Below are 57,671 nucleotides of genomic sequence, written 5' to 3' on the forward strand. Positions count from 1 at the left end.
TCAAGCAGCGTTTAGATTAGCTTTAATTTTATTAAAAGATAGACAAAACCTTGAGCGATTAAAAGAAGGTTTTGACTGTATGATAAAAGCTGCATTAAATGGGCATGTTATGGCAAAAGTTCAACTAACAGGTTCAGACAAAAATATAACTGATATAAATGAATTAAACCAATTTTTTAGAGCACAAGATTTAGAAACACAACTAATTACAGTAAATGATGCTCTTGAAAGATATATAAGACCAATATTGAAAAAAGATGGTGGAGATATAGTTTTAATTGATTATAAAAATGAGCCTGAAATTGAGTTAAGACTTGCATATCAAGGGGCTTGTGTTGGCTGTTCAATAGCTTCAACTGGAACATATGAGATGATTAAAAATACTATTGAACAAATAATAGATAAAAGGGTTAGGATTTTTATATTATGAAAATTGCGTTTGCTTCACAAGACAATATTCATGTTAATCAACATTTTGGTTGGTGTAAAGAGTTTTTTATTTATGAAATAATTGGTGAAGATTATACTTTTTTAAAATCTGTTGATTCTTCACTTGAAATTGATGATGAAATAGAAAAACTTTCATATAAAATAGAGTGTCTTGAAGATAGTGATATTTTATATGTACAGCAAATTGGACCAAAGGCTTCAATGATGGTTAAATCATGTAAAATTTTTCCAATGCAATCAAGTAGAGAAAATGAAAAAATTATTGATATTTTGGAGCAATTTATAAAAATGCAAAAAAATCCTCCTCTTTGGATGAGAAGGTTATTACAAAATGAATCATAAAAAACCAATACAAATAGTTGAAAATATTTATTTTATAGGTGCTTTTGATCCTGATATTAGAACATTTGATATTATTATGAAAACAGCAAATGGTTCTTCATATAATGCTTATTTGATAAAAACTTCTGAAGGTGTAATAATAGTTGATACTGTAAAACTAGAGTTTCAACAAGAGTTTTTTTCAAAAATAGAACAACTTTGTTCTTATGATGAAATTAAGTATGTTTTATGTCACCACTTAGAACCTGACCACGCAGGTGCAATTCCAGAACTTATAAAAAGAGCTCCTCAAGCAAAAGTTTTGATTTCTCCTCAAGCAACACCTATGTTAAAAGCAATAACAAATAATGAAAATATTGATTTTGAAACCGTTTGGACAAATAAAGAGTTGAAATTAGGAGAAAAAACAATTAAGTTTTTAACTACTCCATATTTACATTGGCCAGAAACAATGAGTTCTTATGTTGTTGAAGACTCTCTTCTTTTTAGTGGAGATGTTTTTGGTAGCCATTTTTATGATAATAGATTATTTGATGATTTAGTTGGAGATTTTTCTTATGCTTTCAAATATTATTATGACCATATTATGAGACCTTTTAAAACATATGTTTTAAATGCTCTAAAGTTATATGATAAACTGGAGATTAATATTATTGCAACTTTACATGGACCAATAATTAGAGAAAAACCATATAAATATATTGAACTTTATAGAAAATGGAGTTTAGATAGACCTGAAAATATTAGTTCTTCAAATAAAATAATCTCTATATTTTATTTAACAAGTTATAAAAATACAAGGGATATGGCAGAAGCTATCTTTGATGGAGCAGAAAGTATAAAAACTATAAGGGCTAGTTTATATGATTTAGCTTCAATAGAAGAGCAAAATATGATAAATATTCTTGAAGAGAGTGATGGAATACTTATTGGAACACCAACAATAAACGCTGATGCTCCAAAACCTGTTTGGGATTTATTATCTTGTATGATGTATTTAGAAAAAAGAGGAAAAACAGGACAGGCTTTTGGAAGTTATGGTTGGAGTGGTGAAGCTGTAAATATGATTTTAGATAGAATGAAATCACTTCATTTTAGAGTTCCTCCAATAGAGCCAATGAAAATAAGACTTATTCCTAATGATGAAGAATTAGAAAATTGTTTTAATTTTGGAAAGGAGTTTGCTCAAATTGTAAATGGCAAAATGATTGAAATAGATATGAATTAAAAAATTAATTACCGATGAGTATAAAACTTTACAGGGGTTTAACTAAAACGATACTCATCGCTTATTAATTTTACAACTCCATATCTTTTAAATATTCACTAATTTTGGGAATATAATCTTTTCTACAAACTAAACAAGTTGGGATATTTGCCTCTTTTTTTGGTAAAACAGTGATTTTAATATCTTTATCATAACCCATTTTTTTTACAATACTTGTAGGAAGTAAACTTTTTCCCATTCCCACTTTTATACAAGAAAGAATAGTTTCTAAACTTCCAAAGCATAGAGATTTTTCTACAAAAATATCTTTTTGTTTATAATAATCTCTTAAAAATTCATCATAAACACAACCCTCTTTGAAAGTTAGAGTTACATTTGGAGTGTTGTTTTCTTGTGGTTCTAAAATGGCTATCTCTTCTTCATATTTTTTTAAAATCATTAGAGAATCATTTTTAGGTTCACCACTAATAAAAGCAATATCAATTTTATAATCTAATATCAATTGCATAATATCTTTAGTTGTTCCCGTAAAAAGTTCTAGTTGCATTTTTGGAAAATCTTTGTGAAGTTGTATTAAAAAAGGAGAGATTCTAACAACAGCATTACACTCAGTTGAGCCAACTTTTAAATGACTCATTTGTTCATCTTGATTTAAACTTGATATTGCATTTTCCATCTTACTTATTATTTCTAAAGCTTGTGGATAAAATTTTTCACCTGAAGGTGTTAAAATCACACCTTTTGGAACTCTATAAAATAGTTCAAGTCCTAAAATCTTTTCAAGTTGTTTTATTCTTGAAGTTACGTTTGATTGGGCACATTTTAGTTCATTTGAAGCAAGAGAAATACTTTTTTTATTTGCAACACTAACAAAAACTTTTAATAAATTCATATCCATATCATTTTCCCTTATATCACCTATCATTATTGATTATTTGACACTAGATAACCTTTAGTGATATGATACCGTAACTTAACAGACGAAGGCTTTAAACATGAATAGACTTTTAAACAAAGATGATAATTTATCCATCTTAATCGCTGGTATATTCGCAATTATTGTTGGTATTGGAGTTGCAAGATTTGCCTTTACTTCTTTAATACCTTCAATGTTGCAGGATTATTTAGATATTACTTTTGCAGGAATTTTAGCTTCACTAAATTTTGCAGGGTATTTAACAGGTTCAATTTTATCTGTATTTATAAAAGATATAAATCAAAAAGTAGTATTGTTTAGAATTGGGTTAGTTTTAGCAATACTTACAACTTTTGTTTTAGGATTTAGTACAAATGAAACATATTGGATAATTGCAAGAATAATAGCTGGATTTGCAGGTGCTATGGCTTTGGTAGTTGGTTCTGCTATTGTTATGACAAAATTGAAAATAGAGAGTAAAACTAAAGCGATGGGGATACACTTTAGTGGTATTGGATTTTCTATTTTAACTACAGATTTAATAAATAGATATATTTTAAGTAGTGGTGGAACTTGGCAAGAATCTTGGAAGGTTTTGGCTATTTTTGGAGCAATTTTATCAATTTATTCGATTTATATCTTATCATTTGATAAAGAAGTAAAACAAAATGTGGTAAAACACAAATTTGATATCTCAATATTTACAATATTTGTTATTTTATTGATTATGGCATACTTTACAGAAGGTGTTGGTTTTGTTGTTCAAGGAACATTTTTGCCTGATATTATAAATAATCTTCCAGGACTTGCAGGTTATGGAAATTTAACTTGGACTTTAGTAGGACTTGCTGGAATTCCTTCTTGTATTATTTGGATGAGATTAGCTCACAAATATGGAAGTATAAATATAATTATTATTGCTTTATTGATTCAAATGGTAGGTATCTTAATACCAACATTTACAAATAATATCTATTTGAATCTTTTAAGTGGTATTTTTTATGGTGGAACTTTTATTGGTTTAGTTGCCCTTTTTATGAATCTTGGTGGGCAACTTGCAAAACATAATCCAGTTGTTTTAATGGGAGCTTTAACTACTTCTTATGGAATTGGACAAGTTATTGCTCCACTTTATAGTGTATATTTGATTGAAAAATTTGGTAATTATGATTATGCTTTATATCTAACTGCTTTTATAGTTTTTGGAGGAGTATTATTACTTTTTATTGCCAAAAAATTTGAAACGGAAAAAATTTAGGAATTTTATTGGAACAGTATTTAAACGAATTTGTATTTTTAGCTAGTGCAATTTTTTTGGCTCTTATGAGTCCAGGACCTGATTTTATGGTTACTTTAAAACAAAGTATAAATCATGAAAGAAAATATGCAATTATTAGTAGTTTTGGTATAAGTATAGGAATAGTTTTCCACTTAGCTTATACGATTTTAGGTTTTTCTTTTATAATAAAAGTTTTTCCAATGTTCTTAGATATTATAAGATACATTGGAGCTACTTATTTAATATACATAGGATATAAAAGTTTTAAATCTTCTCACATAAAAATTGAAAAAGATAATCAAAAAAAGATGACTATCAAAAAAGCTTTTATGTTAGGATTTTTTTGTAATGTTTTTAATCCCAAAGCAACAATGTTTTTTTTATCTATATTTTCAATCATTGTAAATGAATCAACACCTATGTATGTTCAACTTTTATTTGGTCTTTTTTGTGTTATAGCAAATTTCGTTTGGTATTCTTTAATTGCTCTTTTTCTTACTAGAAAAAAAAGTATTGAACTTTTTGATAAATATTCAAATATTATAAATAAAGTTATAGGAGCTATTTTAATATTTTTTGGTCTTTATTTTATTATCTCATCATGATAAGTCACTTAAATTAGAAACTTTGTAAATTATATCTTTTAACTCATTTAATTTTTTTATTACTGCATCATTACAAGGTTTGTCTAATTTGTATCTTGCTTCTATAAAATCATAAATATTATCTATATTTCCATATATCTCTTTTAATAACTCTTTTTTTATCTCTTCTTGAACTCTCATAATATCTTCCTTATTTGATATGGATTTTATATGCATTTTTTATTCCTATTTTTTGTATGGAACATTAAATGCATTGTGTTGATAAATCAAATAAGGAGTTATCTATGAGTTGTTCGTGTACTTCAAGTAGTTCTCAAGAATCAATCCAAGAAGATATAATGGCAAAAATTAATAATCATCCATGTTATAGTGAAGGTGCTCACCAACACTATGCAAGGATACATGTTGCTGTTGCACCTGCTTGTAATATTCAATGTAACTACTGTAATAGAAAATATGATTGTTCAAATGAGAGTAGACCAGGTGTTACTAGTAGTAAATTATCACCAGAAGAAGCAGTTAAGAAGATTTTATACGTTGGTGGTGAAATTCAACAACTTTCAGTTGTAGGAATTGCAGGACCTGGTGATGCATTAGCAAACCCTGAAAAAACTTTTAAAACTTTTAAAATGTTATATGAAAAAGCACCAGATTTAAAAATGTGTTTATCAACAAATGGACTTATGTTACCAGATTATATTGATCAAATCCAAAAATATAATGTTGACCATGTAACTGTGACTATCAATTCTGTTGATGAAACTGGTGAAGTTGGTTCAAAAATCTATCCATGGATTTTATGGAATCACAAAAAAGTATTTGGAAAAGAAGCAGCAAAAATCCTTTTACAAAGACAACTTGAGGGAATCAAGATGTTAACTGAAAGAGGAATTTTAGTAAAAGCTAACTCGGTTTTAATTCCAGGTGTTAATGACCAAGAATTACCAAATGTTGCTAAAAAATTAAAAGAGTTAGGTGTATTCTTACATAATATCATGCCTTTATTATCAAAACCTGAATTTGGTACATATTATGGACTAAATGGGCAAGCAAGCGCAACTGACCAAGAAGTTATGGCTGCTCAAGAAGCTTGTGGAATGGATATGAAATTAATGTCACACTGTAGACAATGCAGGGCTGATGCAGTTGGATTAATTGGTGAAGATAGAGGTGAAGAGTTCACTAAAGATTCATTTGTAAAAATGGATTGGGAAGAATTAACTAAAAAATATGATATCAATGCACGAGCTGCAAAACATCAAGTTATAGAAAACTGGAGAGCTGCACTAGAAATTGCAAATGAAAAAATCAAAATTGCACAAGCTAGCAAAGAGCAATTAAGTTCAACAGGTGAGACTAAACTTGTAGCTGTTACAACTGCTGGTGAGGGAACTATCAACTTACACTTTGGTAATGCTAAAGAGTTCCTAATCTATGAAGCTGGAGACAAAGCTATCAAATTTGTAATGCATAGAAAAGTAGAAAATCCATATTGTAAAGGACCTGAAGATTGTGATGGTTCTTATCCAATTGAAGAGATTAAAAACACACTAAAAGATGTTGATATTTTATTAACAGAAAAAATTGGTGGTTGTCCAATGGATGAATTAAAATCAATTAACTTGATTTGTGATGATTCTTATGCACTTCAACCGATTGAGAAATCAGTATTTGCAGCAGTTCAAAAATATTTCTATTCAGATACTGCAAAATCTGAAAAAGAGTTAGGGTAAAACCTAACTTTTTATGTCAATGAAGAACAAACCTACAGTCATACTTTTAAAAGGAAATGGTCCAGTTTCTATAAATAATGAATTAATGGAATTAATCACAATAACTACCTCTCATGGATTTATTGGTTTTCCTCTAAAACAACTTCGTGCACAAAAAGTTGTTGTTTTAAATGATTATGACAAATTCTTAACAATTGAAAAAGAAATCACAACAAAACCTTGCTGTTTCATATTTTCTTACGACGAATTACAATCAAAAGATTTTGACCTTATTAAATCAGAAAAGTTAGAAATTTTAAAATAATTTTTAACTCTTCTAGTTTTGGAATAGATTTTGCATGTATATTAGTATCGAAATTAAAGGTTAGTATATGTCAATAATTAATGATACAACTTTAAGAGATGGTGAACAAACGCCATACGTAGCATTTAACACAAAAGAAAAGTTACAAATAGCACAACTTCTTTATGAAGCTGGAGCTGATGAACTAGAAGTTGGGATTCCTGCTATGGGTAAAAAAGAACAAGATGATTTAAAAGAGATTCTGGCACTTAATTTACCTATTCAAATAATGAGCTGGAATAGAGCTACATTGAGCGATTTGGATGAATCATTGAAGTGTGGACTTAAAGCTGTGGATTTATCAATCCCTGTATCAGATATATTAATTGACGTGAAATTTAATGGCGATAAAAACAGGTTGTTAAAACAACTTGAAAAAGTAGTTGTACAAGCTAAAAAAGAGAATCTATTTGTTTGTATTGGTGGAGAAGATTCAAGTAGAGCAAATCTAGATTTCCTAAAAGAGATTATGACTTTAGGAAAAGAGCTAGGGGCAAATCGATTTAGATATTGCGATACTGTTGGTATTTTAACACCAAACACGACATACGAAAACATAAAAAATTTAAGTTCTGCTAATTTATTAGACATCGAAATGCATACACATAATGACTTTGGGATGGGGACTGCAAATGCCATAGCTGGTTATGAAGCAGGAGCTATCAGCGCGAATACCACTGTTATTGGCATAGGCGAAAGAGCTGGTAATGCGTCATTTGAACAAGTTTTAATGTCACTTGTTCGATTACTTGGAGTGAAAAAAGAGATTAATTCAAACGCTCTAAAATCTTTGATAAAAACAGTAAGTAGCGCATCAAATAGAAGAGTTGATGCTAATTTACCAATTATCGGAAAAAATATATTCTGTCATGAATCTGGAATTCATGTAAATGGTATGATGAAATCAAAAGCTGCATATGAACCTTTTAATCCAGATGAAGTTGGATTAAAAAGAGAGTTTCCTATAGGAAAACACTCAGGAAGTTCTACTTTGGTTTATCATCTACAATCATTAGGCATTGAGCCTAATATGGAAATCGTACAAAAAATACTTCCAAAAGTTCGAGAAATTGTAACTAATAGAAAAAAAGTATTAAGTACAAAAGAATTAAAAGAGTTATACCTATGTTCATTGGATATTTGAAAAGTGATTTTGAAGAGAATTTAGAAGAGTTATTTACTCAAAATCCTCTTTTAGACATATCGTTGTTAAAACAAACATATACAGTTTTTCCTGAATACTGCTTTGCTGCTTATGAAAAAGCAGAAATTGTTGGGATATTAAGTGCTTATGTTTTTGAAAAGTATGTTTATGTAAATGTATTTGAAGTTCTAGAAAAATATGAAGATGTATTTACTAGATTGATTTCACTTTTATTAAAAAATATACCAAATGAAAATGTTGTTCTCTTAGTTGAAAATAAAAAATGTATAAAATTAATTGAATTAGGTTTTAAAGAGTTTTGTAATTTCTCAAGAATGACTCATTCTGGTGAGGCAGTTGCTTTTAATTTTTCAAATTCAACTGCAAAACAAGTAAGTGGTGAGTTTTATGACGAAGTTTCAAAAAGAATTGATAAAAAAGTTTTTCATCAAAATAGAGAAGATTACATAAAAAAAGATTGTCTTTTCTCAAATTCTTTAAAACTTTCTACAATGCATGGATTTTTACACTCTTATGTTGTAAATAAAAGATTTATCAAAATCTCTCCATGGCTTATGGATAGTGAAGCTTTTATTGATGCAGAAAAACTTCTTCGAGGAGTTTTATATTATAGAGGATTAAAAAAAATTTATGCCTATGCACCATCAAATGAAAAAGAGATTATTGAACTTTATCAAAGCTATAAGTTTAAAATCGATGGAGATTTTAAACTTATGTATTTGACTGAATTGCCAGATATAAAACTTGAAAACCTATATGGATTATAAGGAGATAAAATGGAACCAACTCACGAAGAGCAAAAAGAACTAAAGAAAGAGTTAGCAAAATACAAAAGAAAAGTGGTTGAACTTGCTGGTGAAGTACATGATATTGTTGAAGATAGAATCTGGACAGATTATGTGAATTTACCTAAATTAAGTGAAGAGATAAACCTTGCTATGAAAGAGGTCCTTGATTTTCAAGAACTACATCCATATTTAAAATAAGTAGTATACCATGGAAAAATTAGAAGATAAAGTCATTTGTGAGTGCGGTGAAAAAACTGTTGCCCAAGCTATAGAAATCTTCAAACATACTGATTTGCCATATAAAAAAGCAAAAAAACTCGTAACAGGTTGTAATCAAACCTGTTGTAGAAGACCTTTAATGGCATTGTTTAATATGGTTGAATTTGGTGAAATCGACTATGAAGAGATAGCTTTTTTAATTGATGCAAAAAATGATAGGTTAAAGGATTAAGCTATGGGAAGTGATATTGAAAACTTCGTTAAATGGATTAGAGCAAATGATTTAACTCCAATAATGTCAACGCATAGTGATGATTTGGAGTTTTTAACACATCTTGATTTATCAAAAAGAAATCTTAAAGATTTACCTGAATCTATAGGCGTTTTAAAAAATCTTAATGTTTTAAAACTATCAAATAATAGAATCAGAAAACTTCCAAAAGCAATTGGAGAGTTAAAAAAACTTAGAAATTTACAATGTGAAAATAATTTGATTGAAGAACTTCCTGAAACTATAGGTGATTTAGAAAATCTAATGATTTTAAATCTAAATGTAAACAGAATAAAAGTTTTACCAAAAGGATTTTATAAACTAGATTCACTCACAAGATTGACTCTTGCTTCAAACAGAATTGAAAGATTAGATTCAGAGTTTAAAAACTTATCAAAGCTTTTATATTTATCTTTAGAAACAAATGAATTAGAAGAGTTGCCTGTTGATATCTTTGAATTGATGAAACAACTTTATTATTTAGATTTATCTTTTAATCATCTTAATTATTTACCATCTTCTTTATCAAAAATTAAAGAGTTAGAAACTTTACTTTTAGAAGGGAACACTATAAAAGAATTGCCATCTTTAGAGAGTCATGATATGCTTTTGAAACTTGATTTAAGTGATAATAATTTAGAAAGTTTAGATTTTGATATTAGTAAATTAGAAGATTTGAAAATTCTTAGACTTGATAATAATCTTTTAACATCAATTCCTAATGAAATTTGTAATTTACAAAATCTTATGAGTTTAAGTGTTAGTTCAAATAAACTAAAAATTCTTCCTGAAAATATAGGAAATATCAATACTCTTCATGAGCTGGATGTGGAAGATAATGAGCTTGAAACTTTACCAAAATCAATAGAAGAGTTAGAAAATCTAAAAGAGTTGTATATAGATAATAACAAAAATCTTAAGAAACCAGAAAAATTAGAATTAGAATTTTGTGATGTCAAGTAGGAGAAGAAGATGAGAGATTTAGTATTAATGGAAAAACAAATTTTACAATTGTTACAATTTCATGCAAATGATGATTATGCAAAAGATGAACTAGCTCCATTAATTGCTAAAACATCTTTAGAATTAGGACATTTGTATTCAGATTTGGGATTAGCAAGCAGAAAAGAGATGGGAGAACTTATGTCAAAAAATTTCACATCTTTAGCAAATTTAAAACCAGAAGATATTAGATGGAAAAAATATTTATATGATTGTATTGGTAAAACAGCACCTGCATGTGCCACTTGTGGAGATATTTCAAACTGTTTTAACTGCACTTTAAATCCAGAAAAAAAAGAGAATAAAGAAATCCTTTTACCTCAGAGATTTGTCTCGGGTAATAAGGATTTAGTTATTTTAGTCTCTTTTGAGGTAACTATTATCTTAATGTCTTTTTTTCTAATTTATGAGTGAAATTATAAGTTATCTTTAGGATGTACAGAATCTTTCCCAACAAATGCTTTTTCATTTGCATTTGCAACAATTAATTTTGATATTTTATCTGTAACAAGAGTTGCTTCATAAGATTCATTTGCAATTGTTGCATTTAATTGAGTTTGTCTATCTAAAAGATTTATTGAATCATTTATTTGCTCAATTCCTAATAATTGTTCTTTTGATGCATTCTGAATATCATTAATTATACTTGTTGTTGAAGAAATATTTTCACTTAATTCTTTATAACCTTCTATCATATTATTAGCAATATTTTTTCCATTATTAGCTTTTAGTGTAGCATTTTCAACTATTTTTTTAATCTCTTTAGCTGCATCAGCGCTTCTATTTGCCAAATTTCTTACTTCTTGTGCAACAACTGCAAATCCTTTTCCTGCTTCACCTGCTGTTGCTGCTTCAACAGCAGCATTTAGTGAAAGAATATTTGTTTGAAAAGCTATTTGATCAATTACAGTTATTGCTTCATTTATTGAATTAACTTCAGTATTTATCTCTTCCATAGCAATTGTCGTTTTATTTGCTAATGCTTCACCATTATTTGAAACAAGAATTAACTCTTTTGATAATTCTGTCATTTTAGATATTTTATCAGTTGTATTTCTTATATTGCTTGTAATCTCTTCTAATGCAGCAGCAGATTCTTCTAATGATGCTGCTGTTTGATTTGAGCTTTTATTTAGCTTATCAATATTTTCAAGTAAGATTTCTGATTTTATATCTAAAGTTAAACCATTAGATTTATTTTCAATTAACATAGTAGTAATTGTTTTTCTTAAATCATTTACTCCATCAACAAGCATTTTAAATTCACCTTGAAGATGTGGCATTTCGATTTTTTTTACGTAATTATGATTTGAGTAATCTTTTAGTGTTTGAAGAATAGTTTCTATTATAACTCGTAGATTTTCTACTAAAGTGTTATATGTGTTTGATATATAGTTTAATTTTTCATTTGATGTTTCTACATGATGAATTTCATCATCAATGTTTCCATCTGCTAATTTCTCAGATATCAGCATTATTTCGCCAAATACTTTTAACTCTTCTTCATTTTTTAATTTTAAAGAGTTATTTATTTTTTCTATTTTATTCTTTATTTGTTCGTTAAATCCTGTACAAGTACCAGTTATTTCAGGTAGAGAGTTGATTTTATTATTTATAAATAAATCAATGTTATCAAGAGCTTCTAATATGTCAATATTGCCTTTATTTGAAAAAATCATAAAGCTCCTTATTTCATTGTTCTATAAAGCATTTCGGCTTTTTGTATTTCTTCTTTTGTAGGTTTTACTCTAACAGAAATGTAACGAATCTCCCCATTTCTAGTTTTTGATGGATACGCAGTTGCATTTACCCAATAATATCCACCATTTTTTGTACTATTTTTAACTATTCCATTCCAAATCTTACCTGCTTTTACTGTTTTCCATAAATCTTCAAAAGCAGCTTTTGGCATATCTTGATGTCTTACCATACTATGAGGATTTCCAATTAATTCTTCTTTTGTGTAGCCTGCAATTATGCAAAAGTCACTGTTTGCATAAGTTATTATCCCTTTTTCATTTGTTTCAGAAACAATCATCGTTTTTTTATTTAGTTCAATTTCTCTATTTTTCAAATGCATCTCTCTTTTTTAACAGTTAAATTTTATTAGTGATTTTAATATTTTTCCCTTAAAAAATGATAAATATTTATTTTTAATAATATTTGATAAAAATTATTAATATATATAAAATCAATGAATGAAGGTTCATATAGGTGATTATATCTATGATGTGTATTTTTCTTAAATAATAAAATAATCTTTTTGTGTAAAGCTAATTTATAATAAAAATTTATATCACTAAAATAGAAATTCTTTATATAAATCTTTATTTTTTGAGAAGATTTTATAAGTAACATTTTTATATTCAAATTCTAAATAATTTGCATGAAGCCATAAACGATTTGATTTTGTTACAGTAAATCTATCTTCTTCACTCAAAGTTTTATTTAGATAGTTTTCTGCATTTTCATCATCAACTCCATAAATTGGGTCACCTAAAATCGTATGACCAATTGAGTGAAGATGAACTCTAATTTGATGTTGTCTTCCAGTTAGTGGTAAAGCTTCAATTAGTGTTAAATCTTTTTCTTTATTATATTTGATAGGTTTTATAATTGTTATTGATTCTTTGCCTTTATCACAAACCATCATTCTAACCCCAATAGCTTTTCCTTCTCTATCAAGTCCTTTATTAATTGTTATCTCTTCTTTTAATTCACCTTGAACAATTGCTAAATAAGATTTATGATATTTTTTCTCTTGAAACATCTCTTTTAAATCAATCTCACTTTGTTTATTTTTTCCTACAATTACAAGCCCAGATGTTTCTGCATCAATTCTATGTATTAAATTTGCATTTTCTCCAAAATGGTAACGAATTTCATCAAGTAAAGAGTAAGGAGTATTTTTTGAAATAGGATGAACCATAAGATTTGTAGGTTTATCAAATATGGCAAAATCTTTGAACTCTAAAAGAGGCTTTAATCCTTTTGTCATTCCCTCAAAAACAGCAATATAGATATAATCAGTAGGTATAACGTCTCCTGTATTTATTGTATTCATATTTTCATCAAAAATTCTTCCTTTTGATGTTAGTCTTTGCCCTACTTTTGGGTCTAATCCTAAATTCTGAATTAAAAATATTTGTATTTTTTTATCTTTAATTGCTTTATGTTTTCTTAATGTAAATGGCAAATTTTTTTCCTATGTTTTTTTTCAAATTCTATTATTTTTTATTAGATTTTTTAATTTTAGATTTTGTCTTTTTAGATACAATATCATACTAAAATTAATGAAAATTTTTAATAAAATTTATAGAAAATATGATTACAAGGGACATTAGATGGTTGAAAGATACGCAAGAGAAGAAATGGCAAAGAATTGGACGCAACATGCAAGATATGCAGCATGGCTTGAAGTTGAAAAGGCTGCTGTAAAAGCTTGGAATAAATTAGGACTTATTCCAGATTCTGATTGTGAGAAAATTGTAAAAAATGCAACTTTTTCAGTTGAAAGAATCGAAGAAATCGAAGCTATTACAAAACATGATTTAATTGCTTTTAATACAAGTGTATCTGAATCATTAGGAGATGAATCAAGATGGTTCCATTATGGTATGACTTCATCAGATGCTGTTGATACAGGTGTTGCACTTCAAATGAGAGACTCTTTAAAAATTATTATTGAAGATGTAAAAATGTTGATGGAATCTATCAAAAAAAGAGCATTTGAACACAAAATGACTCTAATGGTAGGTAGAAGCCATGGTATTCATGGTGAGCCAATTACTTTTGGTTTAACATTAGCTGTTTGGTATGATGAAGTTGCAAGGCACTTAAAAAATTTAGAAGAAACTATGGATGTTATTGCAGTTGGACAAATTTCAGGAGCTATGGGTAACTTTGCTCACGCACCACTTGAACTTGAAGAGTATGCGATGGCAGAACTTGGTCTTAAACCAGAACCTTGTTCAAATCAAGTTATTCACAGAGATAGATATGCTAGACTTGCTACGGCTTTAGCACTTTTAGCATCTTCTGTTGAAAAATTTGCAGTTCAAGTAAGACATTTACAAAGAACAGAAGTTTACGAAGCTGAAGAATATTTTGCAAAAGGGCAAAAAGGGTCTTCTGCAATGCCACATAAAAGAAACCCAATATTAACTGAAAATATTACAGGACTTGCAAGAATGATAAGAGCTTATGCAATTCCTGCTATGGAAAATGTTGCACTTTGGCATGAAAGAGATATTTCTCACTCATCAACTGAAAGATTTTGGTTACCAGATGCTTTTATCACAACTGATTTTATGTTACATAGAATGAATAGCGTTATTGCAAATCTTACAGTTATGCCTGAAAATATGATGAAAAACTTAAACTTAACTGGTGGATTAGTATTCTCTCAAAGAGTTTTATTAGAACTTCCACTTGCTGGTGTAAGTAGAGAAGATGCTTATAGAATTGTTCAAAGAAATGCTATGAAAGTTTGGGAAGAGATTCAAAAAGGAAAACCAACTACAAATGAAAAAGGTGAATCTTTATATCTTCAATATCTATTAGGTGATGAAGAGTTAAGAGCATCATTAAGTGAAGAGCAAATTAGAGAGTGTTTTAACTTTGATTATTACACAAAAAATGTAGACGCTATTTTTAATAGAGTTTTTAAATAATAAGGTAGTATTTTATGGGAATTATGATTCAAAAAAGAAATGGTCGTAAAGAAGTTTTAGATATTACTAAAATTCAAAAAATGACTGTAGAGGCAACAGCTGATTTAGATGGTGTTAGTCAAAGTGAGTTAGAGCTTGATGCTCAAATCAAATTTATTGATGGTATGAGTAGTTCAGATATTCAAGATGCTTTAATAAAAACAGCAGTTGAAAAAATAGATATAGATGTTCCAAACTGGACATTTGTAGCTGCTAGATTATTTGTATTTGATTTATACCATAGGGTTGGAAAAGTAACTCATGGTATTAAAGGTGAGCCATATTGCCATTTAAGAGATTATCTAAGATATGGTAAAGAAGCTGGAAGATTAATTCCAAGTTTGGGTGAAGGTTATGATTTAGAAGACTTAAATGCATATATTAAACCTGAAAGAGACTTTTTATTTAACTACCTAGGTATTAAAACTTTATACGATAGATATTTAATCAAAAATAGAAATGCAGAGCCAATAGAACTTCCTCAACAAATGTTTATGGCAATTGCAATGTTCTTAGCTCAAGATGAAAAAAATAAACAACAATGTGCAAAACAATTTTATGATGTTATTTCTAAATTTGAAGTAATGCTTGCAACTCCAACATTATCAAATGCTAGAACAAATAGACATCAATTATCATCTTGTTATATTGGGTCAAGTCCTGATAACATAGAAGGTATTTTTGATGGATACAAAGAGATGGCACTTTTATCTAAATATGGTGGAGGAATTGGTTGGGATTGGAACCAAATCAGAGCTTTAGGTGGAGTTATTGATGACCACAAAAGTGCTGCTGGTGGAACTGTACCATTCTTAAAAATCACAAATGATATTGCAATTGCTGTTGACCAATTAGGTACAAGAAAAGGTGCAATTGCTGTTTATATGGAACCATGGCATATGGATATTGTAGATTTTGTTGATTTAAAGAAAAACTCTGGTGAAGAAAGAAGACGTGCTCACGATTTATTTCCTGCACTTTGGATTACAGATTTATTCATGGAAAGAGTTTTAGAAGATTCTCATTGGACTTTGTTTGATCCTTATGAAGTTAAAGATTTAAGTGAATGTTATGGTGATGAGTTCAAAGCAAAATATATTGCTTATGAAAATGATGAATCTATCACAAAAGATAGAATGAAAGCTAAAGATTTATGGAAAAAAATCTTAACTTCATATTTTGAAGTTGGAAGTCCATTTTTATGTTTCAAAGACAATGCAAATAGAGCAAATCCAAATTCACACGTGGGACACATCAGAAGCTCAAATCTTTGTACAGAGATTTTCCAAAATACAAATCCAAATTACTACAAAATTAGACTTGAGTTTGTAGATGGATCAGTATCAACTTATGATGAAGAAGATTTAGTATTAGTTGATGGTGGAATTACTAAAAAAGCAAACAAAGTTTCTGCACTTGATAGTATTAATGGAAAAAGAGTATTTATAGTTGAGAAAGAAAAAATTGATGGAGATACAGCTGTTTGTAACCTAGCTTCTGTAAATCTTTCAAGAATAAATACAAAAGAGGACATCGAAAGAGTAGTTCCAATTGCTATTAGAATGCTTGATAATGTAATAGATTTAAACTTCTATCCACTTAAAAAAGTAAAAGTAACAAACCTAAAATCAAGAAGTATTGGTCTTGGTGTTATGGGTGAAGCTGAAATGTTGGCTGAATATAAACTAGCTTGGGGTTCAAATGAACACTTCAAAAAAATTGACCAAGTTATGGAATCAATTTCATATAACGCAATTAAATCAAGTTCAGATTTAGCAATTGAAAAAGGTATTTATCCAACATTTGAAGGTTCAAAATGGTCTTTAGGAATTATGCCTCATGACCATGCACCACAAGCTGTAAATGCACTTGTAGATAAAGACTTATTTGATACTTCTTATGATTGGGATGTATTAAGAGAAAAAGTTAAAAAAGATGGTATGAGAAATGGTTACTTAATGGCTGTTGCTCCTACTTCATCTATTTCGATTTTAGTTGGAACTACACAAGCAATTGAGCCAGTTTACAAAAGAAAATGGTTTGAAGAGAATTTATCAGGATTAATCCCTGTTGTTGTACCAAAATTATCACCTGAAACTTGGGCATATTATACACCTGCATTTGAAATTGATCAATTACAAGTTATTAAAGCAGCTGCAATTAGACAAAAATGGATAGACCAAGGGCAATCAACAAATATTTTTATGAGTTTAGATAAAGCAAGTGGGAAATATTTACATGAAATCTATACATTAGCCTGGAAGCTTGGACTTAAATCAACATATTATTTAAGAAGCCAAAGTCCAGAAGCAAAAAATGATGTAGAAGATAGAAGTATGGAGTGTGCAGGTTGTCAATAAGATAACCTCATTTCATAAAATAGATTTGAATAAAATATTGAAAATATAGAGGACTACTAATGGAAAGAAAAACTAATTATAACCCTGATTCTAAAGAGAGCTTAAATGATAGAAGAGTTTTTGGTGGAAATAGTGATGGAATGATCAATTTCACAAAAATGAAATATCAATGGGCATTGAATCTTTGGGATACAATGGAAGCAAATACTTGGTTTCCAAGAGAAGTTCAGATGACAGGTGATGCAAAGGATTATAAGTTTTTAACACCAGCTGAAAAAAGAATGTATGATTTAGTTTTAAGTCAGCTTATTTTTATGGATTCATTACAAACAAATAATTTGATGGATAATATAAATCCATATATAACTGCACCTGAAATAAATGCTTGTTTAGCAAGACAATCTTATGAAGAAGCGAATCATAGTAAATCTTATGCGGTTATGGTTGAGTCTATTTCAGATAATACAGATTTGATTTATGATATGTGGAAAAATGATGCAAAATTGAGAGAAAAAAACAAGTATATTGCAGATGTTTATAAAAATCTTTCAGGTGAAATCACTGATGAAAAGATTGTTTTAGCACTTTTTGCAAATCAGATTTTAGAAGGTTTATATTTTTATGCAGGATTTGCAGCTATTTATGCCCTTGGAAAATCAGGAAAAATGCTTGGGTCTTCACAAATGATTAGATTTATCCAAAGAGATGAAGTAACTCACCTTTTACTTTTCCAAAATATGATAAATAGTGTTAGAAAAGAAAGACCTGACTTATTCACACAAGAGTTAGAAGAAACTGTAAGAGCAATGTTCAGAAAAGCGGTAGAGCTTGAAGCATCTTGGGGAGCGTATATCACTCAAGGTCAAATTCTTGGATTTACAGATGGAATAATCAAACAATATATTCAATATTTAGCAGATAGAAGACTTGAAGCTGTTGGATATAAACCAGAATACAATGTAAAACATCCTATTCCATGGGTTGATGGTTATGCATCTTTCAATGACCAAAGAACGAATTTCTTCGAAGGGAATGTTGTGAATTATTCTAAGGGTTCTATTGATTTTGATGATTTTTAGAGTATATGAGGAAAACTTATGGGCTCTAAAAATAGAATTTTATTAGGACATATAACAAATAGAATTACACATTATTTTAGGAATACATTTGAAAATGATATTTATATTACTAAGGTTACAGCTGAAAAAATTAAGATTAAACATTCACCTTTAGATAAAGAATTTATTTATAATAATAATTTTCAAATAATTGTTGATAATACAATTTATATAAATTATGATGTGGAAGATAATTCTTGGGAGTGTTTATCTAAAATTGAAGATAAGTATTACTTTTATGTACTAATTGTAAATAATAAGTCTACTCATGTTAAAAGTTTATATATTCCTAAACTTAAGAAAATTGAAGTGAAGTTTTTTAAAAATGAAAAAGCAAAAAAGATACTCTAGAAGAAGAAAAATTACAACAAACTAAGAGGCGGGAGGGAAGCTCCCCGCATCTTTCCTGAACTGGTTACGCCCCGCAAAATGCTAAAAGTTCAAGGCACATGGAATCCCGTGTTTCCACCTCTCTCAATTTATTTTAAGTATTCTTACATAAAAATAGTAAAAATATGCTTATTCTGAATAAATCTTAAACTCTAACTAAACCAAATTTGTTAAACTATCCTCCTTTTAAATTGGAGAAAATAAAATGTTCACAGAAATAATAAAACCAAGATTTTTAGAAACAGATGCACTTGGGCATATTAATAACAATACTTACGGTGTGTGGTTTGAAGCTGCACGAGATGAGATATTTCGTATCTTTATGCCAAAAGCAAATATCAAAGAGTGGAATCTTATCATGGCTCACAGCTCTTTTGATTTCCTAAAAGAAGTATTTTGGGGTAAGGAAGTTATAGTAAAAACTGGAGTTACAAAACTTGGTAATTCATCTATTGAATTAAGCCATGCAGTTTATCAAGATGGAAAACTTTGTACAACAGGAAAATGTATATTAATACACTTTAATTTTGTTACAAAAACATCTGTAAAAATTCCTGATGATATAAGAGAAACATTAGAAGAACACCTATTTACAAATCATTGGCCAAAAACTTTAGATGAATTGGAACACTTATAATAGGAAATATTATGATAAAAATAAATAGATTAGACCACTTAGTTTTAACTGTAAAAAATATAGATAAAACAGTAGAGTTTTATACAAATGTTTTGGGTATGGAAAAAGAGATTTTCAAAGGTACAAGAGTTGCTTTAAAATTTGGCAATCAGAAAATTAATCTACATCTATTAGGAAGCGAATTTGAGCCAAAAGCATTTAATGTTAAAGCTGGTAGTGCTGATTTGTGTTTCATAATAGAAACACCTTTACGTGAAGCAAAAAATCATATAGAGAGTTTAGGTATAGAAATTGAAGAAGGAATTGTAAGTAGAACAGGAGCTAATGGCGAAATAAAATCTATTTATGTAAGAGATCCAGATAAGAATTTAATAGAATTATCAAACTATAAAAGCAAGTAAAACTTGCTTTTATTTTAAAGTTTCTTCTAAAACTTCTGTAAATCTTTTCCAAGATTTTTTATCTGCATCTTCCCTATAACTTTTTGCTCCAAATACTGTAAAGGCATGAGGTGCTCCACTATAAGTTATCATTTCATGGTTAAGTCCAGTTTTTTCTAGTTCTACTGCTAAATCAGCAAATTCACTAAAAGGCACAACCATATCTGCACTTCCATGGAAAACTACAATTTTTCCTTTAGTATTTTTATAGTCTTCTCCTACTGGTGTTGCTAAATTTCCATGAAAAGGAACAAATGCTTTTAAATCAGCTCCACTTCTTGCCATCTCTAAAATAGAACTTCCACCAAAACAATAACCCATTCCTAATGAATTCGTTGTATTAAGACCTAGTTTTTTCGCCTCTTCAAATCCAGCATTTAGTCTTTTTCTCATCTCTTCTCTATTATCATATAAAGATTTTGTCATTGCTTTTTTATCTGCAAGTTCAGTTGGACGAATACCTTTTCCATATAAATCAACTGCAAAAACTGAATAACCTAAATCTTTTAACATAGAAGCTCTTTTTATTTCATAATCAGTAATTCCATCCCAATCATGAACCATATAAACTAATGGTGCATTTTTTGATGCACTTACATAGTAGCCTTCATAATCTTTTCCATCAATTTTATAAGTAATATTTCCATCTGCAAAAGCAAGTGAAACTAAAGTAACCATAGATAAAACAAATTTTTTCATATATTTTCCTTATTTGAATTCTAATTCTTCTTTGTGGAAGAAGCTATTAATTCCATTGAATCCTTCTAAAAAGTATAAGTAGTGATTTACTTGATAGATTTCTTCTTCACTAACTTTTCCTTTAAGGCTTGGCATAGTTTTAAAGTGTCTTATTACACCTTCTAAACAGATAGTTTTTGCTCTATCTGGATTAAATAGATAATCTTTCATAAACTCTTCTGTTTGATGGAGTTGGAACTCTATATCATCTCTATGACCGATTTGTTGTTTTAATCTAAAAGAGATTTCATTTCCAGTTGGAGCTTTTAGATTTAACAGTTTATTATTTTCTTCTATAAAATTTTTCATTAAAAGTGGAATATCCATATATTTTTCATGGCATTCCATACATTTTTTTTCAAAAACTTTTTCACCTTTTTCGTAAAGAAGTTTATCAAATTCTTCAGGAACATCTGAAGCAAAAACAGCACTTAAAAACACCAATAAACTTACTATTGTTTTCATTGTAACTCCTTTTTTTAATTCTATCACAAAAAAATAGTTTCAAATAAATTTTTTCGATAAAATTACAAAAACAAAAAAGAGGATATATGGCCTTAGAAATAGAAAGAAAATACCTTGTAGATTTTGAAAAACTTGGAACTTTAGAAAATGGAAATAGAATAAAACAAGGTTATTTATCAACAAATAAAGATGCAGTTGTTCGAGTGCGAGTAAAAAATGATAAAGCATATTTAACTATAAAAGGTTCAAATATTGGAGCAACTAGATTGGAGTTTGAATATGAAATACCAGTAGATGAAGCAAATGAGATGCTTGATAAACTTTGTCAAAAGCCAGTTATTGATAAAACAAGATATTTGATAGATTATGAAAATCATACTTTTGAACTTGATATTTTTTATGGTGACAATGATGGTTTAGTTGTTGCAGAAGTTGAGCTTTTAGATGAAAATGAAACTATCAAACTTCCTTCTTGGATAAAAGAAGAAGTTACATCGGATGAAAGATATTACAACTCAAATTTGATGAAAAATCCATATAAAAACTGGAAGAAATAAAGAGAATAAATTCTCTTTATTTTTATGCAATAAGAAGTTTTTTCAAATCATCTTTTACATTTGTTGTAAGTGTAAGGTTGAAATTTTCAGCTAAAAAGTTAAAAATATCTTCATTTACAAATTGTGGAGGTTTTGGTCCAAGATAGATATTTTTTACACCTAAAGAGAATAGTGCAAGTAAAATAATTACAGCTTTTTGTTCCATCCATGATAAAACGATTGATACTGGTAAATCATTGATTGGAGTTTTAAGTGCATCACTTAAAGCTTTAGCAATTTCTACTGCACCATAAGAGTCATTACATTGTCCTAAGTCTAAATATCTTGGAATTCCAGTTCCTTCAATCTCTCCAAAATCAATATCGTTAAATCTAAATTTCCCACAAGATGAAGTTAAAATCACAGTATCTTTTGGTAAGTTTTGAGTTAATTCTCTATAATATTCTCCTGGTTTCCCTGGCGCATCACAACCTGCAACTACAAAAAATTGTTTGATTTTTCTCTCTTCTATCGCTTTTAAAATTTGAGGAGCTAGTGTTAGAACAGTTTTATAGTTGTGACCTGTTACAAGTGTTGTTTCTTCATTTAAATCAATTCCATTCGCATCAGGACAAGCTAAAGTTCTTTCGATTAACCCAGTAAAATCATAATTTTCAATAGGAGTTGAACCTTCAATTCCAACAATTTTATGTGTAAATACTCTATCAATATAAGAACAATTCTTTTTAGGAGGAACAATACAATTTGTATTTACTACAAATGTTCCTGTAAATTTCTCCATTAGTTTTGCTTGGTCAAACCATGCTTTTCCTACATTTCCTTTTAGGTGTTTGAACTTTCTTAGTTCTGGATAACCGTGAGCTGGTAACATTTCAGAATGTGTATATACATTTATACCTTTATCTTTAGTTGCAATTAATAGTTTTTCAAAAAACTCTAAATCATGTCCAGAAACTAAAATAGCTTTTCCTTCAACTTTATTTTGAGGAACTCTAACAGGTGTTGGAATACCAAATCTATTTGTATGTGCTTCACCTAATAAATTCATAACTTTAACTCCAGCACTTCCAACTTTCATTAGTTGATTTATATGGTCATTAAAATTGAAATTTACATTTGTAAGAGTAAAGTATAAAGTTTCACTCATAACATCATCTATCTCTTTTGTAAGTTCTGGTTTAAAAGTGTTTAGATGTTCTCTATATGCACTAAGACCTTTTAAACCAAAAATCATAATATCTTGAAGCCTTGAAAGATTTTCATCTTTTCCACAAGTTCCAACTGTTGCTCCTGTACTTCCACAACCACCTTTTTGACTCATTTCACATTGATAACAAAACATACTCATATTTATAATCCTTTAAAATTTTTCAGAAATTATAGGTGTTTAGATTTTGTCATTCATTGATTGTAATCAATAGTATATAAATTATATAGATACAAGTATTAAAACTATACAATACGCGCTTTCATTACAAAAAGGATAATTATGTCAAAAGATAGAATCAAAGATTTTTTAGATAAACAATTAGAAAATTTAGATAATTTTAATTACAAAATTGATGAAGATGAAAATCATGTTTATGCAATTTTTTCAGAAATTTTAGGAAAATATACAAATAAAGAATTAACTTTTAAATTATTAGATGATGTTTTATATTTACATTCTATAACTTATGGTTGGAAGCCAGTAGAAAAAGGTGTAGCAAATAAATATTTTTGGTTAGAAATCCTAAATAGAGCCTAATAAGGCTTCATTTTAGGTGGAAAAGTATTTATATACTCTTCAATTGAAACTGCAACTGCTTCTACAACTGTTCGTGCACCTGTTACCACATCACCAGATGCAAAAACTTTACGTCTAGTTGTAACTCCATTTTCATCACTTTGTAATAAACCATTTTCTCCAAGACTTAATTCAGTATTGTTTTTTACGATTAAATCCCTTGCTGTTTGACTAATTGCAATTAAAATTGAAACAGCTTTTTCAAATCCAAATCCGTACATTTTATCTTGATTTGTATGTTTAAATTTTGTACCCTCTTCTGTAAATTCTATATTTAATTTATTTTACTAAGTAAAACTTCTACATATTTCTTTTTCTTTTGTGTATAATGTAAAACCAATTTAACTTATAGTTAGTATACTAAAGATATAATAAAGCAAATTATATTATAAAAAGGGTTTGGATGTCTCTTCTGCGAAAAATATTTTTTTTACTTGTGTGTTTTCTTCTTTTGAATGTTTTCTCAATTTATGGTTTTGATTACAATGATTATTTTAGTAAAAAAACAAATTCAACTTCTATAAAAGAGGATACTTTTACAGATGATTTAATATCTTTTAAAGATAAAATCTTCAATTTATTCGGTGAAAAAGAAGAGGATAAACCAGCAAATTTTGTACTTGAAAAAAAATCTGGTGTTATTGAAATGAGTGGTTTGTTTGCAAATCAAGAAGATGCATCAAAAGTAGCTGATTTTTTAAATGTAAATAGAGAAGGTGATTATAAATTTGAAGATAATAGAGTTTTAGATGAAAATGTATTAGAAAGTGTTTCACCATTAATAATACCATTTAAAGATTTTTTCTCGGATAATTCAAAAATTACTGTAGTTGATAATGAAATTACTTTATCTGGTGAGTTGAAAGATTCAAATTATAAAGACTTATTAGAAACTCTTATTTCAAGATTAAATATAGATTTAAAAACAGATATTAGACTTCCAAATGCAATTGTTCAAAATGATACTCCTAAAAAAGAAGAAATAATTTCAGAAAACACTACAAATACTGTACAAAATGAAACAAATAATGAAATTAAAGTACAAAATGAACAGACTTCTAATCAAGTTTCAACAAAAGAAGATGTACAATTATTAATAAATAATCTTTTACAAACTAGAAAGATTACTTTTGAAAGAAGAAGTACAACTTTAACAGAAGATTCTAAATTGGTAATTCAAGATATCTCAAAAATATTAATTGATAATCCAACTTTAAAAGTTGAAGTAGCAGGTCATACGGATTCAAGAGGAAAAGATGAACTTAATAAACAAATTTCTCAAGATAGAGCAAATAGTGTAAAAGAATTTCTTGTTTCTTTAGGTGTTTCAAAAGACAAAATTACTGCTATTGGATATGGTGAAGAATTTCCTATTGCAAAAGATGATGAAAATGGTTTGTCAGAGATAAATAGAAGAGTTGAATTTAATATTTTAGGAGATTAATATAATGTTAGAGATTGCTCCACTTATAGTGACAAACTTAGTTATAGCTTTAATTATAGGTTTTTTTATAGGATATATTGTTGCAAAAGCGTCTAATCCAAATATAAAACCTATTAAAAGTGATAGTTCGTCAGAAACAAAAGATGAAGGTGGAACAAGAACCTCAATTAATCCTATTTTTAAGAGAAGTTCTCCTTTAGATTATAAACCTTTAGTTTTAAGTTCTCCAAAACCGACAGGTAAAGATAATCTAAAAAAAATAAAAGGTATTGACTCAAAAGTTGAAAATGATTTAAATAATTTAGGAATTTATCACTTTGAACAAATTGCAAGATGGTCAAATAAAAATGCAGAATGGATTGAGAATTTTCTACTTCTTCCTGGTTATGCAAAAAATCTTCAATGGATTGACCAAGCAAAAATTTTACAATTAGGGAAAGAAACTATATATAGTCAAAAAGTTGAAACAGGCGAAATAAAAGTAGATTAAAATTAATCTACTCTTTTATTTTTACTACATATCTTCCTACTGCTTTTCCTGACAATAAATGTTCATAAGCCTCTTTTATTTCGTTTAATGTTATTTCATTTGTTATATTACTTAAAGTATTTATTTTCCATCTACTTGCAAGTTTTTCCCAAGCAGCTTGTTTTTTCTCTAATTTACACTCAACTGAATCAATACCAATTAATCTAACACCTCTTAAAATAAATGGAAATACATTTGTATTTAGCTCATGAGAAGATGTTAATCCACAACAAGTTGCTACTCCATCATATTTTATTTGTTTTAATGCTTGTGCTAAAATTTCACCACCAACAGTATCAATTACACCTGCATATTTTTCGCTTAATAATGGTTTATTAGATGAATCAAGAAATTCTTCTCTTGATATAACTTCATTTGCTCCAATTCTTTTTAAGTATTCAGCTTTCTCTTTTTTCCCAGAAAGTGCTGTTACGTTATAACCTAATTTACTTAATATAGAAACAGTAATTGAACCAACTCCACCTGTTGCGCCAGTTACTAAAATATCTCCAGATTCAGCTTTTACACCATTTGAAATAAGTTCATTAATACTTAATGCTGCTGTTAATCCAGCTGTTCCAAAAGTCATTATCTCTTTATCAGTGATGGAATCAGGAATTCTAGCAACCCAAGAAGCTGGAACTTTTACATATTCAGCATGTCCACCATCTGTATTCATTCCCATATCATAACCAGTTACTAAAACTCTTTCACCAACTTTAAATATTGTAGATGTTGATTCATATACAGTTCCTGCAACATCAATTCCTGTTATGTGAGGAAACTTTCTTGTAACTCCTGGATTTCCAACTGAACTTAATGCATCTTTATAATTTAGTGAAGAGTAACTTACTTTTATAACAATTTCATTTTCTTTACATTTAGGAATAGGTAACTCTTTAATTTCTGTTGTAAATTCTTTATCTGCAATCTTTTCAACTACAAAAGCTTTCATTAATTTTCTCCTTAATTTATTTACTTCAACTGTAACTTTAGCTAAAATATAACAAAAGAACAAGAACTGACTTTAAAGTAAGGTACTATCTAAAAAGATACTTTTGGAGAAAAGATGAATAAAAAAATTGAAAATGAAAATTTTGATAAAGATTTTAAATGTCCCGTAGAAACAGCTATTGACGTGTTAGCAGGAAAGTGGAAGATATTAATTATTTGGTATTTAAGGGATGAAAAAAAACGATTTAGTGAACTTCAAAAATTATTACCAAATGCAACTCAAAAGATGTTAATACAAAAATTAAGAGAGTTAGAAATGGATGGTTTAGTTCATAGAGAAGTTTATCCGGTTGTTCCTCCCAAAGTTGAATACTCTTTAACTGAATATGGAAAAACATTAAAACCAATTATAAAACAGCTTTACCTTTGGGGCGATACTCATAAAAAATTAAATAGTTAATTCTTTTTAAGTGCAAAATATATCATCATTGATAAACCTGCACTTGAAAGTATAGTACTCATTATCATTATTTGATATCTAACTGCAATTAATGGGTCAATTCCTGATAGTATTTGTCCTGTCATCATTCCTGGAAGTGTAACTAATCCAACTGCTAAAAAAGAGTTTATTTGAGGAATCATCGCTGATTTAAAAGCTATTGCTTTTGACTTCTCAAATGAATCATTTCTTATTAGTTCTTTTTCAAATCTTTCTATGCACAGTGACAAAACATTCATAGAATTTGCAAATATCATCCCTGCAATTGGAATAACATATCTTGGTTCATAAAATGTATCAAAATCTAGAATAAAATAAATTATTAGAATTAGATGAAAAACTCCTGATAGTAATATAGAAAGAAAAATATTTATAAAGTGAGTTGATGTTTTATTTGACGTATTTCTGATACTAATAAATGTTGAAATCAATATCATAAATAGAAGTATAAAACTTCCTATAACAATATTTTTTTCTTCAAATATATAAATTAGTAAATAACCAACACCTAAAAGTTGAATAACCATTCTAAATGTTGCATAAATTATTTCTGTTTTGTTGTTTGTTAATCTAACATAGTAAATATATACTAAACTCAAAGGTATTAGTGCATATAAAAGATTTAAAAGTGATATTGTTTTCATAGATTAAATCTTATCATTTTTTAGAGTTAATTTAGTACGAACTCCAAAGGTAAATTGTATTCAATAAACTCTTTTTTTATTCTATTGTCATAGGGCAAATATTTTTTTGTGTCATATAAAGCATTTAAAGCTGCATTATCAAGTCTTTCTTTATTACTTGATATCAAAATACTAATATCATCAAATAATCCATTTTTGAGCACTCTAAAACGCACTATTACTTTACCTTGTTCTTTTAACTTTTTTGAAATAGTTGGATAGTTTTTATTTTTATTTATTTCATCTCTGAGTTTTTTTCCATAATCATCAATTAATGCTTCAATCTCTTTATTTACATTTTCATTAATTTCATCTATTGTTGAATCTTTTTTAGTGATGTTTTCTTGTGTTATATTTTTTTCTTCAGTTTTTGTTGTAACTGTTTCTTCTTTTATTGTTTCTTGTTTTTCAATAACCTTTTGTTTTTCAATATTTTTAACATTTTCACTTTTTTTCAATGGTTCTTTTTGAGGAATTTTTGGTATCTCTTTTTTAACTATTGTTTGTTCTTGTTGGGGTTGTTGTTTTTCTTGTTCTTTTTCAACTTTTGATATTTTAGTTAGTTGAATTTGTACACTAGAATTTTCTTTTGTATATGGTTTTAGAATTTGAGAATTTTTGTAAAAATATAGGAGTAAAAGGTGGATAACTAATACAAAAGAAAAAGATATTAGAATTATTATTCTATTCATAACTCTAATTTTTCAATAAATCTTTTAGACTATCTTTTGGATTTTTACCATCTAATATTAGTTTTACTTCGTTTGCAATTGGAGTATAAATAGAGTATTTTTTTGATAAATTATGAATTGCATCAGCTGTTTTAACACCTTCTGCAACTTCTCCTAACTCTTTTAATATATCTTCTAATTTTTTATTTTGAGATAATCCAAGTCCAACTCTAAAATTCCTACTCATAGTAGAATTTGCAGTAAGAAATAAATCTCCCGCTCCACTTAATCCTAAAAATGAAGATTTTTTTGCACCAAAATATTTTCCAAATCTTTGCATCTCTACAAGTCCTCTAGCAATTAGTGAAGCTTGTGCATTTTTGCCTAGTTGTAAACCTTCACAAATTCCACTAGCTATTGCTAAAACATTTTTGTAAGCTCCTGCTATTTCTGCTCCAATTACATCTGCACTAAAATAAGTTTTTATAAAATTTGGGAAAAATGGTTGAAAGGATTTATAAAGTTTTTTTGATTTTGAGTTTATTACTAAAGCACAAGGTAAACCTTTTATAACTTCTGCTGCAAATGAAGGACCTGAAATAAATCCAATGTTTTTATCAGGAACAAAATTTGAATAAATTTCATTTAAAAATTCGCCAGTTTTTGCTTCTATTCCTTTTGAAGCTACTAAAATTTTTTGTCCTTTAAAAACAAAATTCTCTTTTAACCAACCTCTAATCTCTTGAGCAGGAATGGCGATTACTAAATATTCGCAATCCATTGCAGTTTCTAAATCAACAAAATTTTCTATTTCTCTTTTACTTCTTGAAGATATTAGGCATTTTTGTTTTTGGCTTAGTGCAAAATGAAGAGCTTGTCCCCACTTACCTGCACCAATTACTGCAATAGACCCTTGATTCATTAAGCTAATCTTTCTTTTAATAAATCATTGATTTTATTTGGATTAGCACTTCCTTTACTAGCTTTCATAGCTTGTCCAACGAAGAATCCAAACATTTTTTCTTTACCAGCTTTATATTCAGCTACTTTATCTTGATTTGCATTTAAAATCTCATCAATAATAGCTAATAAAGCTCCATCATCACTTACTTGTTTTAGTCCTAGTTTTTCAATAACTGAGTCAACATCACTATCATTTTCCATTAAATAATCAAGAACTTCTTTAGCTGCTTTTCCAGAAATTGTATTGTCTTCAATTCTTTTTACAAGTGTTGCCAAAGTTTTTGATGTTATTGAAGATTCTTCAATTGTAACACCTTCTTTTAATCTTCCTTGTAATTCAACAGTTAACCAAGTAGTCGCATTTTTAGCACTAATTCCTTCTTTCATCATTTCATCAAAGAAGTTAGCCATTTCAAGTGAAGCTGTGATAACTGAAGCATCATACTCTTTTAATCCATACTCTTTTACAAATCTTTCCTTTTTCTCATCTGGAAGCTCAGGAATATTTGAGTATTCACTTATCATTTCATCTGTAATAATTAAAGGTAAAAGGTCTGGATCTGGAAAATATCTATAATCAGCAGCATCTTCTTTTCCTCTCATACTTCTAGTTTCACCAGTGCTTGGGTCAAAAAGTCTTGTTTCTTGAACGATTTCAGTTGAATGAACTCCATCTTCCCAAGCTTCAATATGTCTATTTACTTCATAATGAATTGCTTTTTCAATGAATCTAAAAGAGTTCATATTTTTGATTTCACATCTAGTATATAGGTTTGTATCACCTTTTGGTCTAATTGAAACATTAACATCACATCTAAAACTTCCTTCTTGCATATTAGCATCAGAAATTCCAAGATATCTAACAATTGAGTGAAGTTTTTTAAGATATAAGATTGCTTCTTCTGCACTTCTCATATCAGGTTCACTTACGATTTCAAGTAGAGGTGTTCCAGCTCTATTTAAATCTACATGAGAAACAGTTCCTGCATGGATATTTTTACCTGCATCATTTTCTAAGTGAGCTCTTGTTACACCAATTGTTTTTTGTCTTCCATCTGGAAAATCAATAGTTAATTCACCAAGTCCAACAACTGGAACTTCAAATTGAGAGATTTGATAACCACTTGGTAAATCTGGATAGAAGTAGTTTTTTCTATTAAATACTGATTTTTGATTAATTTTTGATTTAAGTGCAGTACCTAGCATAATAGCTTTATGAACTGCTTCTTTATTTAAAACAGGAAGTGCTCCAGGTAATCCTAAACAAGTAGGACATACATTTGTATTTGGCTCTTCTCCAAAACTTGTTGCACAAGAACAAAATAGTTTACTTTTTGTATTTAATTGTGCATGAACTTCTAGTCCAATTATTACTTCAAACATACTCGACATCTAATTTCCCTTTATCTAACTATTTTTATATCTGCTGTTAATTTTTGTTTTTCAAAATAATCTTTAAGATATTTCTTTTCTCTTGTACTCATAATATCATTGAAAATTCTAGCTTTTACACTTTCAAATGAAAGAGCTGTTGAGCCATTTTTTCTTGTAATAAATAGTGAAACAAACTGTTTATTTGCTGTAAATATTGGAGTGAAAGAGTTTATTTTTGTTTCATTTAATAAATATTGCATTTGAGCTTGTAAACTTTGAGTCTCTAAAGTCAAAGGTGCTTTTTGAACTTCTGAAGAGATGATTAAAGGATTTTTTAAAGTTTCTAATAATGCATTTTTATTTTTTGAAGCATATTGAATTACATCAAAACTTTTTGCAGTCATAAATTGATTTTGATTTTTTTCATAATATAATTGCATATCTTCTTCAGTTGCAATTGCCAATTGACCTTTTACAATTTTTTGAACAAGTTTTTGTCTAATTACCGCATTTTTGGCTTCATTTTCAAAAACAGAATAATCAGGATATTTTTGTTTTACAATTGATTTAAATGAATAAACATCCATCCCATTTGCATTTGCAAGTTTTTCAATATAATCATTTACATCAAAAACATCAGCAGTTATATTGTTTTCTTGAACTACTTGATCATATAAAATTTTGTCAATCAAGTAACTAACAGCCTCATTTTTACTAACTTTGTTAACAGCCATTGTTCTATCAATGTCATAAAGAGTGATTGGTTCGTCATTTACAGTCAATGCAATACCGTTTACCATTGCTGCATAAGTAATACTTGAACCAATAATTAGAGATAAAAAAAGTTTGTACATTATAATTCCTTCTTTCGTAAAGCAGATATTTTACCAAAAAAATGGTAAATATCTGTTTTTATGGAAAAAAGATTATAAATTTTTTGCTTTTGTTACTTTATTTATTAGATAAAAAATAGAGTTATAATCAAGCCCAGATTTTTCGCTCAATCCTATTTCACAAGTTTTACTTGTAGAAAATGCCATTTTAGCACCATTTGTTTGCTTTTTTAAATATCTTAGTGCAGAATCATTTAATTCAGGGAAATTAAACCCTCTATCTCCTGCAAATCCACAACATTTTACATCTGCTGGAATTATTACATTTGTTGAACATAAAAGTGCTAATTTTTTGAATTTATCTTCAAGCCCCATTTTTCTTGAACTACAAGTTGTGTGAATAGTTATTGGTTCATCTATTGGAGTAAATTCTAAATCTTTTGTTAAAAAAGTTAATGCAAACTCTATTGGTTCATAAATAGATAATTTATGTGAAAAACTTTCCATCATTTTTTTAGTACAAGGACTTGTATCACATAAAATTGGATACTCTCCAAATTCACTTGCATTTAAAAGTGCTTCTTCTAACTCACTTGATTTTGTATGGGCTGCTTCATTAAATCCTTTTGAACTAAATGGCATTCCACAACATAAATTTGGTAAATTTTCGGGAAAAATGATTTGATAATTAGCTTTTTGTAATAGTTCAACTGTAACATCAAATAGTTCTTTTTCTTCTTTTGAAACATCATTTAATCCCATTGTTCTACTAATACATGATGGAAAATATACTACTTTTTTATCTTTTACTTGTTGCTCAAAGTTTAAGTTTATATTTGTACCTTTTGGCATTGTTATAGACCATTTTGGTAAAGAATTTCTACTTAAATCTCTCATAGTTTTAGTGAATGTTTCCATACTTGGTGTTCCTAAAACTTTATGCATAAAGTTTGCACTATGAAGACCAAATCTTATACCTTTTAATGTACCACTAAAATTATTTGCTACAAAATTTGCAATTGATTTTGCCCCAGGAGTTAGTTGTTCAGCTCTTAAATGTTTAGTTAAACTTCCTGTATCAATTTTAACCGGACATGCAGTTGAACATAAACTACAAGTTGCACATGTTTCTATTCCATCATATTGATAAAGTTTTTTATACTCTTTTGCCTCTTTATGATTTCCAATACTTTCAAGTCTTGATATTTCTCTATTTATTACAATTCTTTGTCTTGGAGTTAATGTTAATTCATTTGATGGACAAGTTGGTTCACAGAAACCACACTCAATACATTTATCAACAATTTCATTTGTAGCTGGAAGTGTTTTTAGATTTTTTAAGTGAGCTTCTTTATCATCATTTATTATAACACCTGGGTTTAATAAACCTTTTGGATCAAATAGAGATTTAATTTTTTTCATCATGATATATGCATCATGTCCCCACTCTACTTCAATAAATGCAGCCATGTTTCGTCCAGTTCCATGTTCTGCTTTTAAGCTTCCTTGGTATTTAACTGCAACTGAATTAACAACTTCATTCATCAAATTATCATATCTTTTTACTTCTTTAGCATCAGAGAAATCTTGTGTAAATACAAAGTGGAAATTCCCTTCTAGTGCATGCCCAAAAATTAAAGCTTCACTATAACCATATTTTTGGAATAATTCTTGAAGTTCAAGTGTAGCTTGAGCTAACACTTCAATAGGATAAGCAACATCTTCAATAATAACTGTTGTTCCTGTTATTCTTACAGCTCCAACAGCTGGGAATAATCCTTTTCTAATTTTCCAATATAGTGTGTATTCTTGTTCATCTTTTGTAAAATAAATTTCTCTTTTTACACTAAATTCTTTTAATAAATCTTCTATTTGTGCTATTTGGATATTTAGTTTTTCATCACTAATTGCTCTTGTTTCAATTAAAAGTGCAGTTACTTCATCATCAAAATCTTTTATAAATTTTGGCATTGCTGGGTCTTGTTCAATACTTCTTAAAGCTGCTCTATCCATAAGTTCAACAGCATCAACTATAATTTGTTTAGAATCCCTTGCAAGTTTTAGTTTTGTAACTGCATGACAGGCTTCATTCATATCTTTAAAATAAATCAAGGCACTTGCTTTATCTTTTAAATCTTCAACTGTGTAATAAGTTACTTCTTCAATAAATGCTAAAGTTCCTTCACTTCCTATTATTAAATGTTGAAGTATTTCAAACTCATCATCAAAGTCAATTAATGCATTTAAAGAGTAACCACATGTATTTTTGATTTTAAATTTTTTCTCAATTTTTGCTCTTAATTCTTCATTTGATTTTGTATCATCTGAAAAGCTTTTTAAATCTTTTAGGAAATCTGCATGAGTTTTTCTAAATTCATTTTTACTCTCTTCACAAGCTGTATCAAGTTTAGTTCCATCTGCAAAGATTAATTTCATTGATTTTAAAGTTTTATAAGAATTTTGAGAAATTCCACAACACATTCCTGATGCATTATTTGCAGCAATTCCACCAATCATAGCAGCATTTATACTTGCTGGATCTGGTCCAATTTTTTTAGAATATCTTGCTAATAATCCATTTACTTGAGCACCTGTAAGTGCTGGTTCAAGTGAGATAAAACTTGCATCAGTTGCTATTTTAAAGTTTGAAAAATTTCTAGAAGTTATAACTAAAATAGAATCACTAATTGCTTGACCTGAAAGTGAAGTTCCACCTGCTCTGAATGTAATGCTTAAATTCATAGAATTAGATAATTCAATAATATCTTGAACCTCTTTTGCGTTATCAGTTTTAATTACAATCTTTGGAATCAATCTATAAAAAGAGGCATCCGTTCCATATGCTAAAGTGTGTAGTTTATCTGTGAAGATTTTATCTTTTGAGATTTTCAATGAAATCTCATCAAAAAATTTTTGGTATTTGCTATCTAACATTTTTTTCCTTTTTTTAATTGTTGTTTTGTTTTGAAAAAAAGATTTAATTATTCAAGCCTTGGTACAGTATAAATTCTTTGTTGAGGGTCATTTATAAAAGAGAACATTTTATCTTTTGTTTTAAAGATTAGATTTAAAATAAGTATAAAAAAATTTTTAGTTTTCATATCTCTTCTTGATTAAAGGTAAGAGGAAAAACCTCTTACAATATTACTGTGTTATTCCAAAAAATTCTGGGAAAAATACAAGGGTTAGTAAAACAGCCACTTGTATAAAAATAAATGGTAACACACCTTTATAAATATCTATTGTTCTTACATTTGGTGGAACTACTCCTTTTAGATAGAAAAGGGAGAATCCAAATGGCGGTGTTAAAAATGATGTTTGTAAATTCATCGCAATTAAAATCGCAAACCAAACAGGACTTATTCCTAAAGCATCAGCTATTGGTACTAAAATTGGAACAATAATATATGAAATTTCAACAAAATCAATAAAGAATCCTAAAATAAAAATAGCTAACATAGTAAATAAAATAAAGGCAATTTTTTCATCACCAGGTAAATTTGTCATAAAATGTTCAACAATCTCATCTCCACCAGTATAAGTAAATACCATTGAGAAAGCTGTTGCACCAATTAAGATACCAAATACCATTGAAGTTACTTTTACTGATTCAAAAGCTGCTTCTTTTACCATATTAATTGAAAAACTTTTATATAAAACTGCAAGTAAAATAGCTCCAATACATCCAACAGCTGAAGATTCAGTTGGTGTTGCAACTCCTGCAAAAATAGAACCTAAAACTAAAATAATTAAAGTTAAAGAAGGAATAATTGCAATTAAAGCACTTATTACTTGTTTTGATTTAGAACCTCTTGATGGATCTTTTGGAATTGATGGTGCCATATCTTTTTTAAAGTATGAAACAATCAAAATAAATAAAATATAAGCTCCTACTAAAAAAAGTCCAGGCCAAACAGCAGCAGCAAATAAATCACCAACTGGAACTTGGAAAACATCTCCTAATATGATTAAAACAATTGAAGGTGGAATAATTTGTCCTAAAGTTCCAGAAGCACAGATAGTTCCAGTTGCAAGGGGTAAATTATATTTGTATTTCATCATAACTGGAAGTGAAATAACTCCCATAGCTACAACTGATGCTCCAACAACTCCTGTAGAAGCAGCAAGTAAAGTTCCTACAAGTACAGTCGAAATAGCAACTCCACCTCTTACTTCACCAAATAAAAAACCCATAGATTCTAAAAGTTTTTCAGCAAGTCCAGTTTTTTGTAGAATAATCCCCATAAAAATAAACATAGGAACAGCCATCAAAATAGTATTTTGCATAATTGACATAATTCTATATGGCATAAAATCAAACAGCCCAAGACCTTCATCAAGTCCATCAACTAAGCCTTGCCATACTCCATCATCAAAACCAACCTCAACAATTCCTGCAATTACACCAAATAGTAAAGAGACAGCTGCAAAAGTAAATGCTACAGGAAAACCATATAGTAACATTGCTAATGAAGCAAAAAACATAATTATACCAATCATTTGTTTTCCTCTTTTCCATCAATATCAACTACATGATGTGTATGTTTATTTAATTCATTTTTTAAATTTTCTATTTCACCTTTTAGATTATATCCATCCATATCATGCAAACCTATGTAAACATTTAGATTTTTTATAAAAAATCCAATTGATGTAATAATCAATAAGAAAAATGATAAGGGAATTAATGATTTTACAATCCATCTAAAAGGAAGCCCACCTGGATCTCCACTTTGTTCATGTGATGTGAAAGATTCAATAACAAATGGAATAGATTCAACTGCAATTAGTAAAGCGACAGGAATTATAAATAAAACAACTCCAACCATATTAATTTTTGCTTTCTTTTTATTTGTCAATCTATCATAGATTAAATCAACTCTTACATGCCCATCTTCTTTTAATGTATAAGATATTCCTAATAAAATAATAACTGAGAATAGATGCCATTCCATCTCTTGCATAGCGATACTTCCTGTATGAAAAAAGTATCTCATGACTACGTCATAAGTTACATTTAAAATCATAAGTACCATTATAAAAGCAGTAAAATAGCCTATAATATCAGCAAATTTATCAAAACCTCGTTCTAGTTTTAACAACATAAAAATCCTTTTGAAATTATAAATAAGTCAAATAAATATAAATAGTTTATATATTTATCAAATTTATTATATCTATTTTAAGTTAAGTAACTAACCCTTTTTAAGGGTTAGTGTTTTTTATAAATTGTCTTTTAGGTATAAATAGTCTGACATTTCTGTCCATTTTCTAGATTTTTTTTGGTAAGCTTCTTGAGATTCTAAAGTCTCTTTTAATAATGGTGATTGAGCTTTTAATTCTGTTAATAACTCATCATTAGCTTTTTTCATAGCATCCATAACTGGTTTTGGGAAAGTTTTAACTTTTATATTTGGATACTCTTTTAACATTGTATCCCAAGCTTCACTACTCATATGATAGTTTTGAATATACATATCATAAGCACTTACTCTCATAGCCGTTAATAAAATTTGTTGTAAATCTTTTGGTAATTTTGCATAAGATTTTTCATTTATCAAAAATTGTAATTCAGTAGCTGGTTCATGCCAACCTGTATAATAATATGGTGCAATTTTGTGGAACCCCATATTTATATCCATACCTGGGCCAACCCATTCTAATGCATCAATAGTTCCTCGTTCTAGTGAAGTATAAAGTTCACCTGGAGCAATGTTTGTAACTGTTAGTCCTAGTTTTGCCATAACTTCTCCAGCAAATCCTGGAATTCTCATTTTTAGACCTTTTAAGTCATCAAGTGAGTTAATTTCTTTTCTAAACCAACCACCCATTTGGTTACCAGTATTTCCACCTGGAAAAGATAAAACACCATGTTTTTTATAGGCTTTCTGCATTAACTCCATTCCTCCACCATAGTAAAACCAAGCGTATTGTTCAGGTGCAGTCATACCAAAAGGCATAGTTGTAAAAGGTAATAATTCAACATCTTTACCTTTCCAATAGTATGATGCTGAGTGTCCCATATCATATTGACCACCTTTTACCATATCTAAAATACCAAGTGGTGATTTGTGTTTATTAGCTGCATCAATTCTTATTTTAAATCTTCCATCTGACATTTCTTCTACAAGTTTTGCCATATTTACTGGTGCATCAATAAATGGATTAAGAGTTGAACCCCAAGTTGTTGCTAGTGTCCATTTTACTTTTTCTGCTGCATTTGCAACTGTAGCTAACCCTGCAATAAGTGCAGATGTAACAAGTAGTTTTGTAGTTTTTTTTAACATTTCATTTCTCCTTAGATTTGTTATTTTTTAATTCTAACTGCTAGAAATGAAAATGATATGATATTTTTACTTTAAAAAGAAATTTTATTTAACTAAAGCTTGACATATTTTTATCATTATTTTTAATTAATATTCAGAAATTATATAATTAAGGCTTAAAATGAAAAGAGTGATTATTATTGGAGCTAGTTATGCGGGGCTTTATGCAGTTAAAAAATTTTCAAAGTATAAAAATGTAGAGGTTTTATTATTTGATAAAAATGATTATCACTATATACAAGTTGAATCCTATGGTTTTGTGTCAACTACTTATGATATTTCAGATGTTACTATAGATATAAACAAATGGTTTTTCATGTTTTCTTCTTGATATACATGTTCCTAATATTGATGGTATAAAAATACTTAAAAAGATTAGAGAATTTTACGATAATGTTCCAGTTATAATTATTTCATCAACTGTTGAGCTTGATATTATAAAAAAATCATATAGTTTTGGTTGTAATGACTATCTAAAAAAACCTTTTTTTATAGATGAATTAGAAATTAAAGTTGATAAGTTTTGTAATATTCCTAATAATGAAGTTATTTTTAATGATAATTGTTCATTTAATTTTAATGAAAGTTTTATTTCAATTGCTGGTAGTAAAAAAAATCTTACTGAAAAAGAAAATTTACTTGTAAATTTATTTTTATTAAATAAAAATAAATTAGTGAGTTATGAAAGCATACAAAATTATGTTTGGAAAGGTGAATATGCTTCAATAGATGCTATAAGAACACTTATTCGAAGATTGAGAAAAAAAATGGATAATTCAACAATAAAATCATCTTCAAATAGAGGCTATATTATGATGGTTAACTCCTATTAAGATTAAGAACATTTAAATATATAACCAGTATCAACTATTGTTTGGATATATTCATTGTTAAAAATTTTTCTAAGGCGTCTTACTAAACTTCTTATTGATTCAAGTGAAGCAAAATTTCCTTCCCAAACGTAATTTTCTATAGATTCATAAGAAATAACTTGATTTTTTTTAGTTAAAAAAAGATTTATCAAGAGTTTTTCTTTTTTTGTTAATCTTATTTCAACATCATTTATTACAATTAAAGCTGATTTAAAATCAAAATAAGAGTTTTCATCAAAATAGATTTTCTCATTTTGTATCTTACAAAGTTTTTCTATTTTTATCTCTAATTCATCTATAAAAAATGGTTTTTTTAGAAAATCATTACAACCAAAATCGTAAGCTTCTTTTATAACATCAAGTTCAACGCTTGCACTTATTATAATAACAGGAAGTGAACTATAAAATTCTCTAATCTTTTTAAGTATTTTTATACCATCAATATTTGGTACATTTATATCTAAAATAAAACATGAAAATCCTTCAGTTATCTTCTCAAAAGCTTCTTTTCCATCAATAAAAGATAATACATTGTAACCTTTTAATTTCAATCTTTTTGTTATCGTTTCATTTAGTTTTTTATTATCTTCTAAAAGTAAAATCTTCATTTTTAAACCTTTTTATGAGGAAGTTTTATAGTGAAAATTACATTTTCACCATCATTTTTTACGTTTATTGTTCCTCTCATTTTATCTTCAACAATAACCTTTGCCATATAAAGTCCAAGTCCTGTTCCATTTTCTTTTGTTGTGAAATATGGTTCAAATATAGATTTTATGATTTTTTCTTCTATTCTTCCACCATCATCTATAATTTCAATTGTATTATAATTTGTACATCTTTGAATATTTATATCAATTTTTGTTTTTTTATCATTATCTTTATATTTTTCTACAATTTTATTTTTTGCATTATTTATTAAATTTAATAAGACTTGTTTAAATTCATTTTCATAACCATAGATTAGTAGTTCTTCATTTTCATTTTTGTAATTAAAACTCATTTTTATATTAGAATAAAATATTTGTTTTCCAATAATTTCATTTATTTCATTTAAAGCTTTTGAGATGGAAAATAGTTTTTTCTTTGTTGAAGGTTTTAAAAAATTTCTAAAATCACTTAGTGTTTTTGACATATATTTTATTTGAACCATAGAATCATTTACAAAATCTTTTACATCAACATCTTTTAATTCATTTAATAAATATGAAGTTTGAATATCTTGTACAAGTGCGGATAATTCAACTAATGGTTCATTCCATTGATGAGCAATGGCAGCAATCATATCTCCCATTTCTGCTAATTTGCTTTGTTGAATTAAAAATTGTTTTTGTTGAACACGTTCACTTATATCATCCATAATACAAACAATTCCACCTATACTTCCATCTATATTTTTATAAACAGCTTTATTTAAAATAATATGTTTCATCTCATTAGAATTTGTATAAAAAGTAAATTCTGATGTTCCAGTTGAAAAAGTTTTTAATAACTCTTTATCCATTTGTGTATTTGCATATGCGACTTTATATGGAAAAAAATCAAAAGCAGTTTTTCCTATAATTTCATCTCTTGTGCTATTTACTAAAGTTTCAAAACTTGTATTGCATCCTAAAAATTTGCCATCAATATTTTTATAATAAATTGGATTTGGAATAGTATCAAGTAAGACTTTATCAAATTCAAGTCTATTAGAGAGTTCTAATTCTACTTTTTCTCTTCTTTGAATATTCGCTTTTAATATAATTACTATAATACTTAATATTAAAATTGTAAGAATTGATATTATAAAAAATTTATAATGTTCTTTATATATAGAACTTGGTTCATTTATAATTATTGGGTCATTTACAAAATCTGAAATATTTATACTAAATTTTTTTAATTCATTATAATCAAACATATAAAGATTTGGTGATTTTTCTAAAATAGGTATATCTTTTGGTTTTTCCCCATTTAATATTTTTAATGCCATTTTTGAAACTGCTTCACCTTGTGCTACAGCTGATGTTAAAAGACCTCCAACTATTCCATCATTTAGATAAAAATCCCAAAGTCCATAAATTGGTACTTGACTTACTTTTTTTACCTCCTGAAAACTTTGTTTGTAGGTAAAATATTTTCCTGTTGTATCTTTGAATAAAAGTACAAATAAAATTGCACTATTTGTTTTATCCAAATTAGATACTTTTTCTTTTAGATTATTTATTTCAAGATTATCTGTATATTCAATATTGAATTTTTTTGAATATTTTTCAATTATTGGATTTAAATCTCTTTTTACAGCAAAACCAGTTGTTGATTTATCATTTATTATTAGAAGATTTTTTAGATTTGGATGAAGTTTTGAAATAAGTTCTATATTTTTTGCAACATCAACTTCTTCTGCAACTCCTGTCATATAGTTTTTCATATCATTTTCATGAAGTAAAACTTTATCAAAGTTGTTTATTCCACAAAAAACTACAGGAATATTTTTAAAAAGGTATTCATGATATTTAATCATAAAATCAAAAGCATTATTATCACTAACAATAATCAAATCGAACTTTCTATGTTCGAATTGCTGTTTATATAATTTTACTAGATTAGATATATATTCTGGTGTATCAATTCTTTTTGTATCCATATAAACAGTTGTTAATTCAATATCTTTTATTGGTTTGAAGTTTTTTTCTATCGTTTTTGAAATATCATCACTCCAAATATAACCTTTATGATAAGAGTGAATTAGAAGAACCTCTTTGCTAGAAGCAAAGAGATAATTAAAAAAAAGAATGCTAAATAGTAAAATAAACCTCATCATAAATCCCCTATTTAGCTATTATATCAAGATTTCACAAAAATCACATATCCAGATTTTGGACCATGTGCTCCAATAACAAGTGATTGTTCAATATCTGCAGTTTTAGATGGACCTGAAATAAATACACCATAACCTTGGTTTTCAAAAGAGATTTTCTCATATGCTTCATGCATATTATTTAAAATATCATTTTCATCTATAACAATTACGATATTTTGTGCGATAAAATATAAAGCTCTATGTCTATTTGATGGATTTTTCATCCAAATTGCACCATTTTCTGCAACTGCAAAATTTCCTTTTACAACAGCTAAATCAATATCTTTTAAATCATGAGCATCTTCAAAGCTATTTGCATAAAAATTTCCTAAATTACAAAAATCTACATTAGAAGCTATTTGTTTTTCTTCTGGATATAAATCTTTTATAGTTTGGTCTAAATCTTTTTTATCAATAATTAAAGCTTTCCCACCAACACTTTCAATCATTGTAGAAAATGTTTGAAATTTATCTTCAAATTTTATTCCAAAATTATCATATGAAGGAAGTTTTACATCTTTTACGACATTGTTTTCTCTAATTGCATTTAAGATTTTTTCTTTACTAGTCATCTAATTCTCCTTCTTTAAACATCTCTTTAAAGCTTTTTTCTGGGAATTTTGGTAAATCTCTTTGTTTTCCCCATACATTTGCTTTATTGTAAAGTATGAAATTTGGTAGTTTTGGAACTATTACTCTTGCCATTTTTCCAGCAATTTCAAATAAAGCTGGTTTACTCATAAGCCAAGTGGTTACTTTCATAGCCATTTTCTTTTTACTATCAATTAAATCCATATTTCCTAAATCTTGTCTTAGGCTATAAAGTTGTGAATCTAAATCAATTTTAACTGGACATACATTTGAACATGAACCACATAATGTACATGCAAACGGTAAAGAGTTATGAAGTTCTGGATGTCTTGCACTTCCTAAAATAGAACCAATTGGTCCAGGAATTACATACTCATACGAGTGACCACCACTTCTTCTATAAACAGGACATGTATTCATACAAGCACCACATCTAATACAATTTAATGCTCTTTTATTTTTTGTTGAACTTAAAAATTGAGTTCTTTTATTATCAACTATAATTATGTGCATTTTTCCACCCTCGATACTTCCGTGAAAATGTGAAGTATATGAAGTAATTGGTTGTCCTGTTGCACTACGTGCAAGTAATCTTGTAAATACGCCTAAATCTTCAAGTCTTGGAATAATTTTTTCAATACCCATTGAAGCAATATGAAGTTTAGGAACACTTGCTCCCATATCAGCATTTCCTTCATTTGTACAAACTACAACACCACCAGTGTTTGCAATTGCGAAATTAACTCCTGTTAATCCTGCATCTGCTGTTAGAAAATCTTCTCTAAGCGCGGCCCTTGCAGCTCGTGTAAGATAAGTTGGGTCATAGTTTCCTTTTTGGGTTCCTAGTTTTTCATGGAAAGTATCAGAAACATCTGATTTCTTTAAGTGAATTGCTGGAAGAACTATATGTGAAGGTGGTTCATTTCTTAGTTGAACGATTCTTTCACCTAAATCTGTATCAATTACTTCAATTCCTCTACTTTCTAAGTAAGGATTTAAGTGACACTCTTCTGTTAGCATTGATTTTGATTTAACGATTTTTTTTACATTGTTTTCACTTAAAATTTTGTGAACGATTTCATTGTGCTCTTGTGCATCACATGCAAAGTGAACTGTAATTCCTTTTTCTGTAGCATTTTTCTCAAATTCTAATAGATATTTATCTAAATTAGCCATTGTATGAGTTTTTATTTGATTTGCATATTCTCTTAATTGTTCCCATTCAGGAATAGATTTACTAGCTTTGTCTCTTTTTTCTCTTACAAACCATAATGCTTGGTCATGCCAATGCATTCTTTCATCATTAGCTACAAACTTTGTTGCATTATCTGAGTGGTTGTGATTTGTACTCATGGTCGAACTCCTGCAAGAATTTCAACTATATGCATAACTTTTATAGGATTTTTATCTCTATTTATAATTCCATCCATATGCATAAGACATGACATATCAGCACCTGTAATAATTGCTGCAGATGAATCTAAGTGATCTTTTATTCTATCTTTTCCCATTGCTACTGAAATGGCTTCTTCTGCAACACTAAATGTCCCACCAAATCCACAACATTCATCTTCTCTTCTTAATGTAACTAATTCAATATCATTTACTTTATTTAATAGGTTTTTTAATTTTGAATTATAAGGAATATTAAGTTCACTTGCAGTTGCAAGTTTTAAAACTCTATGTCCATGACAAGAGTTGTGAACTCCTACTTTATAAGGGAAAGAGTGGTCAAATTTTATATTTTCAAGTTTAATTACATCATGTAAAAATTCACAAACTTCATAAATTGAAGTTTTTACTTTATTAAAATCTTTATCGTCATTAAAAAATTCTGCATAATGCTCTTTTACCATTGAAACACATGAACCACTTGGTGCTACAATGTAATCATAATCTTTAAATGTTTTCACAAAATTTATAGCTAAAGTCTTTACATCTTTTGAACAGCCAGAGTTTGCCATAGGTTGTCCGCAGCAAGTTTGACTTAGAGGATATTCTATGTTTAATCCCTGATTTTTTAGTAGTTTGTATGTAGCTTTACAAATGTCTGGATACAATTCATTCATAAAACATGGAATAAATAAACCAATTTTCATACTTTCTCCTTATATTTAATAAAGTAATTTTATATTTAAAGTATGAAATAAATATGATATTTTATTTTTTTAATAATATAGATATATCATTTTCTAAATAATATTCTTTTATTTCTATGTTATTAGTTAGAGTTTTACAAAAAGATAAAATCTCATTTATTTGGATGGTTGTAAGGGAATCATTTTTCAAAAAATTAAAAGCATAAGCTTTATTTGAAGCTTCAAAGCATTTTTTTATAAATAAAAATACTTCTTCTTTATCTAAGATATTCATAGCTCCACTACAAACATAATAATCAGATATTTTTAGATTATCTATTAAAATATTTTGTTTTTTAAATATTATATTTTCAAATCTTTTTGATGCTATATTTATCATTATATCTTCACAATCAATACCTATATAACTTTTTGGTTCTTTGTTATTTTTTATTAAATAATTATAATATTCTCCAAAACCACAGCCTGCATCTATAAGAGTTGATTTTTTTATATCTTTTATAAAAGTTGTTAATATTTCAAACCTTTTATATTGAGTATATTTAGAGTTCCAATGTACACCTTCTGCACTAACTCCATATTCTTTTATAGCTTTTTGATAAAATAGAGTGTTATCTTTTTTTGACATTAAAAAAACTATAAAGAAATTTGTTCGATAATTACACCATTATCTTTTATGAATTTTGAAATAATTTCAGAATTTGTATGTTCATAAGCTTTTTCATAAACAATTCTTTTTATTCCACTTGCAATTAAATTTTTTGAACATTCACTACAAGGCTCTAAAGTTACATAAATTGTTCCACCTTCAATTGAAATTCCTTTTCTTGCTGCCCAAATTATTGCATTCATTTCTGCATGAATTTCATAAGTTTTTGACCATTCATGATGATCTTTTGTATATTCATCATTCCAATGTTCACTGCAATTTATATAACCAGCAGGTGTACCATTGTAACCAGTTGAAAGGATTCTTCCATCTTTTACAATCACTGCTCCTACTTGTTTTGATACGCATTTTGAAGCAAGTGCAATCTCTCTTGCTATGTTTATAAAACTTTGATCGTTTAACATAATATTCCTAAAATTTATTTTTTTAATTATATCTAAAAGATATTTTAAGATATTTTATTTTAAAACTTAAATAAAGCTTATTTAAATAGTTAAAAATATATTTATCAGAAAAATTGTGCTATTATCAGAAAAAATTTTACTAAATAAAAAGGCTAAGTATGGATTTTAAAGACATCAAAGAATTAATAAGAGTTTTCGATAAAAGCGAACTTAACAAATTAAAAGTTAAAGAGGGTGAATTCGAAATTTCTATGCAAAGAGGTTTTGAAGGTGTTGTAACTACTGTGTCAGCAACTCCTGCAGTTGCAGCTCCTGTTGCAGCAATTAGTGCACCAGTTTCAACTACAAGTGTTGTTTCAACTGATACGGCAACTACAACTAAAAGTGGAGATTTTATCAATTCACCAATGGTTGGTACATTTTATTCATCACCATCTCCTGAATCTCCAGCATTTGTAAATGTAGGTGATACTATTAAAAAAGGTCAAACACTTTGTATTTTAGAAGCAATGAAAATTATGAATGAAGTTGAAGCTGAATTTAATTGTAAAATTTTAGAGATTTTAGTAAAAGATGGTTCTCCTGTTGAGTATGATATGCCAATTTTTGTTGTTGAAAAATTATAAGAGTTAAATATGGCAGAAATTAAAAAAATTTTAATAGCTAACAGAGGAGAAATCGTTCAAAGAGCTGTTAGAACAATAAGAGAAATGGGAAAAAAATCAGTTGCCATTTATAGTGCTGGTGATAAAAATGCATCATATTTAAAACATGCAGATGAAGCTGTATGTATTGGTGGTGCAAAATCAAGTGAGTCATACTTAAATATACCAGCAATTATTACAGCTGCAGAAATGACAGGTTGTGATGCTATTTTCCCAGGATATGGATTTTTATCTGAAAATCAAGATTTTGTTGAAATATGTAGATTACATAATATTAAATTTATTGGTCCATCTGTTGAAGTAATGGAAAAAATGGCAGATAAATCAAAAGCAAAAGAAGAGATGATTAAAGCTGGAGTTCCAGTAGTTCCAGGAAGTAAAGGTTCTGTTCATTCTGTAACTGAAGGTAAAAAAGTTGCTGCTGAAATTGGTTATCCAATTATGGCAAAAGCTGCTGCTGGTGGTGGAGGAAGAGGAATGAGACTTATTAAAGAAGAATCAGAATTTGAACAACTGTTTATGGCAGCATCAAGTGAAGCACTTGCAGCATTTGGTGATGGAACAATGTATCTTGAAAGATTTATTAATAATCCAAGACACATTGAGGTTCAAGTTGTTGGTGATTCTCATGGTAATGCTATTCATATTGGGGAAAGAGATTGTTCATTACAAAGAAGACATCAAAAAGTTATCGAAGAATCACCTGCAATTTTATTAAATGATGAAACTAGATCAAAACTTCATGATGTTGCTGTAAAAGCTACTAAATATTTAAAATATGAAGGTGCTGGAACTTTTGAATTTTTAGCTGATGACAAACAAAATATTTATTTTATGGAAATGAATACAAGACTTCAAGTTGAGCATCCAGTTTCTGAAATGGTTTCAGGTATTGATATTGTTGAACTTATGATTAAAGTTGCTGAAGGTGAAAAAGTTCCTCCTCAAGAATCAATTAAATTTAGAGGTCATGCTATTGAGTGTAGAATTACTGCAGAAGATCCAAATACATTTTTACCATGTCCAGGTAAAATAACACAATGGATGGTTCCAGGGGGAAGAAATGTAAGAGTTGATTCTCATATCTATACAAACTATGTAGTTCCTCCTTATTATGATTCAATGATTGGAAAATTAATTGTTTGGGGAAGAGATAGAAATAAAGCTATAAATATTATGAAAAGAGCTTTAAATGAGTTTGAAGTAGAAGGAATTAAAACAACTATTCCATTCCATCAAAAAATGATGCAAAATGAAGATTTTATTTCAAATAATTATGACACTAAATATCTAGAAAATTATAAAGGTCTAGATGAATTATAAGAATTAGAGCTTAGCTCTTTTTCTTAAAGCTTAAATTTATATAAAACTAGCTATAATCCGCAAAATTATACACATTTATATACCCATTTTACTTTGATAGATTTTCAAAGATTCATTTTCATTAAACTGACTTACTTGCAAGACTCAAATTGCGTTTTAATTGTACATTTATGGGAGATTTAAATCTAACTTATATAACCGTGTGTATTTTTTAACAAATATATACTAAGGTAAAAAATGACTTTTAAAGATTTCAATTTTAAAGAACAATTGCAAAAAGCAATTGAAGAAGCAGGTTTTAAAGAACCAAGTCCTATCCAAGAACAAGCAATGCCATTTATTTTAAATGGAAAAGATATTGTTGGACAAGCACATACAGGAACAGGTAAAACAGCAGCATTTGGACTTCCAATTTTAAACAGATTAAAAGGTAAATCAGGTGTTGAAGCAGTAGTTATCGTTCCAACTAGAGAACTTGCAATGCAAGTTTCTGATGAATTATATAGATTTGGAAAATTCTTAGGAATAAATACTGCAACAGTTTATGGTGGTCAAGCATATGCTAGACAAATTAAACTTATTGAAAATGCAAGTATTATTGTAGCAACTCCTGGAAGATTTCTAGATTTATTAAGAGGTGAAAAAATAGATATTAAGCCTGACTTTGTAATTTTAGATGAAGCAGATGAAATGCTTGATATGGGATTTTTAGATGATATAAAAGAAATTTTCACTTTTTTACCAAAAGAGAGACAAACTTTATTATTTTCTGCAACTATGCCAGTTGCTATTAAAAATCTTGCAAAAACAATTTTAAATGAGCCAGAATTTGTTACTTTAACTAAAAGTGATGTAACAAATGCAAAAATTACTCAAACTTTCTATGTTGTTGATGAAAGAGAAAGAGATGATGCATTAATTAGACTTTATGATTTTAAAAATCCAAAAAAATCAATTATATTCTGTCGCACTAAAAAGGAAGTTGATAGATTATCAACTTTCTTAGTTTCTCAAGGATTCATGGCTAAAGGTCTTCATGGAGATATGGAGCAAAGACAAAGAGAAGAAGCAATTAGAGCGTTTAAAACTTCTAAACTTGAAATTTTAATTGCAACAGATGTAGCTGCTCGTGGTTTAGATGTAAATGATGTTACTCATGTATTTAATTACCATTTACCATTTGATTCAGAGTCTTATGTACATAGAATTGGTAGAACTGGAAGAGCAGGAAAAGAAGGTGTTGCAATTTCTATTGTTACTCCACATGAATTTAGAATGTTACAAAAAATTGAAAAAAATATTGGAACAAAATTAGAAGCTAAAATTGTTCCAAATATTAGTTCTGTAAAAACTAAAAAAATTGCAGATTTAAAACAACAAATTATTGATCAAGAGATTAAAGATTATGCTTTAGAATTAGTAGAAGAATTAAAAGAAGAATTTGATATTTCTACAATTGCTTTTAAACTTGCTTCTATGATTTCAGCATCAACTTATGTTCAAGGAAATAATAATATTGGAAAATCAGAATCTGATATTAAAAGATTGATTGAAAACTCTTTAAGAGGTGGAGATGAAAGTTCTGGAAGAAACTCTAGAGGTAGAGGAGGAAGATTTTCATCAAGAGGTTCAGATAGGGACAGAGATAGAAGAAAAGATACAAGAAGTGGGAGTGGGGATAGAAATAGCAGACCTTCTTCTGATAGAAGTAAATTTCCTAAAAGTGATAAACCTTCAAAACCTAGAACAGAAAGAAGTAGAAAAAGAGATTAATTCTCTTTTTTTACAAACTAACTAAAAAACTCTATATTTTATATACAATCTATTAAAAAAATAACTTTTCTCTATAAAATTATTAAGCTATTTTAAAGCTTTGATAAGAATAAACCCACTATAATTATATGTTATTTAAATTACAAAATAATTACAAAAGGTTTACTTTGGATATTAAAACAATAAACAGCTTGGAAAAAGCTACTGCAAAGACCCTGCCAGATTTTGCGAAGTTGTCGCTAGCATTGCTATTTATAGTAGTAGTGTTTTTGTGGTCGTATGCCTCACATGGGAACTTGCCAAATAATACGTTTCTAATAATAGGAGCAGTGTTTGGTGCTTATATGGCAATGAATATTGGAGCGAATGATGTAGCTAATAATGTAGGACCAGCAGTTGGCTCTAAAGCCTTGACTCTTACAGGTGCTATTTTTATCGCTGCTATCTTTGAATCACTTGGAGCTTTTATAGCTGGTGGAGATGTAGTAAAAACAATTAAAGATGGTATTATTAATCCTGATTTGATAAAAAATCCTGAAATATTTATCTGGGCAATGACAGCAGCCTTGCTTTCTGCTGCACTTTGGTTGAATTTTGCAACTTCTATTGGAGCACCTGTTTCGACAACACATTCTATTGTAGGTGGTGTGATGGGTTCAGGAATAGCAGCAGCTGGTTTTGCAATAGTTTCTTGGGATACTGTTGGTAAAATTGTAGCCTCTTGGGTTGTTTCTCCTTTGCTTGGTGGAATAATAGCAGCAGGATTTCTTTACTTTATAAAAAAACAAATAATCTATAAAGAAAATATGATAGAAGCCTCAAAAAAATTTGTTCCAATTTTGATTTCAGTAATGACTTGGACTTTTAGTACTTATATCATCTTGAAAGGCTTGAAACACCTTGTTGATTTGAATTTCTTTGTAGCTTCTGTAATTGCATTTTTTATAACTGTTGGTGTTTATCTTCTTGTTAAACCATTAATAGCTAAATCTTCAAATAAATTGGCAAATACAAGAGCTTCTGTAAATAGCTTGTTTAATATTCCTTTGGTGTTTGCAGCAGCCTTGCTTTCTTTTGCACATGGAGCAAATGATGTGGCAAATGCAATTGGACCACTTGCAGCAATAAATGATGCAATAGTAAATGTAGAAATAGCATCAAAAGTAAGTATTCCTTTTTGGGTAATGGCAGTAGGAGCATTTGGTATAGTAATAGGATTGACTCTATATGGACCAAAACTGATAAAAACAGTAGGCTCAGAGATAACAGAACTTGATCAAATGAGAGCATACTCAATAGCAATGGCAGCAGCATTCACAGTAATAGTAGCAAGCCAATTGGGACTTCCAGTATCTTCAACACATATAGCAGTAGGTGGAGTGTTTGGAGTAGGATTTTTAAGAGAGTTTTTGGATAATAATGAGAAGAGATTTTTGCAAGAAACAAGAAAAAGGTTTAAAAGACATAAACGAGAATTGGACTTGATGCAAGAAGAGTTGAATAGATTAGAGATAATAAAAGATAAATCAAAAACACATTATGTAAAAATAGTAGAGTTGTATAAAAAGATAGATGATAAAGAGAATTTGGTAAAACAAGAGAGAAAAGATGTAAAAGATGCAAAAAGTACAAAATATGTAAAAAGGGATGCTATTAAGAAGATAATAGCAGCTTGGATTATAACTGTACCTGCTGCGGCTATTCTTTCTGCGGCTATCTTTTTTATGATTAAAGGTATTATGGTTATTGCATAGGAAATTTTCCTATGCAAACTCTTTTTATTTATCTCATTAATGCTAAAATTTCTAAAACTTTTTAGGAATCTACAATCGAAGCTATATTTTCTGTTTTACCTGTTTATTTTTTTATTTTATTAGGTTTTGTTGCTAAAAAAAAATTTACTACTCAAATTGATGAAAAAACTTTAGTTCTTTTATCTTTATATTTTTTTCAACCAATTCTAATAGTTTGGGGATTAACTAAAACTCCTATAAACTATGAATTTATAATGTCACCAATTTTTTATCTAATAATTGTTTTAATAACTTTATCTGTATTAATCTTTATTTCTAAGATTGTATTTACTTCAAGAACAGATGAATCTATTTATTTAGGGAGTGCACTTGTTGGAAATACAGGTAATTTAGGAATTCCACTTGGAATTGCACTTTTTGGCGTTGAATCAGTACCTTATACAAGTATCATAAATATTGCAAATATTTTTTTCATGTATACAATATCTGTGTATTTCTTTGCACGTGAACAATTTTCTTTAAAAGGTGCATTATTTTCTATTTTAAAAATACCAGCAATTTGGTTTGCATTATTTGCACTTTTTTTAAACTATTATCAAATCCCAATAAGTGAACATATTCAAGTTGCTTTAGATATGGGAGCTTATACCTCTTTGACAATTCAACTTTTTATTTTTGGTGTATATCTTTATAGTGTTAAAATAAAAACTATCCCTTGGAAATTGTCTTTACATGTTTCTTTTGCAAAACATATATTATTACCATTGATTGGAATTTTTATTGTTATTTCTTTTACAAATTTTAACTCTTTTGTTGCTTCAATTTTGATTATGGAACTTATGGTTCCTCTTGCTGTTAATAATGTTAATTTTTCAGTTTTATATAACTGTAAACCTTTTGAGGTTGCATCTACGATTTTAGTCTCTAGTACAATTTTTGTAGCAATATTATATTTTTATATTGAAATTATAAATTATTTTATAAAGTAGGTTTTTATGTGTGGAATTATTGGAACAAATTTTTTATCACCTAGATTTGATAAATCTTTAGAACTTTTACATCATAGAGGTCCAGACTTTCAAAATTCAATTAAAATTGATGATAAACAATTTGGTCATACAAGACTTGCAATAATTGATTTAGATGAAGAAGCAAATCAGCCAATGATATTTGATGATATCTTACTTGTTTTTAATGGTGAAATTTATAATTACAAAGAATTGATTCACGTGGAACATTTAGAGTGTAAAACAAAAAGTGATAGTGAAGTATTAATAAGACTTTATCAAAAGTATGGATTTGATTTTTTAAATAAATTAAATGGAATGTTTTCTTTTTGTATTTATGATATGAAAAAAGATTTATATTTCTGTGCACGTGATAGATATGGTAAAAAACCATTTTTCTACTATTTTAAAGATAATAAGTTTATTTTCTCATCAAGTGTAAAATCAATTTTAAATCTACTTGATTATAAACCAAATCTAAATAAAGTAGCACTTTCTAAATATGTGCAATATTTTGTATCTTTTGGTGAAGATTCTTTTTATCAAGATATTTATAAACTTGAAGCTTCTACATTGTTGATTTATGAGCCAAATAAAAGCCCTGAGCTTCAAAAGAAGAAATATTACAAGATAAATACCTATAAAGCTATAAAGGACGAAAAACGAGCTTTAAATGACATTGAAGAGCTATTATTTAAAAGTGTTGAAAATAGACTTAATAGTGACGTTGAAGTTGCTTCACTTTTAAGTGGTGGAATTGATAGTTCATTAATCTCTGCACTTTATACAAAAATTTCTGGAAAGAAAATTAATACCTTTAGTATTGGTTATGATGAATATAAAAATTATTGTGAACTAGATTTTGCACAAATTACAGCAAGTCATATAAACTCAAATCATCATCCAGTAGAAATAAATCAAAAAGAGTATATTAATCATTTTGAGCAAACACTTGATATGCTTGAAGAACCCCATGGAGATAGTGCAGCAATTCCCTTGAATATCTTAACAAAACAGATACATCAAGCTGGAATAAAAACTGTATTATCTGGTGAAGGAAGTGATGAGATATTTTTAGGTTATGATAATTATGCAAAGTTTTTAAAATATTATGAATTTGAAAAAAGTTTATCAAATGAACAAAATCTTTTTTTAAATGATATCATTGGAGCTTTACAAAATAATACTAAAGAGAGTGAATATTTAAGACGAATTGTAAAAAAACAAAATCTTTATAACTCTTTTGGAGAAATTTATACTGATATTCAAAGGAAAAGATTATTCAAAAAAGTTCCAACATTTAAAAGTGAAACTGCAAAACAAGATCCAGTTGATTGGATGAGTTATATTGATTTAAAAATATGGCTAGGAGAATCACTTTTATCAAAAGTTGATAGAATATCTATGGGAAATTCTTTAGAAGTGCGAACTCCATTTTTAGATTTTAATTTAGTAAATTATATGTTTAGTGTAGAATCATCTATCAAAGTTGGCGATACAAATAAATATCTCTTAAAGAAAATTGCTTCAAAATATATTCCTGATACAATAATAAATAGAACAAAAAAAGGATTTAATTCACCTTTTAACGAGTGGTTAAATAAAGAGTATAAAGATAAAATACTTGATGTAATTGTTGAAGTAAATAATCAAACAAATTTATTTAATCATGAGTATATTTTGTATATTTACGAGCTTTCAAAATCAAATAAATTTAAACAGCATTTATATTCACTTTTTGTTTTTTCTTTATGGTATAAAAAAGAATTTCTTTCTTAAGATAAAAGATTGTAAAATCAAGAAATTTTAGATTATAAGGGAAAAAAAGAAATTATGACTATATTAATTCCTGTAAATTCAAAAGATAGACATCAATGTGTAATATCATCAATAGAAGAAAACAAAGCTTGGGCATTTATAACTTTGGAAGAAGGTAAAATTTCAAAAGTAGAATTTTTTGATAGACGAGAAGATATTACTTGTTGGATTGATGCAGTTGTTGTTATTAACAATTTAGAATATGTTTGGCCTTTTATGGACGAAGGTATTATTGCACTTATTGCGCCAACTCAAAAAAGTATAGATGAAATTGTGGAAGCTTTTTTATTTAAAGATTTACACGATTTTTCAATCTAATGAAATTTAATAAAAAAGATTTAGAAACACTTACAAACATTATTGCCTCTAGACGTGATGTAAGAGGCAATAACTTTATAAATAAAAAAATATCAAACAAAGATTTATATACTATTTTAAACTCTGCCTTACACGCTCCATCTGTTGGTTATTCTCAACCTTGGAGATTTATAATTGTTGATGAAGAAAAACGAGCTTTTGTTTATAAACACTTTAGTAAATCATATGAAAAGAGTAAAGATAAATTTAAAGATAGACCTTTATATAACAATTTAAAATTAGAAGGTATAAAAGAATCAAATATAAATATTGCTGTATATTATAAAAAGAACAAAAAGAATATTCTTGGTCAAACATATATGAAAAGAACTGGTGAATACTCTGTTGTTTGTGCAATACTTAATATGTGGCTTACTTCTCGTGCTTTAAATATTGGTATGGGTTGGGTTTCTATTTTAAAACCTAAAAAAATTAATAAAATATTTGATATGGATAAAAATGAGTATAAATTTATTGCGTATTTATGCTTTGGTTATACAAAAGAGTTTTATGATGAACCAGAACTTAAAAAACTAAATTGGAATAAAGAGAAAAAACTCAAAGATTGCATACTTAATTAAGCCTTTTAATATTCACCTACTATTATAATGCTTCTCTATTTTTTAAGGAGAACAAATGAAAAAAATCTTTGTCAAATTATCTTTTTTATTTGTTTGTTTAAGTTTAATTACTTCTTTACAAGCAGATGATAAAGTATACAAATTAACAATGGCAACAACATGGACAGATACTACATCTCCATTAATTGACGCAGCAAAAAATATGGCTAAATTAGCTAATGATATGTCAAATGGAAGATTAGTTATAAAAGTTGATGCAGCAAATAAACATAAATCACCATTTGGTGTTTTAGATATGGTTAAAGCTGGACAATATGATATGGGTCACACAGCATCATATTATTGGAAAGGAAAAGATATAAATACTTTGCCTTTTACATCTATGCCTTTTGGTCTAACAAGTCCTGAACAATATGCGTGGTTTTATTATGGTGGTGGTTTGGATTTAATGCAAAAAGTTTATGCTAAACATGGTATTTTATCTTTTCCAGGTGGAAGCACAGGTGTTCAGATGGGTGGATGGTTTAGAAAAGAAATTAACTCACTTGATGATTTAAAAGGACTTAAAATGAGAATACCAGGTTTTGCTGGTGAAATTATGGCAAAACTAGGTGTTCAAGTTACAAATAATGCTCCAGGTGAACTTTATATGTCTTTAGAAAGAGGAACAATTGATGCACTTGAATGGGTTGGACCTTCAATGGATATAAGTATGGGATTTCATAAAATTGCGCCATTTTATTATACAGGTTGGCATGAACCTGCTTCAGAAATGCAATTTATTATAAATACTAAAAAGTTTGAAAAGTTACCAGCTGATTTAAAAGAGATTTTACTTGTTGCAATAAGAGTTAGTGCATACGATATGTATATTCAAAATTATGATATGAATGCAACAGCATGGCAAAAAATGAAAGCTGATTACCCAGATATTAAAGTGAAAACTTTTCCTAAACCTGTAATGGATGCAATGAAAAAAGCAAATCAGGAATTAAGAGTTCAGATGTCTAAAGAAAGTCCATTATTAAAAGAAGTTTTAGATTCACAAGATGCTTATATGAAGAAAGTTAGAGAGTGGACTAAAATGTCAGATTATTTATATTTAAAAGATAATCTAGAATAGAGAACCCTTCTCTATTCTAAAATCCATTTGGATTAAATCCTCCTGCAAAATCATCATTAAAATCTAAAGAAAAATTCTGAAAGTTAGGATTAGAAAATCCTTTTTGTACTGATATATTTTGAAGTTGTATTATATCTGCTTTTGGATCAATACTTTGAGGACAAACTAATGTACAGCTACTGCATAATGTACAATCCCAAATACCATTTATTTGTATATTAGCTAGAATTTTATCATTTGATTCAAGTTTAGCCTCATTTACATATCTTAATGCTCTTGTTAATGCAAAAGGACCTATAAAGTTTCTATTTACTTCATAAACTGGACAAGAACTAAAACATGAATTGCACAATATACAATTGCTTTGTAAATCAATTTGCTTTATATTATCTTGATTTATTTGTTTATTGGATTTTATATCTATATAACTTGAAGTTGATTTTATTAGGGATGTTTCATGTGAAACATCTATAATCAAGTCTTTTATCACTTTAGAATTTCTTAATGGTTCAATTAAATCATTTTCATTTATAAATGTCTTACAAGCTAATTTTTCAATGCCATTTACTCTTACAGCACACGAACCACAAACACCACTTTTACATCCACATCTAAAACTTAATGAATTATCAATTTTAGTTTTTATATAAATCAATGATTTGAGAAGATTTGAGTCTAATATTTCATATTCATTTTGTGAATCAACATTTAATTCTTTATTAAATCTTTTTATTCTTATTTTCATTGTATATCCTCAAAACCTATTTCTAATTTAGAATTTTTAAAATAAGTATATGAAAATTTTTCATATGATTTTAAACTCTCTTTATAATCCAATCGATTATGGCTTCCCCTACTTTCTTTTCTATTTTTAGCATTTAATGCAATAACTTTTGATATTTGTAGTATGTTTATAAATTCTAAAAATTCAACTAAATTTGTATTATAATATTTTGATTTATCACCTATTCCCATTTGATTTAAAATTGATAATTGTTCATCTAAAATTTCAATAAAATCGTTGATAGATTTTTCTGTTTTAAAGATACCCAACTTAGAGAATATTTCGTTAGAAAAAATCTCTTTATTCTCATAAAAATCGATTTTATTTGGATAATTGAAAATATCATTTATTAATTTAGTATTTATTTCTAAATGAGTTTGATTTGTATTAAAAGATTTGATTTCTTTTGCCTTTTTTGAAGCATTTAAACCTGCTAATTTGCCAAAAGTAATAATCTCTAATAGAGAATTTCCTCCTAATCTATTTGCACCGTGTATAGACGCTTGAGAGCATTCTCCACAAGCATATAAATTATCTATGTTAGTTTTTGTATGTAAATCAGTTTTTATTCCTCCCATACTGTAATGAGCTGCTGGAATAATGGGTAATAATTCATTTTCAATTCTAATATTTGAAAAATGATAAGCCAAATTTCGTTCTTGAGGGATTAATTCTTTTATTTTATTTAATCCTAAATGTCTTAAGTCTAAAAAAACTTTATCACCTTTTTGTATTTTTTTATATATTGCATTTGTTACTTCATCTCTTGATCCTAATTCATTAACAAATCTAATTTTATTTTGATCAACTAAATATCCACCCTCGCCCCTTGCACTTTCACTTATTAGTATATTTGTATCTAATAAAGTTGTTGGATGAAATTGTATAAATTCCATATTAGATAGTTTTACTCCTGCTCTTAATGCCACAGCAATTCCATCTCCACTATTTGAGTATGAATTTGTTGTATTGTTTTTATATATACCAGCATAACCACCTGTAGCTAAAATTGTTGTTTTTGAAAGAATTTCTTTTACTTCACCAGAAGAAATATCTAAAAATATTCCTCCTTTGCAAATATTATCTTCAATAATCAAATCAAGTAAAAAATAATCACATAAAAAATCTATATCATTTTTTATGCATTGATCGTATAATGTATGAATAATTTTTAAGCCAGTATAG

62 protein-coding genes and 1 pseudogene (2 of these 63 only partly in view) are annotated in these 57,671 nt (G+C 28.0%); 35 read left to right on the forward strand and 28 right to left on the reverse strand.

Going from position 1 to position 57,671, the window contains the following annotated elements; all coding sequences use genetic code 11:
- The 3 genes in view from ADFLV_RS00345 to ADFLV_RS00355 are tightly spaced (each overlapping or abutting the next) and all read left to right on the forward strand, a layout consistent with a single transcriptional unit that may run on beyond the window.
- Positions 1–430, forward strand: the 3' end of a protein-coding gene (locus tag ADFLV_RS00345) for a NifU family protein (RefSeq protein ID WP_014472774.1). Its footprint begins 542 nt before the window's first position; only the last 430 of its 972 coding nucleotides appear in the window; its start codon lies off the left edge, out of view; it ends in the stop codon at positions 428–430.
- A complete protein-coding gene (locus ADFLV_RS00350) occupies positions 427–792 on the forward strand; it encodes a NifB/NifX family molybdenum-iron cluster-binding protein (protein ID WP_014472775.1) in 366 nt (121 codons plus the stop codon). Before ADFLV_RS00345 ends, ADFLV_RS00350 begins: the two co-directional genes overlap by 4 nt.
- Positions 782–2,020: an FprA family A-type flavoprotein gene (locus ADFLV_RS00355; RefSeq protein ID WP_014472776.1), complete on the forward strand. Its 1,239-nt coding sequence runs from the start codon at positions 782–784 to the stop codon at positions 2,018–2,020. Before ADFLV_RS00350 ends, ADFLV_RS00355 begins: the two co-directional genes overlap by 11 nt.
- A gap of 70 nt (positions 2,021–2,090) precedes the next feature.
- On the opposite strand, the gene ADFLV_RS00360 is transcribed toward ADFLV_RS00355, so the two are convergent.
- Complete coding sequence (locus ADFLV_RS00360) at positions 2,091–2,918, reverse strand: LysR family transcriptional regulator (RefSeq protein ID WP_014472777.1); 828 nt, start codon at positions 2,916–2,918, stop codon at positions 2,091–2,093.
- Between the two features lie 97 nt (positions 2,919–3,015).
- Here ADFLV_RS00360 and ADFLV_RS00365 point away from each other — a divergent pair, with 97 nt between their 5' ends.
- A complete protein-coding gene (locus ADFLV_RS00365; protein ID WP_129011437.1) occupies positions 3,016–4,194 on the forward strand; it encodes a YbfB/YjiJ family MFS transporter in 1,179 nt (392 codons plus the stop codon).
- Between the two features lie 8 nt (positions 4,195–4,202).
- A complete protein-coding gene (locus tag ADFLV_RS00370; RefSeq protein ID WP_129011438.1) occupies positions 4,203–4,820 on the forward strand; it encodes a LysE family translocator in 618 nt (205 codons plus the stop codon).
- On the opposite strand, the gene ADFLV_RS00375 is transcribed toward ADFLV_RS00370, so the two are convergent.
- The gene (locus ADFLV_RS00375; RefSeq protein WP_129011439.1) at positions 4,815–5,036 is read right to left on the reverse strand and encodes a hypothetical protein; all 222 of its coding nucleotides are present in this window, start codon (positions 5,034–5,036) and stop codon (positions 4,815–4,817) included. The two genes, ADFLV_RS00370 and ADFLV_RS00375, sit on opposite strands and share 6 nt — an antisense overlap.
- A gap of 32 nt (positions 5,037–5,068) precedes the next feature.
- Here ADFLV_RS00375 and nifB point away from each other — a divergent pair, with 32 nt between their 5' ends.
- From nifB to ADFLV_RS00415, 8 genes are all read left to right on the forward strand, one after another.
- Positions 5,069–6,553 carry a nitrogenase cofactor biosynthesis protein NifB gene (gene nifB / locus ADFLV_RS00380; RefSeq protein WP_014472780.1) on the forward strand — a complete coding sequence of 495 codons (1,485 nt, stop codon included), beginning with the start codon at positions 5,069–5,071 and terminating at the stop codon, positions 6,551–6,553.
- Between the two features lie 13 nt (positions 6,554–6,566).
- Positions 6,567–6,857 carry a hypothetical protein gene (locus ADFLV_RS00385; RefSeq protein WP_129011440.1) on the forward strand — a complete coding sequence of 97 codons (291 nt, stop codon included), beginning with the start codon at positions 6,567–6,569 and terminating at the stop codon, positions 6,855–6,857.
- Positions 6,858–6,924: 67 nt separating this feature from the next.
- Positions 6,925–8,040: a homocitrate synthase gene (gene nifV / locus ADFLV_RS00390; protein ID WP_129011441.1), complete on the forward strand. Its 1,116-nt coding sequence runs from the start codon at positions 6,925–6,927 to the stop codon at positions 8,038–8,040.
- A complete protein-coding gene (locus ADFLV_RS00395) occupies positions 8,022–8,828 on the forward strand; it encodes a hypothetical protein (protein ID WP_129011442.1) in 807 nt (268 codons plus the stop codon). Before nifV ends, ADFLV_RS00395 begins: the two co-directional genes overlap by 19 nt.
- A 9-nt stretch (positions 8,829–8,837) precedes the next feature.
- On the forward strand, positions 8,838–9,047 hold the full coding sequence (locus ADFLV_RS00400; protein ID WP_014472787.1) for a CCE_0567 family metalloprotein: 210 nt from the start codon (positions 8,838–8,840) through the stop codon (positions 9,045–9,047).
- A gap of 10 nt (positions 9,048–9,057) precedes the next feature.
- Entirely contained in the window at positions 9,058–9,300 is a 243-nt protein-coding gene (locus ADFLV_RS00405) for a hypothetical protein (RefSeq protein WP_014472788.1), read from the forward strand.
- Positions 9,301–9,303: 3 nt separating this feature from the next.
- Positions 9,304–10,302: a leucine-rich repeat domain-containing protein gene (locus ADFLV_RS00410; RefSeq protein WP_014472789.1), complete on the forward strand. Its 999-nt coding sequence runs from the start codon at positions 9,304–9,306 to the stop codon at positions 10,300–10,302.
- A gap of 9 nt (positions 10,303–10,311) precedes the next feature.
- Entirely contained in the window at positions 10,312–10,755 is a 444-nt protein-coding gene (locus ADFLV_RS00415; protein ID WP_014472790.1) for a nitrogen fixation protein NifQ, read from the forward strand.
- 2 nt (positions 10,756–10,757) lie between these two features.
- On the opposite strand, the pseudogene ADFLV_RS15275 reads toward ADFLV_RS00415, so the two are convergent.
- The 3 genes and pseudogenes from ADFLV_RS15275 to ADFLV_RS00430 all read right to left on the reverse strand — a co-directional run.
- A pseudogene (locus ADFLV_RS15275) lies at positions 10,758–11,336 on the reverse strand (methyl-accepting chemotaxis protein); the annotation flags it as partial.
- Positions 11,337–12,028: 692 nt separating this feature from the next.
- Positions 12,029–12,415, reverse strand: a complete 387-nt coding sequence (locus tag ADFLV_RS00425; RefSeq protein WP_129011444.1) for a PAS domain-containing protein — start codon at positions 12,413–12,415, stop codon at positions 12,029–12,031.
- A 225-nt stretch (positions 12,416–12,640) separates the two neighbouring features.
- Positions 12,641–13,537, reverse strand: coding sequence for an RluA family pseudouridine synthase (locus tag ADFLV_RS00430; RefSeq protein WP_129011445.1), 897 nt, complete (start codon positions 13,535–13,537; stop codon positions 12,641–12,643).
- A gap of 148 nt (positions 13,538–13,685) precedes the next feature.
- Here ADFLV_RS00430 and purB point away from each other — a divergent pair, with 148 nt between their 5' ends.
- The 6 genes from purB (at position 13,686) to ADFLV_RS00460 (ending at position 19,959) form a co-directional block, all read left to right on the forward strand.
- Complete coding sequence (gene purB / locus ADFLV_RS00435) at positions 13,686–15,014, forward strand: adenylosuccinate lyase (RefSeq protein ID WP_014472794.1); 1,329 nt, start codon at positions 13,686–13,688, stop codon at positions 15,012–15,014.
- 14 nt (positions 15,015–15,028) lie between these two features.
- Positions 15,029–17,413, forward strand: a complete 2,385-nt coding sequence (locus ADFLV_RS00440; RefSeq protein WP_129011446.1) for a ribonucleoside-diphosphate reductase subunit alpha — start codon at positions 15,029–15,031, stop codon at positions 17,411–17,413.
- 59 nt (positions 17,414–17,472) lie between these two features.
- Positions 17,473–18,492 carry a ribonucleotide-diphosphate reductase subunit beta gene (locus ADFLV_RS00445; RefSeq protein ID WP_014472796.1) on the forward strand — a complete coding sequence of 340 codons (1,020 nt, stop codon included), beginning with the start codon at positions 17,473–17,475 and terminating at the stop codon, positions 18,490–18,492.
- Between the two features lie 18 nt (positions 18,493–18,510).
- On the forward strand, positions 18,511–18,882 hold the full coding sequence (locus ADFLV_RS00450) for a hypothetical protein (protein WP_129011447.1): 372 nt from the start codon (positions 18,511–18,513) through the stop codon (positions 18,880–18,882).
- A 244-nt stretch (positions 18,883–19,126) separates the two neighbouring features.
- Positions 19,127–19,558 carry an acyl-CoA thioesterase gene (locus ADFLV_RS00455; protein WP_129011448.1) on the forward strand — a complete coding sequence of 144 codons (432 nt, stop codon included), beginning with the start codon at positions 19,127–19,129 and terminating at the stop codon, positions 19,556–19,558.
- A gap of 11 nt (positions 19,559–19,569) precedes the next feature.
- On the forward strand, positions 19,570–19,959 hold the full coding sequence (locus ADFLV_RS00460; RefSeq protein ID WP_129011449.1) for a VOC family protein: 390 nt from the start codon (positions 19,570–19,572) through the stop codon (positions 19,957–19,959).
- Between the two features lie 9 nt (positions 19,960–19,968).
- On the opposite strand, the gene ADFLV_RS00465 is transcribed toward ADFLV_RS00460, so the two are convergent.
- Both ADFLV_RS00465 and ADFLV_RS00470 read right to left on the reverse strand, forming a co-directional pair.
- Positions 19,969–20,697 carry a dienelactone hydrolase family protein gene (locus tag ADFLV_RS00465; RefSeq protein ID WP_129011450.1) on the reverse strand — a complete coding sequence of 243 codons (729 nt, stop codon included), beginning with the start codon at positions 20,695–20,697 and terminating at the stop codon, positions 19,969–19,971.
- A gap of 9 nt (positions 20,698–20,706) precedes the next feature.
- Positions 20,707–21,201, reverse strand: a complete 495-nt coding sequence (locus ADFLV_RS00470) for a hypothetical protein (RefSeq protein ID WP_129011451.1) — start codon at positions 21,199–21,201, stop codon at positions 20,707–20,709.
- 86 nt (positions 21,202–21,287) lie between these two features.
- Between ADFLV_RS00470 and ADFLV_RS00475 the strand changes: the two genes are divergently transcribed.
- Complete coding sequence (locus tag ADFLV_RS00475) at positions 21,288–21,758, forward strand: CYTH domain-containing protein (protein WP_129011452.1); 471 nt, start codon at positions 21,288–21,290, stop codon at positions 21,756–21,758.
- Positions 21,759–21,780: 22 nt separating this feature from the next.
- On the opposite strand, the gene hcp is transcribed toward ADFLV_RS00475, so the two are convergent.
- Positions 21,781–23,106 (reverse strand): hydroxylamine reductase, encoded by a 1,326-nt coding sequence (gene hcp / locus ADFLV_RS00480; RefSeq protein WP_129011453.1) that lies wholly within the window; start codon positions 23,104–23,106, stop codon positions 21,781–21,783.
- Positions 23,107–23,247: 141 nt separating this feature from the next.
- On the opposite strand from hcp, the gene ADFLV_RS00485 reads away from it, so the two are divergent.
- A complete protein-coding gene (locus ADFLV_RS00485) occupies positions 23,248–23,505 on the forward strand; it encodes a hypothetical protein (RefSeq protein WP_129011454.1) in 258 nt (85 codons plus the stop codon).
- On the opposite strand, the gene ADFLV_RS00490 is transcribed toward ADFLV_RS00485, so the two are convergent.
- Positions 23,502–23,765 carry a hypothetical protein gene (locus ADFLV_RS00490; protein WP_129011455.1) on the reverse strand — a complete coding sequence of 88 codons (264 nt, stop codon included), beginning with the start codon at positions 23,763–23,765 and terminating at the stop codon, positions 23,502–23,504. The two genes, ADFLV_RS00485 and ADFLV_RS00490, sit on opposite strands and share 4 nt — an antisense overlap.
- Before the next feature lie 182 nt (positions 23,766–23,947).
- Here ADFLV_RS00490 and ADFLV_RS00495 point away from each other — a divergent pair, with 182 nt between their 5' ends.
- The gene (locus ADFLV_RS00495; RefSeq protein WP_129011456.1) at positions 23,948–24,988 is read left to right on the forward strand and encodes an OmpA family protein; all 1,041 of its coding nucleotides are present in this window, start codon (positions 23,948–23,950) and stop codon (positions 24,986–24,988) included.
- Positions 24,989–24,992: 4 nt separating this feature from the next.
- On the forward strand, positions 24,993–25,478 hold the full coding sequence (locus tag ADFLV_RS00500) for a hypothetical protein (RefSeq protein WP_129011457.1): 486 nt from the start codon (positions 24,993–24,995) through the stop codon (positions 25,476–25,478).
- A 7-nt stretch (positions 25,479–25,485) separates the two neighbouring features.
- Here ADFLV_RS00500 and ADFLV_RS00505 read toward each other — a convergent pair whose 3' ends face one another.
- Positions 25,486–26,472 carry a YhdH/YhfP family quinone oxidoreductase gene (locus ADFLV_RS00505; protein ID WP_129011458.1) on the reverse strand — a complete coding sequence of 329 codons (987 nt, stop codon included), beginning with the start codon at positions 26,470–26,472 and terminating at the stop codon, positions 25,486–25,488.
- A 114-nt stretch (positions 26,473–26,586) separates the two neighbouring features.
- Here ADFLV_RS00505 and ADFLV_RS00510 point away from each other — a divergent pair, with 114 nt between their 5' ends.
- Complete coding sequence (locus tag ADFLV_RS00510) at positions 26,587–26,931, forward strand: winged helix-turn-helix transcriptional regulator (protein ID WP_014472810.1); 345 nt, start codon at positions 26,587–26,589, stop codon at positions 26,929–26,931.
- On the opposite strand, the gene ADFLV_RS00515 is transcribed toward ADFLV_RS00510, so the two are convergent.
- The 9 genes from ADFLV_RS00515 to ADFLV_RS00555 form a co-directional block, all read right to left on the reverse strand.
- Positions 26,928–27,614: an ABC transporter permease gene (locus ADFLV_RS00515; RefSeq protein ID WP_129011459.1), complete on the reverse strand. Its 687-nt coding sequence runs from the start codon at positions 27,612–27,614 to the stop codon at positions 26,928–26,930. The two genes, ADFLV_RS00510 and ADFLV_RS00515, sit on opposite strands and share 4 nt — an antisense overlap.
- A 26-nt stretch (positions 27,615–27,640) precedes the next feature.
- Complete coding sequence (locus ADFLV_RS00520) at positions 27,641–28,345, reverse strand: energy transducer TonB (protein ID WP_129011460.1); 705 nt, start codon at positions 28,343–28,345, stop codon at positions 27,641–27,643.
- A 4-nt stretch (positions 28,346–28,349) separates the two neighbouring features.
- Positions 28,350–29,246 carry an NAD(P)H-dependent glycerol-3-phosphate dehydrogenase gene (locus tag ADFLV_RS00525; RefSeq protein WP_014472813.1) on the reverse strand — a complete coding sequence of 299 codons (897 nt, stop codon included), beginning with the start codon at positions 29,244–29,246 and terminating at the stop codon, positions 28,350–28,352.
- Positions 29,246–30,670, reverse strand: coding sequence for an Asp-tRNA(Asn)/Glu-tRNA(Gln) amidotransferase subunit GatB (gatB, locus tag ADFLV_RS00530; RefSeq protein WP_041654972.1), 1,425 nt, complete (start codon positions 30,668–30,670; stop codon positions 29,246–29,248). Before gatB ends, ADFLV_RS00525 begins: the two co-directional genes overlap by 1 nt.
- A 20-nt stretch (positions 30,671–30,690) precedes the next feature.
- The gene (locus tag ADFLV_RS00535; RefSeq protein WP_129011461.1) at positions 30,691–31,515 is read right to left on the reverse strand and encodes a peptidylprolyl isomerase; all 825 of its coding nucleotides are present in this window, start codon (positions 31,513–31,515) and stop codon (positions 30,691–30,693) included.
- Positions 31,516–31,587: 72 nt separating this feature from the next.
- Positions 31,588–34,428 (reverse strand): FAD-binding and (Fe-S)-binding domain-containing protein, encoded by a 2,841-nt coding sequence (locus ADFLV_RS00540; RefSeq protein ID WP_129011462.1) that lies wholly within the window; start codon positions 34,426–34,428, stop codon positions 31,588–31,590.
- A 210-nt stretch (positions 34,429–34,638) separates the two neighbouring features.
- Positions 34,639–35,994, reverse strand: a complete 1,356-nt coding sequence (locus tag ADFLV_RS00545) for a TRAP transporter large permease (RefSeq protein ID WP_129011463.1) — start codon at positions 35,992–35,994, stop codon at positions 34,639–34,641.
- Positions 35,991–36,599: a TRAP transporter small permease subunit gene (locus tag ADFLV_RS00550; protein ID WP_014472818.1), complete on the reverse strand. Its 609-nt coding sequence runs from the start codon at positions 36,597–36,599 to the stop codon at positions 35,991–35,993. The genes ADFLV_RS00545 and ADFLV_RS00550 overlap by 4 nt, the downstream gene beginning before the upstream one ends.
- A 117-nt stretch (positions 36,600–36,716) precedes the next feature.
- A complete protein-coding gene (locus tag ADFLV_RS00555) occupies positions 36,717–37,781 on the reverse strand; it encodes a TRAP transporter substrate-binding protein (protein WP_014472819.1) in 1,065 nt (354 codons plus the stop codon).
- A 160-nt stretch (positions 37,782–37,941) separates the two neighbouring features.
- Here ADFLV_RS00555 and ADFLV_RS00560 point away from each other — a divergent pair, with 160 nt between their 5' ends.
- Positions 37,942–38,151, forward strand: a complete 210-nt coding sequence (locus tag ADFLV_RS00560) for a hypothetical protein (protein WP_129011464.1) — start codon at positions 37,942–37,944, stop codon at positions 38,149–38,151.
- 31 nt (positions 38,152–38,182) lie between these two features.
- Positions 38,183–38,653, forward strand: coding sequence for a response regulator transcription factor (locus ADFLV_RS00565; RefSeq protein WP_235664977.1), 471 nt, complete (start codon positions 38,183–38,185; stop codon positions 38,651–38,653).
- A 2-nt stretch (positions 38,654–38,655) separates the two neighbouring features.
- On the opposite strand, the gene ADFLV_RS00570 is transcribed toward ADFLV_RS00565, so the two are convergent.
- From ADFLV_RS00570 to ADFLV_RS00600, 7 genes are all read right to left on the reverse strand, one after another.
- Positions 38,656–39,300, reverse strand: coding sequence for a response regulator transcription factor (locus tag ADFLV_RS00570; RefSeq protein WP_014472836.1), 645 nt, complete (start codon positions 39,298–39,300; stop codon positions 38,656–38,658).
- A 2-nt stretch (positions 39,301–39,302) separates the two neighbouring features.
- Positions 39,303–41,498: a sensor histidine kinase gene (locus ADFLV_RS00575; RefSeq protein ID WP_228712388.1), complete on the reverse strand. Its 2,196-nt coding sequence runs from the start codon at positions 41,496–41,498 to the stop codon at positions 39,303–39,305.
- Between the two features lie 23 nt (positions 41,499–41,521).
- Positions 41,522–42,109, reverse strand: a complete 588-nt coding sequence (locus ADFLV_RS00580; RefSeq protein WP_014472838.1) for a LutC/YkgG family protein — start codon at positions 42,107–42,109, stop codon at positions 41,522–41,524.
- The gene (locus ADFLV_RS00585) at positions 42,102–43,481 is read right to left on the reverse strand and encodes a lactate utilization protein B (RefSeq protein WP_129011466.1); all 1,380 of its coding nucleotides are present in this window, start codon (positions 43,479–43,481) and stop codon (positions 42,102–42,104) included. Before ADFLV_RS00585 ends, ADFLV_RS00580 begins: the two co-directional genes overlap by 8 nt.
- Positions 43,478–44,227 carry a (Fe-S)-binding protein gene (locus ADFLV_RS00590; protein WP_129011467.1) on the reverse strand — a complete coding sequence of 250 codons (750 nt, stop codon included), beginning with the start codon at positions 44,225–44,227 and terminating at the stop codon, positions 43,478–43,480. Before ADFLV_RS00590 ends, ADFLV_RS00585 begins: the two co-directional genes overlap by 4 nt.
- A gap of 61 nt (positions 44,228–44,288) precedes the next feature.
- Positions 44,289–44,855, reverse strand: coding sequence for a class I SAM-dependent methyltransferase (locus ADFLV_RS00595; RefSeq protein WP_129011468.1), 567 nt, complete (start codon positions 44,853–44,855; stop codon positions 44,289–44,291).
- A gap of 8 nt (positions 44,856–44,863) precedes the next feature.
- Positions 44,864–45,301: a deoxycytidylate deaminase gene (locus ADFLV_RS00600; RefSeq protein ID WP_014472842.1), complete on the reverse strand. Its 438-nt coding sequence runs from the start codon at positions 45,299–45,301 to the stop codon at positions 44,864–44,866.
- Positions 45,302–45,459: 158 nt separating this feature from the next.
- On the opposite strand from ADFLV_RS00600, the gene accB reads away from it, so the two are divergent.
- The 9 genes from accB (at position 45,460) to ADFLV_RS00645 (ending at position 55,702) form a co-directional block, all read left to right on the forward strand.
- A complete protein-coding gene (accB, locus tag ADFLV_RS00605; RefSeq protein ID WP_129011469.1) occupies positions 45,460–45,927 on the forward strand; it encodes an acetyl-CoA carboxylase biotin carboxyl carrier protein in 468 nt (155 codons plus the stop codon).
- Between the two features lie 9 nt (positions 45,928–45,936).
- On the forward strand, positions 45,937–47,289 hold the full coding sequence (locus ADFLV_RS00610; protein ID WP_014472844.1) for an acetyl-CoA carboxylase biotin carboxylase subunit: 1,353 nt from the start codon (positions 45,937–45,939) through the stop codon (positions 47,287–47,289).
- A 237-nt stretch (positions 47,290–47,526) separates the two neighbouring features.
- Positions 47,527–49,062: a DEAD/DEAH box helicase gene (locus tag ADFLV_RS00615; RefSeq protein WP_129011470.1), complete on the forward strand. Its 1,536-nt coding sequence runs from the start codon at positions 47,527–47,529 to the stop codon at positions 49,060–49,062.
- Positions 49,063–49,190: 128 nt separating this feature from the next.
- Positions 49,191–50,816, forward strand: a complete 1,626-nt coding sequence (locus tag ADFLV_RS00620) for an inorganic phosphate transporter (RefSeq protein ID WP_371325615.1) — start codon at positions 49,191–49,193, stop codon at positions 50,814–50,816.
- A gap of 83 nt (positions 50,817–50,899) precedes the next feature.
- The gene (locus tag ADFLV_RS00625; protein WP_129011686.1) at positions 50,900–51,805 is read left to right on the forward strand and encodes an AEC family transporter; all 906 of its coding nucleotides are present in this window, start codon (positions 50,900–50,902) and stop codon (positions 51,803–51,805) included.
- A 6-nt stretch (positions 51,806–51,811) separates the two neighbouring features.
- Complete coding sequence (gene asnB / locus ADFLV_RS00630; protein WP_129011687.1) at positions 51,812–53,602, forward strand: asparagine synthase (glutamine-hydrolyzing); 1,791 nt, start codon at positions 51,812–51,814, stop codon at positions 53,600–53,602.
- 54 nt (positions 53,603–53,656) lie between these two features.
- Positions 53,657–53,959: a hypothetical protein gene (locus ADFLV_RS00635; RefSeq protein ID WP_014472849.1), complete on the forward strand. Its 303-nt coding sequence runs from the start codon at positions 53,657–53,659 to the stop codon at positions 53,957–53,959.
- Positions 53,959–54,579: a 5,6-dimethylbenzimidazole synthase gene (gene bluB, locus ADFLV_RS00640; RefSeq protein WP_129011688.1), complete on the forward strand. Its 621-nt coding sequence runs from the start codon at positions 53,959–53,961 to the stop codon at positions 54,577–54,579. The genes ADFLV_RS00635 and bluB overlap by 1 nt, the downstream gene beginning before the upstream one ends.
- Before the next feature lie 55 nt (positions 54,580–54,634).
- Positions 54,635–55,702: a TRAP transporter substrate-binding protein gene (locus ADFLV_RS00645; protein ID WP_129011689.1), complete on the forward strand. Its 1,068-nt coding sequence runs from the start codon at positions 54,635–54,637 to the stop codon at positions 55,700–55,702.
- 16 nt (positions 55,703–55,718) lie between these two features.
- Here the strand turns inward: ADFLV_RS00645 and ADFLV_RS00650 are convergent, their stop codons facing one another.
- Both ADFLV_RS00650 and ADFLV_RS00655 read right to left on the reverse strand, forming a co-directional pair.
- A complete protein-coding gene (locus ADFLV_RS00650; protein WP_129011690.1) occupies positions 55,719–56,447 on the reverse strand; it encodes a succinate dehydrogenase/fumarate reductase iron-sulfur subunit in 729 nt (242 codons plus the stop codon).
- Positions 56,444–57,671 carry the 3' portion of an FAD-binding protein gene (locus tag ADFLV_RS00655; protein ID WP_129011691.1) on the reverse strand. Its footprint extends 374 nt past the window's final position, so only the last 1,228 of its 1,602 coding nucleotides appear in the window; the start codon falls outside the window, past its right edge — the gene reads right to left on this strand; it ends in the stop codon at positions 56,444–56,446. The genes ADFLV_RS00650 and ADFLV_RS00655 overlap by 4 nt, the downstream gene beginning before the upstream one ends.

It is taken from the genome of Arcobacter defluvii (assembly GCF_013201725.1).
GTDB lineage: Bacteria > Campylobacterota > Campylobacteria > Campylobacterales > Arcobacteraceae > Aliarcobacter > Aliarcobacter defluvii.

Coding starts and splice junctions, on each gene's coding strand:
- ADFLV_RS00350 (WP_014472775.1), top strand. CDS start 427: ATGAAAATTGCGTTTGCTTCACAAGACAATATTCATGTTAATCAACAT.
- ADFLV_RS00355 (WP_014472776.1), top strand. CDS start 782: ATGAATCATAAAAAACCAATACAAATAGTTGAAAATATTTATTTTATA.
- ADFLV_RS00360 (WP_014472777.1), bottom strand. CDS start 2,918: ATGGATATGAATTTATTAAAAGTTTTTGTTAGTGTTGCAAATAAAAAA.
- ADFLV_RS00365 (WP_129011437.1), top strand. CDS start 3,016: ATGAATAGACTTTTAAACAAAGATGATAATTTATCCATCTTAATCGCT.
- ADFLV_RS00375 (WP_129011439.1), bottom strand. CDS start 5,036: ATGCATATAAAATCCATATCAAATAAGGAAGATATTATGAGAGTTCAA.
- nifB (WP_014472780.1), top strand. CDS start 5,069: ATGCATTGTGTTGATAAATCAAATAAGGAGTTATCTATGAGTTGTTCG.
- ADFLV_RS00385 (WP_129011440.1), top strand. CDS start 6,567: ATGTCAATGAAGAACAAACCTACAGTCATACTTTTAAAAGGAAATGGT.
- nifV (WP_129011441.1), top strand. CDS start 6,925: ATGTCAATAATTAATGATACAACTTTAAGAGATGGTGAACAAACGCCA.
- ADFLV_RS00395 (WP_129011442.1), top strand. CDS start 8,022: ATGTTCATTGGATATTTGAAAAGTGATTTTGAAGAGAATTTAGAAGAG.
- ADFLV_RS00400 (WP_014472787.1), top strand. CDS start 8,838: ATGGAACCAACTCACGAAGAGCAAAAAGAACTAAAGAAAGAGTTAGCA.
- ADFLV_RS00405 (WP_014472788.1), top strand. CDS start 9,058: ATGGAAAAATTAGAAGATAAAGTCATTTGTGAGTGCGGTGAAAAAACT.
- ADFLV_RS00410 (WP_014472789.1), top strand. CDS start 9,304: ATGGGAAGTGATATTGAAAACTTCGTTAAATGGATTAGAGCAAATGAT.
- ADFLV_RS00415 (WP_014472790.1), top strand. CDS start 10,312: ATGAGAGATTTAGTATTAATGGAAAAACAAATTTTACAATTGTTACAA.
- purB (WP_014472794.1), top strand. CDS start 13,686: ATGGTTGAAAGATACGCAAGAGAAGAAATGGCAAAGAATTGGACGCAA.
- ADFLV_RS00440 (WP_129011446.1), top strand. CDS start 15,029: ATGGGAATTATGATTCAAAAAAGAAATGGTCGTAAAGAAGTTTTAGAT.
- ADFLV_RS00445 (WP_014472796.1), top strand. CDS start 17,473: ATGGAAAGAAAAACTAATTATAACCCTGATTCTAAAGAGAGCTTAAAT.
- ADFLV_RS00450 (WP_129011447.1), top strand. CDS start 18,511: ATGGGCTCTAAAAATAGAATTTTATTAGGACATATAACAAATAGAATT.
- ADFLV_RS00455 (WP_129011448.1), top strand. CDS start 19,127: ATGTTCACAGAAATAATAAAACCAAGATTTTTAGAAACAGATGCACTT.
- ADFLV_RS00460 (WP_129011449.1), top strand. CDS start 19,570: ATGATAAAAATAAATAGATTAGACCACTTAGTTTTAACTGTAAAAAAT.
- ADFLV_RS00465 (WP_129011450.1), bottom strand. CDS start 20,697: ATGAAAAAATTTGTTTTATCTATGGTTACTTTAGTTTCACTTGCTTTT.
- ADFLV_RS00470 (WP_129011451.1), bottom strand. CDS start 21,201: ATGAAAACAATAGTAAGTTTATTGGTGTTTTTAAGTGCTGTTTTTGCT.
- ADFLV_RS00475 (WP_129011452.1), top strand. CDS start 21,288: ATGGCCTTAGAAATAGAAAGAAAATACCTTGTAGATTTTGAAAAACTT.
- hcp (WP_129011453.1), bottom strand. CDS start 23,106: ATGAGTATGTTTTGTTATCAATGTGAAATGAGTCAAAAAGGTGGTTGT.
- ADFLV_RS00485 (WP_129011454.1), top strand. CDS start 23,248: ATGTCAAAAGATAGAATCAAAGATTTTTTAGATAAACAATTAGAAAAT.
- ADFLV_RS00490 (WP_129011455.1), bottom strand. CDS start 23,765: ATGTACGGATTTGGATTTGAAAAAGCTGTTTCAATTTTAATTGCAATT.
- ADFLV_RS00495 (WP_129011456.1), top strand. CDS start 23,948: ATGTCTCTTCTGCGAAAAATATTTTTTTTACTTGTGTGTTTTCTTCTT.
- ADFLV_RS00500 (WP_129011457.1), top strand. CDS start 24,993: ATGTTAGAGATTGCTCCACTTATAGTGACAAACTTAGTTATAGCTTTA.
- ADFLV_RS00505 (WP_129011458.1), bottom strand. CDS start 26,472: ATGAAAGCTTTTGTAGTTGAAAAGATTGCAGATAAAGAATTTACAACA.
- ADFLV_RS00510 (WP_014472810.1), top strand. CDS start 26,587: ATGAATAAAAAAATTGAAAATGAAAATTTTGATAAAGATTTTAAATGT.
- ADFLV_RS00515 (WP_129011459.1), bottom strand. CDS start 27,614: ATGAAAACAATATCACTTTTAAATCTTTTATATGCACTAATACCTTTG.
- ADFLV_RS00520 (WP_129011460.1), bottom strand. CDS start 28,345: ATGAATAGAATAATAATTCTAATATCTTTTTCTTTTGTATTAGTTATC.
- ADFLV_RS00525 (WP_014472813.1), bottom strand. CDS start 29,246: ATGAATCAAGGGTCTATTGCAGTAATTGGTGCAGGTAAGTGGGGACAA.
- gatB (WP_041654972.1), bottom strand. CDS start 30,670: ATGTTTGAAGTAATAATTGGACTAGAAGTTCATGCACAATTAAATACA.
- ADFLV_RS00535 (WP_129011461.1), bottom strand. CDS start 31,515: ATGTACAAACTTTTTTTATCTCTAATTATTGGTTCAAGTATTACTTAT.
- ADFLV_RS00540 (WP_129011462.1), bottom strand. CDS start 34,428: ATGTTAGATAGCAAATACCAAAAATTTTTTGATGAGATTTCATTGAAA.
- ADFLV_RS00545 (WP_129011463.1), bottom strand. CDS start 35,994: ATGATTGGTATAATTATGTTTTTTGCTTCATTAGCAATGTTACTATAT.
- ADFLV_RS00550 (WP_014472818.1), bottom strand. CDS start 36,599: ATGTTGTTAAAACTAGAACGAGGTTTTGATAAATTTGCTGATATTATA.
- ADFLV_RS00555 (WP_014472819.1), bottom strand. CDS start 37,781: ATGTTAAAAAAAACTACAAAACTACTTGTTACATCTGCACTTATTGCA.
- ADFLV_RS00560 (WP_129011464.1), top strand. CDS start 37,942: ATGAAAAGAGTGATTATTATTGGAGCTAGTTATGCGGGGCTTTATGCA.
- ADFLV_RS00570 (WP_014472836.1), bottom strand. CDS start 39,300: ATGAAGATTTTACTTTTAGAAGATAATAAAAAACTAAATGAAACGATA.
- ADFLV_RS00575 (WP_228712388.1), bottom strand. CDS start 41,498: ATGATGAGGTTTATTTTACTATTTAGCATTCTTTTTTTTAATTATCTC.
- ADFLV_RS00580 (WP_014472838.1), bottom strand. CDS start 42,109: ATGACTAGTAAAGAAAAAATCTTAAATGCAATTAGAGAAAACAATGTC.
- ADFLV_RS00585 (WP_129011466.1), bottom strand. CDS start 43,481: ATGAGTACAAATCACAACCACTCAGATAATGCAACAAAGTTTGTAGCT.
- ADFLV_RS00590 (WP_129011467.1), bottom strand. CDS start 44,227: ATGAAAATTGGTTTATTTATTCCATGTTTTATGAATGAATTGTATCCA.
- ADFLV_RS00595 (WP_129011468.1), bottom strand. CDS start 44,855: ATGTCAAAAAAAGATAACACTCTATTTTATCAAAAAGCTATAAAAGAA.
- ADFLV_RS00600 (WP_014472842.1), bottom strand. CDS start 45,301: ATGTTAAACGATCAAAGTTTTATAAACATAGCAAGAGAGATTGCACTT.
- accB (WP_129011469.1), top strand. CDS start 45,460: ATGGATTTTAAAGACATCAAAGAATTAATAAGAGTTTTCGATAAAAGC.
- ADFLV_RS00610 (WP_014472844.1), top strand. CDS start 45,937: ATGGCAGAAATTAAAAAAATTTTAATAGCTAACAGAGGAGAAATCGTT.
- ADFLV_RS00615 (WP_129011470.1), top strand. CDS start 47,527: ATGACTTTTAAAGATTTCAATTTTAAAGAACAATTGCAAAAAGCAATT.
- ADFLV_RS00620 (WP_371325615.1), top strand. CDS start 49,191: ATGTTATTTAAATTACAAAATAATTACAAAAGGTTTACTTTGGATATT.
- asnB (WP_129011687.1), top strand. CDS start 51,812: ATGTGTGGAATTATTGGAACAAATTTTTTATCACCTAGATTTGATAAA.
- ADFLV_RS00635 (WP_014472849.1), top strand. CDS start 53,657: ATGACTATATTAATTCCTGTAAATTCAAAAGATAGACATCAATGTGTA.
- bluB (WP_129011688.1), top strand. CDS start 53,959: ATGAAATTTAATAAAAAAGATTTAGAAACACTTACAAACATTATTGCC.
- ADFLV_RS00645 (WP_129011689.1), top strand. CDS start 54,635: ATGAAAAAAATCTTTGTCAAATTATCTTTTTTATTTGTTTGTTTAAGT.
- ADFLV_RS00650 (WP_129011690.1), bottom strand. CDS start 56,447: ATGAAAATAAGAATAAAAAGATTTAATAAAGAATTAAATGTTGATTCA.